This is a genomic window from Paenibacillus sp. PAMC 26794 (assembly GCF_000316035.1).
GTDB lineage: Bacteria > Bacillota > Bacilli > Paenibacillales > Paenibacillaceae > Paenibacillus.
Map to the genome: position 1 here is coordinate 57672 of NZ_ANHX01000021.1, position 57671 is coordinate 115342.

Below are 57671 nucleotides of genomic sequence, written 5' to 3' on the forward strand. Positions count from 1 at the left end.
TCCATGAGCCAATTTGTTTGGCGAGTGGCATCAGGATAATAGGTAAAAACGTAAGTTTCCCGATCACATTGCCAACAATCGCTGCTGGCATCGAACCCCCAGACAGTCGCACAATCGGATAAAATACGAGATATATCAGGGAAGCGGTCGAGATCACGATCAGTTCCAGTCCGAACCCTATGGCAAATCCGGTAGATACTTTATGGGCACCTCCGGGAGCACGTAACAATTTGAGAAAATTCAGCTTCATAGCACGTGTTAAACGTACCCAGCGGTTAGTCTTACGCTTCTGTGTGTTCATACCGAATTACTCCTTATTTTACACAAATGACAACTTGAATCGTCTATTCTTCAGTATATCACACCGCGTTAGCACCTGTAGTAACAATGACCGGTTGTGTCTCCATCTGGACATTACCTGCCACCGCTCGGGAGATCATACAGGAGAATTCAGCCTTATGCGCCAAGCGCTCAGCCTTGGTCAGATCCGCCTCAGAGGCATCTGCGCTGAGCACAATCCGGGGTCTATGTACGATCCGTTCGTACGTAAATACGTTATTCGTAACATCTACCGTAGCTTCCGATTCAAGCGTCAATTCATCTGGCGTAATATCCGAACGCTCCAGCATCGCTGCCAGCGTGATCAGGTAACAGGTGGAGGCTGCACCCAGCAGCATCTCGTCCGGGTTAGTTCCCGTACCGGGTCCGCCCATCTCCTGCGGAATCGATATGATCGTTTTTAACCCACCCGCATCGATTGTTCCCTCACTGTTACGCCCACCATTCCATACCGCTTTCAGATGAAAAGGATGTTTCATGACATTCATTCCTTTCTGATTTACACACGTATACACGTAATATTCTGCTCAATCAATGCACTAATGCGCTCTTCATCTACACCCTGATCTGTAATCACTTTGCCCACACTGCTCATCTCAGCAACTCTGGTAAACGCCTGTATGTTAAATTTGCTGGAATCTGCAAGTAAAATGACCTCATCCGCAATATGGATCATTTTCTGCTTCACCAAGGCCTGTAATTCATTGGATTCACTGATGCCTTTGGTCAGATGTACCCCTTTGCAAGACAAAAACACTTTGTCTACATGATAAGCATCCAGCGAACGTTCTGCCAGCGGTCCTACAAAAGACAGTGACTTCGAAGCCAATTGCCCACCTGTAGCAATCACGCGAATCTGCTCCTTGTTACTCAGCTCTGCGGCGACTTTAATTGAGTTGGTTAATACCGTCAGTGGAATGTTCGGCAATCCTGCCGCCATATACCACGCCGTTGTACTTGCATCCAGGGCGATCCGGTCGCCGGATTCCACCATTTTCACCGCTTCGCTTGCAATTCTGCGCTTCTCTTCTGCATGGGCTACAGCCCGTTCCGGATACGGAATCTCCGACTGTAACTCATCCTTGTATTTTACGCTGACCGCCCCGCCATGGGACCGTCTGAGTCTGCCCGCCTGTTCGAGCTTGTCCAGATCACGACGAATCGTCTCCTCCGTCACCCCGCAGCGCTCACTAAGTTCGGTCACACGCATACTGCCTTGCGTATCCACCCATTCCACTATTTTCTCATACCGTTCAGCTACGAGCATATTCCTTCACTCCAAACCGTTGATTATCCAGTTGATCCTGTTCATCCATCATACCACAGAGCGATCACAAGGAGAATTTGGTCCATGTGCAAAAAGAGGGAGCTTTCGCCCCCTCCATTCCAGTCCTGAAGTGTATCTTATTTATCTTCTGCCATAGGGAACCAACCCGGTGTGTGGATAATTGCATTCCACAATCCGTCAGGAATAACCAAGCGTTCCTTATCCGATTTGGTCAAAATCGTTCCGATGTCTTCTTCCCGTCCGCTCTCGATTTTCTCAACCCAATCCGGGTCAATAATCAACTCACGTCCAATGGCAAGCAAAGGTACTCCCGTTTGGAGCGCCTCAGCGGCCTGATCTGCCGTATGAATCGAACCTACACCGATCACAGGCAGTTTACCGTTCACACGATCCAGAATGAATTCCATTCTCGAACGCGTATCTGCTTCGCCACGTCTTGGCTTGGACCAGAATTCGTTCACAGAGACATGAAGGTAATCCAGATTTTTATCTTTCAATGCATCCACTAGTAGATACGTATCTTCCATTGTGAGTCCCGGTGTTTCCGGTTCTTCCGGGGAGAAGCGGTAACCAATGATGAACGGCAGTTTCGTATGTTCGGCAACGACCTTCTGAATCTCGTCCACTACAGCAAGCGGGAATGTCAGACGTTTCTCGGCACTTCCGCCCCAGCGATCTTCACGTTGGTTGGAATGCGGGGAGAAGAATTGCTGGATCAGGTAACCGTTGGCACCGTGAATCTCAACACCATCAAATCCGGCTTCAATTGCACGACGTGTCGCTTCACCAAAGTCTTTAATAATGGAAGTAATCTCCGCATCCGTCAACTCTCTTGGTTCAGGAGATCCAGGACGCTCACTCGCAACTGCACTAGGAGCAACTACTTGACCCGCAGGTACGGCTTGTTCTGGTGTCAGACGGCCCGCATGGAAAATTTGCAATACGGCTACGGAGCCTTGCTGCTTAATCGTATCAGCAAGTTTTTTCAGACCAGGAATGAAGCGATCGTCATATACGCCAAACTGAGCCGGGAAACCAATGCCAGTCTCTGTTACATGCCCTACAGCCGTAATCGACATGCCAGCACCACCGGTGCGACGTGCATAATAAGCAAGTTCAGCATCGGATATCGTACCATCTGCATTAGAGGACATATGAGTCATAGGAGCAAGCACGATACGGTTTTTCAGTGTAATGCCAGTCGGCAGTGAAACTTGTTCAAACATCTGGTTAAACTTTGGATTCATTCGTGGTTCCCTCCTGATACTAAATATCTCTTTTAATAGATATATGAATATATGCGTTCGCTTACTGTAATGATTATAGTTACGTTTCACTGCAATTGCAACTCTTCATTTTCAGAAAGGAAAAAAAGAGCAGAGTGTCTCCCAGACTCTCGGCCCCTTCATCTTCTTCACTCTATTCAAAAGATTTTCAGAAACTCCGAACGTAAGCCAGCTTCTGATCCATCTCTTCTACGCATTCGTAACAGTCGTGTTCATCGTTAGCGACCATTGGGGTGACTGGATACAGATTCATCTCTGTACTGTTATACGATTTCAATAGCGGTAACAACTGAGTCACCCGTGTATTAGCCGGGTCAAGCCAAGTGTTGATCTCTTCTTCGGAGAGGATGGCTGGCATTTTACTGCCAAACTCGCGTGTAACCATGTTCGCGCCTGCCATAAGCATCGTGCAGGTACGAAGCGGCTCTTTCCGTGTATCTCTCCACACCTCGTATAACCCAGCAATACCGAACAGACCACGATCCGGCATGACAACACGAACCGCATAACTTTTTTTGCCCTCTTGCCGCCAGTAATATAATCCATTGCAGGGAATGACGCAGCGCTTGGTCTCTACCAGTTTGTAATAGGAAGGATTCTCATGCACCGTCATGAGATTCGCGTTAACCGCATCACGACCCCAGAATGGAATGAACCCCCACCGGAACTCATCCAATACACGCTCACCATCCTGATGCAAAATAATCGGCGTATGCTGGGTTGGGCTGATATTGTATCGGTTTTTGTAATAATACATCACTCGCTGAACCTTGAAATGATCTCTGACTTCGTCCAAATCGGCTGCCAATGAAAAACGGTTGCACATGCTCAAGCACTACCTTTCCCTGTGAGAAGTTGAACGTATTGTTTGTTATTTCAGGGAAATTATGCATGCATATCGAACAGAAAATGACTTATTTTGACACCATTAGGGTCTGATCAAGATATATTTCATGTTTTTCACGACAAAAATAACGACCTCGGACTCATTTCAACTCCAATATTACTTGTTACTATAATAGAGAATAAAATACATTTATTGGAGGTTTTAAGTATGAAAAGGAAGTTTTTGATGAGCATCATGTTGTTCTCAGCGATTGCGATGTTTGGCAGTACCATCTATGCGGCAACCTTTCTGACCTACGGTTATGCCAGCACCACCATCCCCATTCGTACGTATAATTACGCCTCCGCATGGCAGACTCCCATGGACGCTTCCCTTACCAACTGGAACAATGCAGGTGCCAAAGTTAAATTCACCAAAACAAGTAACTCCCCAAACACCATCACCGCAGGAAACTTCAATAATACAGCATATGGTGTCAACTACGCCTCCGTATCTGGCAGTCAAGTCGTAAGCTTCCGCATTGAACTCAATACATCCACGATCACACCTGACGCAAACAACTTATCCAACTTCATTCAAAGCGTATTTGTCCACGAACTCGGACACTCCATATGGCTCGGTGACAACCCGACAACAAGTAGTCCTTCCATTATGTCTTACTCCCGCAACCGTAATTCCATGACCCAACCCCAAACTTTTGATATCAATAACGTAAAATCCAAGTACTAATCCGTTACGAACTCATCCCAAAATCCAAGGAGGATCCCTGTCCATGAACAAAAATCGAGTATTAACGCTGCTTCTCTCTTCCATTTTCATTCTATCTGCAGTTGGATGTTCTTCTGTTACACCTACCGCGTCCCCATCCGATGCACCTATGACCATTATTGCTTCTGAAGATTACCCGAGTTATGCCAGCATTGGCGACCTGTCCGAGAGAGCAAATACCATTGTGAAAGGCAGTGTTGTTGAGACTCGTGTGGAAGCTTTAAACGATATCGCACAAGTTACTGATGCTGCTAATGAGAACGAGTTAACCCCCGCGTCCGATCCGGGCGGAGAGCCATCTTCTTTTGACAAAATCTATACGATCCACACGATTCAGGTCGCTGAATCCTATAAAGGCAGTTACACTGCCGGGGAAAAACTTGAAGTGAAGCAACTTGGCGGACAACTAGGCAACACCGAGATTATTAATGATGACAACCTCAAGCTGATTCCTACCAAAGACTATGTACTCTTCCTGGAAACGTATGAAGACACCCCTGCCAGCCTGCTCAACTCCGTTCAAAGTCTCTACGTGATCAAATCTGCCGCCAAGTCGAATCAGCCAGGTCAGCAACAATCACCGTCAGAAGTCATTGTGAGTGCAAACCCCGAGAATGACCTCACACTGCAACTGGAGGATCTGCAAGAAATTCAGAACGAACAAAAGAGCGAATAAACTCTTATATGGTAATCACACTGCTATTTCATCTCGTACAGGCAGCTAATTCCCTCTACTGTTCAGTCCTACATACGAATATGAAAACCGTGCTGCTCAGCAAACTGGGCGGCACGGTTTTTTGAAGTTCCTTATTTAGACGGTGTATTAAGTCCAATAATCCATTCAGCCAGATCCTGTGTCTGTTTCAACAAGGCGATAGGGTCACGGAACCAGGATTGTTCTTCCGTCCATATGTACACATTTCCATTTTTGATAGCAGGTAATGAACCCCAGATCGGCTCTGCCTGAAGGTCTTTCAACTGAGACTTGCTGGTCAGCACAATGTAATCTCCGGCATATTTGGAGAGCAGTTCTATAGAGAATTCATAATAGGCGCCCTGCATCAACTCGGATGGAATGTTCTTTGGTGCTTGCAAACCAAGCAATTCGTAGATGTTACGCCCTCCCCGGCCCGACTGATTGCCAAAAATGAAGACTTGGCGATCATATTCCTGCATAACGGAGAATGTAGCGTCAGCTGGAACAACACTCTGCACCTCCTGCTTGATTTTGGCAATCTCCTCATCAAAATCAGAGTGTCAGACGTCTTCCTTTTCCCCCATGCAGCAGCAAGAACTGGCTTGTAGTCCATACCTCTTCATCCAGCCAGACCTGACCCCTGCCTTGAACATACACAAATGCACTGGTCGGTAACACATAATTGCGTATGAACTCGTGTGTTGCGAATGATATAAGACGCACATCAAGCACGCGAACCTGTACCTGATCCCACAGCTTGATGTCATTCTGAATTCCCATATGAACTCCCTCTCCTAAGCGATCAAACACACACAATACCTTGGCATTGTGACTAAAAGCCTACCCATAATTGATAATGATTATCAATTATAACAATGATGGAACCATCTTTGAAGCCTACCTCCGTTTTTGTTAGATGCCGCAAAATAAAAAACGGTCGAAATCCCTCATAGAGAGATCTCAACCGTTCTAAAATTATGGCCTTATTGCCTTTTGATAAAGTCAGACAATAAATATCCGTATCGTTCTTCCTCCATCTTGTCTAACGGAATAAACCGGATCGATGAACTGTTAATACAGTAACGTTTGCCGCCGCGATCTTCGGGACCATCATCGAACACATGACCGAGGTGGATGTCACCTGCCCGGCTTCGTACCTCCGTGCGATCCATACCAAAGCTCGTATCCGTTGTATAGGTAACAACCTCAGGTACAATCGGTTTTGTAAAGCTCGGCCACCCGCAACCGGAATCATACTTATCTCGACTGGTGAATAACGGCTCTCCCGTTGCAATATCCACATACAGACCGGGCTCCTCATTGTCCCAGTATTCGTTACTGAACGCATGCTCCGTATCATTGTTTACCGTGACCGCATACTGTTCGTCTGTTAATCGTTCCTTTAATTGTTCATCTGTTGGACGTGGATATTGAGCCGGATCAATTCCAATCTCCAGGTCATCCAGGACAGTCATATCAATGTGACAATATCCATTCGGATTTTTTTCCAAATAATCCTGATGGTACTCCTCCGCCAAATAATAATTCTGCAGAGGCATCACTTCCGTTACAATGGGTTGGTCATATTTTTCTTGCTCTACCGCTACAGCTCGCTCGATGATTTTGGCATCTTCAGGCAACGTATAATATATTCCAGTCCGATACTGAATTCCACGATCATTGCCCTGCTTATTCAAGCTGGTAGGATCAATAACTCGAAAATAAGATTCAAGCAATTTCTGCAAAGATACTTGCTGCGGATCATATTTTACATGAACAGTCTCCGCAAACCCCTGATCTCCGCGAATAACATCCTCATAGGTTGGATTCTCTCCTTCACCGTTGGCATAACCGGAAGTCACATCCTGAACCCCCGGAATACGAGCCATATATGCCTCCACACCCCAGAAACAGCCTCCTGCCAAGTACAGGTTACTCAGGTTTTCCTCGGAGACACTCGATGCCTTGACAGGTTGAGTGGATATCGAAGATGAAGCTGAATGGCTCTCAGCCCTGTTTCCACAAGCAGACACGACTATCGCTATAACAAGGAGGCACAAGCCGAGCAGCGTACTCTTCATGACACTTCCTCCCTTCTCACAAAATCTCTTGTAATGATTCCATGATCTGTTCATTGGATGCATGCCCTGGCTGCGATTTCGTTAAAATACCATCAGAGCCAATATAAAAGGAACTAGGATATGCTCTTACGCCAAATTCCTTGGCCCATACACCTTTCTCATCCAAAAGAACAGTTATGTTATCATATGGCTGTTGGTCAAACCATTCAGTAAACGCTTTGGAGGATTTCTCTCCTTTGTAGTCTGGCGTCACAATCGTAATGACTTGAAATTCATTGTTTTGACCAGCCAGATTGTTCAGGTCTTCCAAACCCGCAAGGCAGATGGAACACCAGGAAGCCCAGTATTTCACATACACTTTCTTGCCTTGAACATCAGAAAGTCCAACTGTATTTCCTTTCAGATCACGCAATGAAAATTCCGGAGCCGTCTCGCCCTTGTTCATCATGGTTGACGAACTCATATCGGATGTTGATGCCGGGGTTGATGTTGACCCCGTTTGTTTTGATTCAGTTTGCTGTGATCCACATGCGCTCAAGATCAACAGTACTCCAGTGAATACGATTACAGATACCATCCATTTCCGTGCCGTCTTCATACCAAATTCCTCCAATGATTATTGAAACCAGGTCACCAAGCTGTTTAGTCGGTCTGTCATTAACAATAGTCCCATGACAATAAGAATACAGCCGGAAGTTATTTTGATGACGCCCATGTACCTGTATAAACGACGTATACGCTTCATAACATATTCCGAAAAAACGGACAGAATCAGGAAAGGAATAGCTAACCCAAGGGTATACAGGAACATGAGAAACCCGCCATACAGTGGAGAACCTTCTCCTGCGGCGATACCAAGAATGGCCGCCAGCACAGGCCCGATACAAGGCGTCCAGCCGAAACTAAACGTCAGACCCAACAGGAACGCTCCAACATACCCTCCCCGTTTGGCTTGATCGCTTGACAGCTTTCTCTCCCGTTCCAGCCAGGATAGTCGGATCAACCCGGTTTGATAAATCCCAAAAAGCACCACGATGGCTCCGCAGATGGCAATAAACACAGGACTTGAGATCATATTACCAATGATGCCGGAACCGAAACCAAGTAATACAAATACCAGGGACAGCCCAAGAACAAATAAAAAAGTCCGCAAAACAAGTGTGGACCGCAACCGAACCGAATTGGTGTCAGGTTGCTGCTGATTCGTACCGTTGACCATGCTTCCGGACAGATAAGACACATATACCGGGATCAGCGGCAGAATACATGGCGCAAAAAACGATAACAATCCTGCACCAAAAACACCGAAAAGGAATACTAAATCACTGGTCAAGTCATTCACCACCTGAATAAATACTGCGTTTGATTAACCAAGGTTAACGACTGACGTAGATCGGAAGCGTGAACCAGAAGCAGCTTCCTTCTCCTTTTGTACTCTGAACCCCGATCTCGCCACCATGGAGTTCCACAATCGATTGAGCGATGGCAAGGCCAAGCCCGGCCCCCCCATTGCTCTTGCTACGTGATTTGTCAATTCGATAAAAACGTTCAAATATACGCGAAGTTTCCTCCGCTTCAATGCCTTCCCCTTCATCCGTAACTGAAATTCGTATAAACGGCCCCTTTTCTTCGGCAGCCAGAATGATTTTTCCTTCAATAGGAGAGTATTGAATGGCATTTTGCAGCAAATTGGAAAGGACCCGCTTCATTTGTGCAGGCATCATGACCGCGGCTGGTAATTTATCGGGCAAATCGATTTCAACGTTCAGCGTTTTCTCGGCGAGATGAAACGAAAAACTCTCCAACGTACTGAGCAGCAACTCATCGACGTGACAAGGCTGAGGGTCAAATACCTCCCCTTGCGCTTCCAGGCTGGATAATTCGAACAAATCTTGAATAAGCCCTCCCAAACGCTTCGTTTCAAGTCGTATCGTGTTCAGGTAACGTTGAAAGGTTTCTTTATCCTTAATGACATCATCCTCCAACGCTTCGACGAATGACTGAATGGATGCTAAGGGAGTCCGTAAATCATGGGATACATTGGCGATCAACTCTCGTCTGGCGGTTTCTGAGTGATGCAGATGATCAAAGCTTTCCTTCAGCTTGGAACTCATTTCATTAAATTGCTGTGCCAGGAGCTTAAATTCCTGCGTACCGATGAGAGGGACTTCCGTATGGAAATCCCCTTCGGCAATTCGTATCGTCTGCTGTGTAATTCGCGCAATTGATTTCTCTAATGGCTTAGTCAGCAAATATTGAAGAATAAACGAAAGTAAGCCTACCCCTGCCGTTATAGCTGATAACCAATACAATTGTTCGATCGTAAGCAGCATTTTGGAATAACTGATGAACAAACAAATTAATAATACGCCAATGCCTGTGAGACTGGACAACACCAAGTATGTGCGAAGTTTCATGAACTGCCACCCGCAAACTTGTAGCCTATACCCCAAACTGTTTTAATATATTTTGGGTCAGAAGGATTCTGTTCGATCTTCTCTCGTAGTCTCCGAACATGTACAGTCACCGTTGTTGTATCTCCCTCATAGCTAAAATCCCAAATCTTGCTTAACATCTGGTTACGGGAGAACACCTGACCCGGGTGACTTGCCAGCAAATACAACATCTCAAACTCTGTAACGGTCAATTCAATGGCCTGCCCGCTGATGTGCACTTCACGCTTGGTAAAATCAATGGTAAGCCCTTCATAATTGATCGTATATTCAGATGTTGTAACAGGTGATGCCTGCGCAATTCGCATTCTCCGCAGGATTGCCTTCACACGCAAAACAAGTTCTCTCGGACTGAATGGTTTGGTCAGATAATCATCCGCCCCCATCGTCAGTCCCATCAGACGATCCTGTTCCTCACCCCGGGCCGTCAGCATTACAATGGGCACATCCTCAGTTTGCCGAATCTCGTTGCAAACTTCCCAACCATTCTTATGTGGCATCATCAGGTCGAGCACAATCAAGCTTGGCGTTTGGCTGTGCCACAGCTCAATAGCCTCCAAACCGTCCTTGGCCGTCACGACAAGATAACCTTCCCGTTCCAGATACCTGCGACAAACGTCCGTAATATTTGTATCATCATCAGCAACCAGTACACATTCATTCAAACGAACCCACCCCATATTCCAGAAAATACATTTGAGCCAATCATATCATATGGTGATGGCGATGCTTAGATCTTAAATTACTTCATTCCCATGGCTGGCATCATGTATTGTTTAATTACAGACTCAGCCGCATACGAATTCCCATCATGGATGACAGGCATCGATTTCAAGTTAACTGGCATACCGTCTACCATAATTTTTTTCGATCCAATCCACAATTTAATCGTTTTCCCCGCAGGCATCATCGTTTCTTCCATCTTCATGTCGTCTTCCATCATTTTGTCATCTTTCATCTTCATGTCGTCCATTTTGCCCATATACATCAAAGTTACAGATCTGTCCTTGCTGTCCCACATAATGCTGTAATCATACATTTTCGCCGCCTGTCTCAATTGAACAAGCTCCATGCCATCCTTTTTAATCGTTTTCATATCTGCAGCACTTGCCAATCCAGAAAAGGCCATAGACATCATCAATACCGCTGCTACCATCGCTTTTTTGCTCTTATTTGTTTTCATCATTCTTATCACTCTCCATTCGTTTATTACTTACATAGATTACAATAAGCAAGACAGCTTACGATTCTCTAAGCGAAGTATTACGAAACCATTACGATATATAAATGAGGTCAGGTTTCAATAAAAAAACGGTTGAAATCTCTCTTACGAGAGACTCCAACCGTTTCTTCTAGGTCAAACGAATAAAATCAATCATGGATCGAACCTCGATCGGTCCCGGATTTGATATCACATCATTAGACTGCAATCCCTCTCTGGAAGTGAACTGCACTTTCACCGGAATGCCAGGAATCAAGTCGAAGAAGTTATCTGAGAAGACACCCTCCACATCCGAAGATAGCCATACCTGTTTAGCAAGCACATCACTTTCCAGTATCAGATGAACGCCGTTCTCATCCGCTCCCCCGCTTACATTGATGGTTGCAGGCTGCAGAGCAAGGTCTTTGGACGGTACAAAATAGTGTTCCTGGACGATATTCGCCGCACCTTCCTGTTTCAGATCCAGGCGCAGCAGCGTGTTAGCTGTATCATGACCTTCAAGCCATTCCGTGTTACGTAATGACAACACTCGATCACCTGTATTAGGTGCCAAGGTCACGTCATGTGTTTCATCACGATGCACCGTTCCATCGAACCCAAGCAAACGAATCTGTAACTGCCCTTTTACAGGTTGTAAATGATCCGAGATGATATATATATCTGTTGTATCTTCTTTTGTTCCATCTACGGATACCAATACATCGCTGAAGCTGCGTTTCGCATAATATTGCAATGCTTTCCAACGACCAAGGTAGTCCATACCTGCCCATGAAGCCACCGGCCAGCAATCATTCATTTGCCAGTAAAGTGTGCCCATGCAGAATGGTTTGCGGCGACGGTGCGCTTCAATGGCTGTCTTCATCGCTTCCGCCTGGAGCACCTGGCTCATATATAGGAACGATGGGAAGTCCTTCGATTCATGCATGTACATATCCATGTACTGTTTGATCAGACGATTACCTGCGCCATTCTTTTGATGAGCCAGCATGACTTCCGACTCCAGAGCCAGATCCTCTTCTTCTGCGTAAGTGCGTACTGACTTGTACTCCGGGAAAGACTGGAATCCGTATTCACTCATGAAACGACCCACATGCACGTTGTAGTTCTCGAATGGTTCTACATTGTGCCACACGCCCCAGTAGTGGATATCCCCTTCAGCTGTGGATGGGTGCGCATGCTGCGTCTCATCCCCTGTCAATGATACCAGTGGTGAGGAAGGCCAGTAATCCACACCTGGAGCATACGCTTCAACGACTTCTGGCAGCAGATCATGGAAGATAGCTTCGTAATCGGCCCAGATACTCTCACGCTGCTCGGCAGTAAATTCCTTTTTCCAACCCCAGCCACCATTCTCAACATAGTGAGCCCAAGCCGAATCAATCTCGTTGTTCCCACACCAGAGTGCAATACTTGGATGGTTGCGCAGACGTTTCACATTATCAATCGCCTCATGTCTCACACTGTTCAGGAACGCTTCATCTCCTGGATACATGCTGCAAGCAAACATGAAGTCTTGCCATACCAGGATTCCATATTCATCACATAGTTCGTAGAACACATCCTGCTCATAGATTCCGCCACCCCACACGCGCAGCATATTCATATTGGACTCGGCTGCGGATACGATCTCATGACGATAACGTTCATGAGTAATTTCAGTGATGAAGCTATCATTTGGAATGTGGTTGGCCCCTTTGGCAAAGACCGCAACACCATTTAATTCAAAATAAAAGGATGCTCCTGCTTCATCTTTGTCACGTACCAAGCGAATGGAACGAAGCCCAGTCTTCACTGTAGATTCAGCCACAGCTCGCTCACCTTGAAGCACTTCGGTAAGGAAGGTGTACATATGCGGATCACCAAGCCCACGGCTCCACCACAGTTTCGGTTCATCAATGGAGACTGGAATCTCCACAGTCTGAGTTCCGGGTTGTAGCGATACGGATCTTTCCCATCTCTGTCCATCTGCGCCGATACGAATAATCGTATCTACCGCTTGGGATGTCTCGACTTCCACAACAGCAGTTAATGAAGCTAAGGTAGCGCTTACTTCATTTTGCTGGATATACACATCATTGATTCGTACCTGTGTCCAACCTTCAAGACGTGCTTCACGCCAGATCCCACTGGTTACAAAACGCGGACCCCAGTCCCAACCATAGTGATACGGGGCTTTACGTGCAAAAATACTTACTCTCTTGTCGCCAAGTCCGCCAACATCGGACTGATCATTGGATGCCGGTAATGCATATCCCAGCTTCTCCAACTTAGGCAGATCTTCCTGAATTGGTGACCGAAAACGTATTCGGAGAATGTTGCCGTCTCCCTTCAATACAGACTTTACATCTGCCTTCCATACTCGGAACATATTATCTGCTGATAACACATGCACATCATTCACATACACATCCGCATATGTATCCAGACCGTCAAACACCAGTTCCAGATGTTCCTGCGAGAACAACGTATCGGCAACGTCAAATTCCGTCTGATATTCCCAATCTATCTTATCAATCCATTGTACTTCCTTCTCGTTTGTTCCATAAAAAGGATCTGGAATCTTGCCCAGCTTCAGCAAATCTGTATGCACACAGCCGGGCACCTGAGCCGGCATCCACTCTTGATCTTCGCAAGCCTTGAACGTCCAATTCTGAAAAACATGTGATTGTATTGTGCTCATGACAGCCTCCATTGTTGTTAGAGTTGGTAAATATTATTTTGTTAGGTTTTGTTATCATAAAAACAAATAACTTACAAAACAAAATTAACACGATATGCTTCTTATAGTCAATCTGTTTTGTAATTTAATTTGTTAAACAATCTCTGCATAACAAAAAGACATGAAGCTCTAACCTCTCCATGTCTTTCACCTGATTTCATTTACCCGTATGTTCATTGTTAGAATGAGCCCATAAGTTCATATCCCATTACTGTATACTGGCGTTATATTCATCACGAATAATTAATTCCGAATAGATCAGCTTGCGTTCATATGGTTCATCCAGGTGTTTGATCCGCCACAACAGCTGATCTACTGCTCTTGTTCCCAGATTCTCTTTGTTAATATGTACCGAAGCAAGAATGGGTTCATCCGTCTGCGTATTGTCAAATCCGGTTATGGCACAGCGTTCGGGCACCTGAATGCCTCGACTTTGGAGTGCCTGAATGACAATAACAGCTGTATGGTCATTTGCACACACGATAACTTCAGGGATATCCTCCAGCTCCATTTCAGCAACGGATCTCCGGATCTTATCATACTCTGCCCCCAGCAAGCCTTCTTGCTGTTCCCCCTCCAACTGTTTCTCTTCCAGCACCGTACGATATCCAAGCCAGCGTTCTCTAAAACTTGCCGCATCAGGCAGTTGCCCGGCAAACTGGAACCTTCTATACCCTTTACCAACGAGCATCAGAACCAGTTCTTTCATACATTTCATATTATCCGTAAAAACCGAGTCTGCGGATATGGCAGGGTCTTCATGATCCACCATGACAAGCGGAATACGCAGCCTGTAAATCTCCAGCAATACCGATGTCGAGATGGTGCCCACGGTAATGACTCCGCTGATTGCGTCGGGATTAAGGACCGAGAACATCCGATCTGAAGAGGGTTCTGTCAGCGTTAAAATATCCATCCCCTTCTTATTCAGCCTTTCAGAAATGCCATCAAATACAGGCCCCCAGTATAAGGAAGATCGATTCTGAGAACGAATGTTGGGAAACAAAATCAATATGGTGCCTTGTCGCTCCGCTTCTGGCTTCATCTCCGTTGATATCTGTGTCTCCCCCGGATAACGCTTAGGCTCAGTTCTGAAATACCCGAGCTGCCCCGCTGTTCTGACAATCATCTCGCGTGTATGCTCACTCACACCAGGCTTGCCCGTCAGCGCACGGGAGACTGCGAATTTGGACACCCCCGCAGCATCCGCAATTTGCTGCATCGTTACTCTTTTGGCCATCCTACTCACCCGTTTTTCCTAATTTTCCATTCAGTGTAGCATAAAAAACAAAAATCAACAAAACAAGGTTATGTTATTCTTCTTTTGTTAGGTAGTTGTTTATCTGTTTCATAAGGTGTGCGACATAACCAAAAAAGACCCTCCCCTCACCTTCCATAGAAGATGACGAAAGGACCTTTATCCCTTACTTATAAGCCCGGTGCTCCCTGATCGCCAAGTTCCGACTGTAAAACCGGACGTTTTCTGCGCCAGAAGATAGGCTGTGGAAGTTTGATCTCTGTAATCAGAACACCCACCAACATCAAAGCTGCTCCTGCATACCCTTGCAACGTTAGCGACTCCCCTTGAAAGGTAAATGCAAAGGCCGCTGCAAACAGTGGTTCGAGTGAAAAAATCAGACTTGTTCTTGTGGGAGAGGCATGACGCTGCGCGAGTGTCTGCAGAATATACCCCAAGCCGCTACACAAAACACCTAAGCCAAGAATGGCTGCCCAGGATTCAGCCGTATCGGGCATACGTGGCGTTTCCAGCATAAATGTAGCTGCAATTCCCCACATCGCCGCCACACCCAATTGAACTGTCCCTAATGTTAGTGGATCATGCTTCGGTGTGAACTTGCCAGCAATCATTATATAGATGGCATACACAAGTGCTGCTAGTATGCAGAGAATATCTCCTGTGTGCAGACTAAGCTGATGCTGAAGCGTCAGCAAGCCAAGCCCGGTAACGGCAACCAGGATACTGAGCGTCAATCGTTTATCCGGCATACGACGATGCTGGATCGTCGTCAGGATCGGTACAAAAATAACGGCCAAACTTATCAGGAATCCCGCTTGGGATGTCGTTGTTCGTTGCACACCATAGGTGATGAATACAAATGCAGCGAATAAAGCTGTCCCCATAATAGCGCCTGCCACAAGTGTTCTGCGATCCATCTTAAACAACCGCTGATGAAAAAGAAGTCCTGCCGCAATAAAGGCAATTCCAAAACGAAATGCGACCAGATTCAATTCTTGCATGGACTCCAGACCCGATTTCATAAACAGATAGGATGATCCCCATATAACCGTTGCGAGCAGCATCTGTATGTCCGCTCTTCTTGTTGCCTGACCTTGATTAACCTGTACACCATTCATCTTGCTTCAACCTTCATTCTATGTATTCTGGTCTGTGTGATCGTGCGTCAAACTAACTCGCCTTGGCAAGTATAAACGATCTCTTTGCATTATAAAAATGAATATTTATAATGGATTATATGAAATAAACTCATATATCAAATGAGGGAAGGAACGGAACCATCCATGTCATTGATCAAATACGAAATTTTGAATACCGTTGTCGAATATGGCAGTCTTACCAAAGCAGCAGAAGCATTAAACATCACCCAATCCGCCGTCAGCCATGCCATCGCCAGTCTGGAGACAGAATGTGGTTTTTCACTGCTCCATCGCGGCCGCTCCGGTGTACGGGTTACCGCTGAAGGCGAACGCATTCTGGGATACACACGTGAGATCCTGCGCTGGACGGAACTGATGAACCAGGAAATTTCCCTCATTCGCGGTGCCGAGATTGGTACTGTGCGTATTGGTACATTTGCTAGTGTCTCTACACAGTGGCTGCCTGGTATCCTGAAACAATTTCGCCTGCGTTACCCCGGAATTGAGATTAAGCTGTGGGAAGGCGATTATGCTGAGATTGAGGGTTGGCTGGCTGGAGGCGCCATCGATCTCGGATTTCTGTCCCTCGGCGATTCATCGCCTTTTGAGACCATCCCATTGCAAAAAGACAGGATGATGTGCATCCTGCCTCTGGATCATCCTCTTGCCTCAGAGGAATCTGTTTCGTTTGATATTCTGCTGGAGCAACCCTTTATTCTGCCCAAGTGGGGCGGAGATAACGAGATAGAACGACTGATCCGGCAGCATGCGGCCAAGCTCAATGTCGTCTATGAAGTCGCCGAGGATCAAGCCATCATGGCGATGGTCCGTAATGGCCTCGGCATCAGCCTGCTTCCGGAAATGGTTCTTCAAAATCATACCGATGCGCTCGCGCTCGTACCACTCACTGGAGATCCTTATCGTACGATTGGCATGGCCTGCCCATCTTTGGGCAATCTATCGCCAGCTACGCGGCGTTTCATTGAAGAGGTGCAACAGTGGCTTGCCCCGGCTATGTAACTTGGGAGAATTCACTACCTGTGTCGTTATGATCGATTTCTCCTATCCGTTACTCACAAATTGGATAACTGCGAGGGTCAGCAACAGTACAAATATAACAGCAATCGTGATGCCAAAACCAATCAGGAAGCGCATGCCAGGTGAGCGTTTGTTCTGCTGGTTATGTCCCAGGCTATCCAGCTTCTGCTCAATTTGATCCAATCTTTCATTTACCTGTTTCAGATCTTGATTGGAGTTCATTCATCCATCTCTCCCTTTTCTGTGTATTCGATCTATTCCCACACCCGATCGAGCTGATCTGCGTAGTAACGGATTGCTCTGTTATAGTCATTGATTCTCTTGTCACTTGAAGTGTCCGCAAGTTGCACGAGCAGTCTTTGCATCGCTTCTGCATGTTCACCCAGATTATAGAGCACCATGGCATAGAAAACTTCAAATTCCCGGTACGCCGGGAATTCTTTCATGCCCGTTTGAAACCAAGCCGTTGCCTGCTCATACTGTCCAAGCGTTCGATATGTACTGCCTAGTCCGAGTATTGCACCTGCTCTGTTCTCGCCAGAAAGTCCAAGACTCAGTGCCTTCTCATAATGCGGTACAGCTTCCCGCTCCAATCCAAGCGAATCATGCGCCCAAGCCAGCTGATACCAGACATTGGCATTCTCGGGTTCCTGGACTGTAATCTCTTGCAAAAGTTCAATCGCTTCCTGCACCTTGCCTTCTTGTCTCCATCGTACGGCCTGTTCCAAATTACTCATGCTGTCACTTCCCATCTTACATTATAATTCCCACATATATGATTCATTTGTTTTATTATACCAAAAAAGCACACCAGAGAATATGTTGTAACAACTCAAGGTTGCCCAAACGCTATTCCATAGTGTGCTTTTTCATTCGATGCAGCCTGTTATAAAAAATGGACTAAAGCATATTTCCACTGGACACTTCGATGACAGAACAACCTTCCGATCGCTGTTATCCCCGGATTTTTCCAATCATTTTAACAAAGGTGAAAATCCGGGGATAAGCGTATGCTTTCGATGCAGCTTTCTTTCAGAAAGCTTTTAGGCGAACGCTTTCGCTTCTTCAGGTTCTTTCTGTCCTCTCCGTTTTGTGTAAATGTTTAGTTCAATTTATATACCGTATTCGCTACCATGACAATAAATACTATCATGAGATAGTTCACCGAGATCAGAAAGTTCACTTTTGCCCACTTCTCATCATCCTGTGTCTTCAGTCCGCTAAGTGTATGCACGAACCAGATCAGTCCACCGACCAGAGATACAATCAGAAATACCAGACCTACGTAGTCGTAATAATACAACAGAAATACAGCAGGAAGCAGCAGAAAAACATAAGGAATCATCTGAAACTTGGTGCGTTTCACCCCTTTAACTACTGGCAACAACGGGAAGCCCGCAGCACGATACTCCTCTACCCGGCGAATACCCAATGACCAGAAGTGTGGTGGTTGCCACAAGAATAATAGTGCAAACAGCAACCAGGCACCTGCATCAATCTCATTGGTTACAGCCGTATAACCGATGACAGGCGGCATCGCTCCTGCAATTCCACCGAGCGACGTGCTCCACGTTGAACTGCGTTTCAACCACATCGTGTAAATCACGATGTAAGCGAACCATCCAAGCAGTGCCATCCAGCCTGATAACGGATTCACTAGGAGATACAGTACTGCTAGTCCCACAACACCAAGGATAATGCCATAGCCAAGTACAAACCCTGGCTTCAGATGGTTAATGTAATCCATCCTTTTTTTGGTGCGCTCCATCTTTTGGTCCAATTCACGATCCCAATAATTGTTGATTACACAAGCTGAAGCAATAACCAAGGTTGATCCAATCACGACCATGAGCAGAGATAACCAGTTGATATCCCATTTTGAAGCTACCCAGAATCCTACCGCCACCGCAAACACATTTAACCTTAGTAGTCCGGGCTTAGTTAATGCAATCATGTCTTTAAGCATGAGGCTCCTCCTGAACTATGTAAAAACGCCATTCCAATAATGATACATGTACCTACCATTAATTACAATCGCTTTCATGAATTTGTCATAACCAAAAAGCATCCCTCACCGTTCCAATGAACAGGAGGAATGCTTGATGATGAATTTCATCTTAATTTATGGGATGTATTGTTGCACAATTTTAGTAACTTTTCCGTCCTGCACCGTCAGATGATACGGGAATACGGACAGATCAAGAATACGGGTATTCTCATACAACGATTCGAACTTGGATAATGTCACAGGTTCATTCCACTGAATGTCTGCGCCCTGCATCGTACCATCCCGATCATACAACTGCATCAACACTTCAGCATTGGCACTAACCTCAACCTGCTCCTGCTCTTTGCTGTCATTGACGATATAGTAACCATCTGGAGCACCATCTATACCAGCTTCCGGATTGCGCTGTGCAAAAATCGCATCGGCTTCTTCACCCTGATACCAGCCAATCTTGTCCACTGTCATAAACAATTTGCCGTCTTCTATATGCATACCTTCAACATAGGCTGTAAACATCTCGGAGTTTGCAACTTGAGCTTCTTTCGCAGAAGTTTGTTGAGCGTCCGTACTACCTTGAGCATTCGCAGGGGTAAGTAAATATGTAGTCAGCACAATCATGCCAAGTAAAGCAACAACTGCACCGATCATTCCTAGTTTCCATTGTTTTGTCGCGTTCTTCATAGGTAACATCTCTCCTTAATATGAACGTTACTATTCCTTAACCGGAAGTCTTGCTTCTCAAACGCTCATGTGAACTATCGATTCCAACGTTCTTTCTTTTCTTATCATACTTGGAACAGGGATTATAAAAGTATCAGCCAGATTAAAAATAGTTACAATGTGCGTCATCACTCCTGTCTGTAGTCTCCGTAAACGGCAATAACCCCTGAAGGCATCGCCATTCAGAGGTTATTTACTAGGGTGCGTCTTTTAAACTCAGGCAAGTGATACGTTGAAGGATGTCTGTGTCCAAAACATCTTGAAGCCCAAGCTGCTAGTCCTGACGGTTGATCCATACAACTAAGGAACCGAGGACGTCTTATTTGGCCTTCTGGTGCTCCTTTTATTTTGTAAGGAACATGAGACACGTTATTTGCCAATATTCCCTGAAAATACGCTAGAAACGGCTGTTTATACCAATATAGCGTGTGTCAGATTCCTTAGATTGCTGCGGGACTTTCAAACCCCTGAATAAGACGTCACAGGTTCGTTAGCGCTCACGCTGTCTGCCCTGCTCCAGACACGTTCAGAGTTACGCTCCAGTTTTTGGCAGGTTTTTGGCAGGTTTGAAGACCTGCTCAAAGTATTTCTTATGCTTACGCATAGATACTAATCTTAATGACTGGGTGTGGAGCTTTGTGCCAAACGAACGAGCATATGAGCCAACATGTGGCGTTCATCTTCCTTGCCGACATTCCACAGCTCCTGAAGCAGTTTTTCTTCACGATTACGGGGTTCCTCCCGAGCTGCCAGATAATCCGCTACTTTCTCCGCAATTTTGGCCATCTGCTCCTCACTTAGTCCAATCGATTCTCCCATGGCAATTCGCTTACCCAGGTATTCTTTGAATGCATCAAAGTTCTGTAAAATCTGTTCTCTTTCTTCCGGCGCAATCTTCTCAATTGCATTGTCCACCTTGTCAGTTGATACTTGGCCATCTTTATGGATTACATGATTTTCTTCATTCATCTGAATAACCTCCTGCATAATAGTTGTTTATTGGTTTCAAGCTTTAGACTTAATACTCATTGGTTATCTATAATATAAACGTATTGCTGAAGTTTAATCAGTACGTTCAATTCTGTATATATCTTCTATATATGAGCAAGTACGCGTTTCAAAAGAACTACAGCGGTTAATCGTTTACATATACGTAACGGTGTTTGGATATGTTAATGCACACCTTATACAATATCGAACCAGGAGGGATTTCCCATGCGTGATAAAACCAAACATGAGAAGACAAACGATGAACTTGAACCAGGAGTGAATACCGTTATCCATCCAGACAAAAATAATCCCGGACCAACCGATATGATCGAAGGCGTGGTTGGTGATATCGTGGACAACATTCGCAAAGATTTCTCCCATGACTCGAAGGACAAGACGACTTCTTCGAAGTCAACGGATTCATCAGACAAACAAGCGTAATCCTTTTCTCCCTATCAAAAGATAGCTCAAAAAGTCCTCCTGCCACATGTATGGCTTGGGAGGACTTTTTGGTAATGAACAATGGAATAATCAGCCTCATATCAGGAGGTGGAATTCAACGTGAATCCTTTGACATTTGCTGTAACGCCTTATGAATCCAGATCGCGGCAATGGAACCTTCACCCATCGCAACGGTTGCTTGTTCTGCGTGCAGGCCCAGATCCCCGGCAATCCACACATTAGTCGCTGCCTGCAAGCTACGCGGATCAGCTTCTACATGTTTATTATCTGCGATTACAGCTCCAAGCTGCTCCGCCAGTTCATAGTGTACCCGGTTGCCTCCAAATGCGATAAATCCACGCTCCGACTCAAAAATCTGTCCATCTTCGGTCAGAACACCGGTGATATGGCCGTCCTCAATCTGTTGCACTTCCTGGACAGCCGCTTCCAGATAACGAACTCCCGCCTCTTTCATGCTGCGATGCAGCTCTGCAGATATGGGAGCTTGCTCATGATTGATATATAACAGATCATTTGTACGCTGAATTAAAATCATCGCCATATTGGCACCTGCTTCGCCAGATCCCAATAGTACCGTACGTTGATCCTGAATCTCATAACCATCGCAATCAGGGCAGACATACACTGTTCGGCCCAGCGTCGGAGTTAATCCCGGAATGTCCGGAACTCTATCCGAAAGCCCTGTTGCCAGTAACACAGTTTTGCTCCTATATTCAGTTCCTGAAGTACCGAATAATTGAATATGTTCTCCATGACGCTCCGCTTTAACGATACGGTCTTTCTCAAAAGATACACCAGTCCGCTCTGCCTGCATCCTGCCTCGTTCTCTAAGCTCTTCACCGGATACCCCATCGGGGAAACCGAGGATATTATGATAAGTCCGGCATAACGTCGATCTGCCTTCTCCCGCGTCGATTACCAACACCTGATGAGCTGAATAACGTCCAAGCTGAATGGCTGCCTGAAGCCCTGCGAGCCCTCCACCTACAATTATGCAATCAACCTCTCGCATGCTCCTTCTCCTCCTGAACTATATGCATTGAACTAACAAATATTTACACTGGTCACTCCGATGACAGGACAACCTTCCGATCGCTGTTATCCCCAGATTTTTTTATATCTTTTACAAAGGGTAAATCCGGGGATAAGCGTATGCTTTCGATGCAGCTTTCTTTCAGAAAGCTTTTAGGCGAACGCTTCGCTTCTTCAGGCTCTTTCTGTCCTCTCCGTTTTGTGTAAATGTTTAGCTCAATCTATATATATTTTGTCCTTCTATACATTAAACCGTTCAGCCAAGCTTAAACGATTCCTCATATTGCTTATCTTATACCAAAACAAACAGACCCAAACCATCCGGCAGCATCCCGGTTCGCTTGAGTCTATCAGATTCATGAATATTTAGAAGTTATATGATTCAAATCGCGAAGCATTCGAAATGGCGTTCCATACATCGGCTGTTTCGCCGCCCATATACCAGTAAGCCAATCCGGCGATTTGCCGTTGCTCACTCATTAACACTTTGGCCGATAACGAACGACTGTCCTCTGCCCATATATATCTTGGCTTACCATTACTGTTGTACCCGATAATATATTGAACCAGACTTGCATCCCACCGTCTTACAGATCCCGTAGCATGCGCACGCGTTCCCTGTTCTGACAATGTAATGTCCCAAGAACTGGTTGCTGGATTCACGGAAGACCAGTCTCGTGTATACAACGGAAGGGCCAAAATTGTTTTGGCACGTACCACCTCGGAGAGCATGGTATCCAAGGCCTTTTCCACCCATGGAAGAGACGCCACTGATCCCGCTTTCGGATCACCGTTCCAGTGTTCCTCGTATCCCATCAGCACCATATAATCCGATACAGCGCCCAGTTTGGCATAATCAAATGCATCCGTCCAATCTGTACCCAGGTCTGGTGATACATCCACAGACACAACTGCACCCAGTGCGTGCAACGTAGCCGTCAAAGAGGTCACAAATGCCGTTAACCCTTCACGATCCGCTGGATCAACATTCTCGAAGTCCACATTAATGCCGTCCAGTTTATAGGTTTTGACATAAGCGGCTACCTGTGAGATCACTGCCGCTCGGTTGGCTGAACTGGATAACATCTGATGCGTAAGTGTCGAATCCGAACGATTACCCAGCAATGGCCATAGCTGCCTGTCGGTGGCGGATGCCCAAGAGATCAATGCCGGGTCCGCGTGATCTGTTACTTTCATACTGCTGTTCAGGAAAAACCAGCGTGGGACGAGCGTATTCACTTCAGACTGTTCCACTTGCTTCTTGAATTCAGCTGTAGTGGAGTTATATTGCCAGCCCAACTGAACGCCAAGTTCATCCCCACGTTGTAACTGCTCAGACCATGTTTTCTTTTGTAAAATGGCATCGAGCATTACGGCTGCTTCTTCTCGCGTTACCTGGTCATGTGGTCGGAACACGCCTCCACTTCCCCGCATTAGTCCAAGTTGATATACCGTCTGAACATAAGGACGTGCCCAGTCCGAGATATCTGCTGCGTCGAAATACGTTGAAGATAAAAGCGAGGTCTCTACGGGTTGTTGTTTTAACATTCGAACAAGAAGGGCAGCCGCTTCTTCGCGCGTAATGGAAGCATTAGGCTGGAACGTTCCCTGACCCTTTCCTTCCAAAATAAAAAGATTCGTCATGGCGGCAACGTTGCCGTAATACCAAGCATTCATGCTTATATCCTGATAGGGATTTATATTATTTTTAACGGGCTTCAAACCTAGTAATCTCACCGCAAACGTCGCAAATTCTGCACGAGTAACGGCTTTCTTCGGTTCAAACGTAGTCTCTGACGTACCGGCAGCAATGCCTTTTGCCACCAGATGTGTAATGGCATCCTTGGCATAACTGGTACGCGTATCCTCAAACTGTTGCTGCACGGTTGCAGCTTGAACGGTATTGCTATATCCAGCCACCGATCCAAGTGTTAATAACCCGCATAAAGCCATTTTCCATATCCGTTGGTTCGTTATGTCTTTTAATCTATTATTCACATCAAAAAGCCTCGCTTCATTGGATTACGATCAACTATCATCGTATCAAATTGAAGCGAGGCCGTATGTGGTTAAATGTTGGGAAATGCGAAGCTTACTTGTGTACTTTTACGCGCTCTTCAATTGGTTGGAATTCTTTCTCACCCGGTGCTGCCGTTGGTTTACCAAATGGCATTTGAGCGATCAATCTCCAGTTCTCAGGAATATTCCATTCTTGCTTCACTTTCTCGTCAATCAACGGGTTGTAATGCTGCAAAGATGCACCCAGACCTTCTTGTTCCAGAGCAGTCCAGATTACCAGTTGCAACATACCGTTGGATTGGTTAGCCCAGATTGGGAAGTTATCTGCATAAGCTGCAAAATTTTGTTGAAGCTGTGCGATCGCATTGTTATCCTCGAAGAAGAGAACCGTACCATATCCGCTGCGGAATCCAGTCATTTTCTCAGCAGTGGATTTGAAGGCTTCTTCATTACCTACCACTTCACGCAAAATGTCTTCTGTGTGATTCCACAATTTATCATGTTGTTCACCGAGCAATACAACGGCACGGGATGTTTGTGAGTTAAAGGAAGTTGGTGTATATTTCACCGCTTCTTCTACGATTTCCTGGATTTTAGCATCCGAAATTGTAGATTCCTTGCTGATTCCATAATAAGATCTTCTGTTTTTCAATGCATCAAAAAAAGTTGTCATTCTTATTCGCCTCCCAAAATTTTTTTCAATTGCCAACATAGTAACTATAATATAGTAACCTACATTAGTCAACAAACTAATTTATTTTCACTAAATATACATCCACCGAAAATATCTCAACAAGTTTGCCCAACACAGCAATTGGAATTATCCTTCGCCCGTCTTTTTGCGATAATCCGCCCGGTATTTCTCTTCAGTAGACGAGTTGCTTTTTGTCTGATCTTTATTCTTCTCTTCCTGAGTTTCCATATTCAGATCTTCCATCGGAATTGGATCTACAGTCTGTTCTTCTTCATGTCGGTCAAGCAGACTTTCGTGCTCTGTCTTATATTGTTCAGGATTGTCACGGGATTGTTCCTGATGGGTATCGCTGTTATTCTGATCCGGTGTGCGCTGTTTCATTCATATTCGCCTCCTCTGGGTTCATTACCTTTCTTTACCTGTTCTGCGTGTCCTCTAAACACAGTGGGATGCATTCCTTAAACGAAAATCAACAAAAAAAGCCAACCAGACAAGCTGGTCAGCTCACAGAGGACTTCTATGATTGGCGATGCAATTGGGTACGGTACAGATCAGGCGAACATCCCACACTTTGTTTGAACATCCGACTAAAATGCGAAAGGCGCTTGAAACCGGACAATCGACTTGCTTCTGTCACGGTGATCTCAGGCTGAAACTGAAACAAAAGCTTCGCCTGATTGATGCGGCGGTCATACAGGTATTTGAATATCGTCAAACCTGTCATTTCCTTGAACATGCCTGCCAGATAAGGCTTGGACAGATGTAACTCCAGTGCCAGATCATCCAGACCAATGTCCTTCATATAATGGGTATCCACATAACGAATAATGTGTTGGACATGCCGCTCCCTCTCCGATGAGGGAAGTTGTTCCTGGACATCACCCTGGCAGATCTCTGCTACAAAATACAACAGATCACACAGTCTGACATTCATTCGCTCTTGCCTGAAATTGCTCTGACTTTGAGACAGACGATGAAGATCATGCAATAGAGCTTCGAATTCAGAGCGGCTATCTCCCTTCAGATTGACCCGACAGTTTCTGAGTTCTTCAAAAGGTCTCAGGACCTCAGCCATACGGTCCGGATGCAGGCTGCTGCGGATTGCAGACGGATCAAAATGTAGTGTGCTTCGCTCATAAGCACTGCCTGGCTTCGGATGTGGTCGATGAAGAGTCAAGCCATGCATTAACACCAGATCACCCGGCTCCAGGTTATATACCCGGTCTCCTATGATATAGGTACATTCTCCATCATGAAAATAATAAATCTCATAATGTGGATGTGAATGGAATCCATCCGACTTGCCTGGGTTAAACGTGCTGGTAGATCGGTAACTATACTCCAGTGAAGCACTAAATTGCATCATGCTCGGCACATTCATGCACCTCCTGTTCGGAAGGGGGAAACGATTTGTGTCATGCCCCTGTAGGATATATGAAAGTGAAATTATAGAAGCTGTTTGATACTCTCTTGAATCTCGTCGATGGAGTCGATAGGTTCGAAGCGTCTGACCACACGACCCTCTGCATCAATCAGGAATTTAGTGAAATTCCATTTGATTGCATCGCCGTGTAACCATTCCGGTGCCTTCTCAGCCACCATTAATTTCAATAATTTGGCCTGTATATCTGTTTCATCAAAGCCAGCAAAAGGCCCTGATTTTTTCAAAAAGTCGTAGAGCGGGTGCGCCGCTTCTCCATTCACATCCAGTTTGGAGAACATCGGAAATTTCACACCATAGTTAATCTGGCAAAACGATTCCGATTCCGAACTGCTTCCAGGCTCTTGCTCTGCAAACTGGTTGCACGGGAAACCAATAATCTGAAGCCCTTGATCCTTGTACTGGTCATACAGCATCATATGTCATTGTTAATTATATACGAAGTTTGAACTATTGTATTGGAGAAGATATTGATCGTTCAGATTAGACTCAGAGATATTTGAAAATATATCGATTACTCAACTGCTCTAATACTCATAACATATTTGGTTCTGGGCAGATACTTTATTTCCAGCGTTTTATCTCGATTTTCCCAGGCGATATCCCGAGTGTTAATCAATTCCATTTGATTTATTTCGATGGTTTGTTCCCTCCATTTCTTGCCCATGGATCCTATGTAGTTCGGTTTACCTGTTACTGTTTCGTAATCTTGGGAGAGATAAGGACCTATATCCTGAATACCCGACACTATCTTAGGAGCAAAAAGTAATATCAAGCCGATACCAAAAATGATGCAACAGCACTTGAAAGATATTCGTTTTACGATGTTTTTTATCTGCTTCATGCCATGAAACAACCCCATACCAAGTGTAAATACTGCCATGGCTGCGCCAATCAAATTTAAAAAGATCCAACTAGGAAAAAAGGTTAGAAAGAACGAAGAAACACCAGACAATATAAAAACAATAAATATGATTATACTCAGCTTCAAGAACATCCTCTTCCTTCAATTAAATGTGTCCCATGAATCCCGATAAAGAATCGCCTCCAATGAATAAACTCAGATCTTGGATTAATTCTCCCTTTTAACAGAAAACCCTTCTGCCGGGAAAATCTCTTCGTTCAGCAAAAGGGTTATTATATGGGATCACAGTGACAGCAGATTCAGCCCTTCACGGCACTTCCGGCCACGCCCTGAATGATATAATGCTGACCCACGAGGAAAACGATGATCATCGGAATAATGCCTGCCGTGGCAGCGGCCATCATGCCGTTGTAATCTACATTGTTCTCCAGAATAAAGTTCTGCAGACCCAGCGGCACGGTGTACAGGTCTTTATCGATCAGGAACACTAGCGCATTTTCATAGTCATTCCAATGCCAGGAGAAATCGATGATCGCCAGCGTAGCCAGCGCAGGTTTCGCCAAGGGCAGAATCAACCTGAAGAATATACGCAAGTGTCCAGCACCGTCGATGAAAGCCGCTTCCGAGATCTCTGAAGGCACGGACAGGAAGAATTGCCGCAGCATAAACACCCCAAAGATTGTGAACATCCCAGGCAGGATCAATGCCCAATGCGTATTATATATGCCGACCCATTCAAACATCAGGAACTTGGGCACAAAGAGTACCTGCGGTGGCACCATCATCATCGAGAGATAGATCAGGAACAATGTCTCCCGACCTTTGAATTGAATCCGTGCAAAGCCATAGGCTGCAAAAGCCGAGAGAAATACAGCTCCGATCGTGCTAATTAGCGATATTTTCAACGAGTTCAGATAATATGTGGCAAAGGTATCCGCTCCGCTCCAGACCTTAATATGATGCTCCCAGTTCAGGCTGGAGGGTATCCACTGGATGGGGTAGGTGAATACGTCCGCAGGAGATTTGAATGACGTGCTGATCATCCAGATGAACGGCATAATCATCAGCAAAGCAAACCCGGACATCAGAAGTGTCAGTATGATTTTTCGAATCTGCGTCAAGGACTCCATGCGGACTTTAACTTTAGGTGAATGTGGAGCAGTGGGCTTCGCATTCGCGGCAATTTGTTTCTCCATAACGATCCCTCCTCTCCTAGTAGTGAACCCAACGTTTCTGACCAAGCCACTGCAATACAGTGAAGACCATAATGATGGCAAAGAGTGCCCAGCTAATGGCAGCAGCGTAGCCCATCTCGTAGTAGCGGAAGGCATTCTGGTAGATAAACAGCGACAAGACGGTTGTACTGTTCCCCGGCCCACCCTGGGTAATCGCTTGAATGATACCAAAGTTTTTGATGGTCATAATCAGTCCCGTAATTAGCAGTAAAAATGTAGTTGGACTCACAAGCGGCCAGATCACTTGGCGTATCGTCTGCCAAGGACGGGCTCCATCAATCCGTGCTGCCTCAACCAATTCCTCCGGGATTTCCTGCAAAGCTGCCAGATAAATAATCATGTTGTAACCCAGCATGAACCAAATCCAGATGATATCAATCGCAACCATGGACCATTCGGTTGTTGATAACCAGCCGGGAGGGTTCGTAATACCGATTCCGCGCAAGAAGCCATTAATCGGTCCCGACGTTGGCTGGAACAGAAGCATCCAGACAAAGGCGATGGCAACACCGCTGGTGATATAGGGCATAAAATAGAGGGCACGCAGCGTTTTTTGCCAATACACCGACTTGTTCAGCGCCACCGCCACGATAAATGCCAACCCCATCGATACCGGAACCGCTAACAGAAATACAAATGTATTTCGCAGCGCCACGCCAAACAGATCATCATTCAACATCCGACGGATATTGTCCAGCCCTACGAAATTCGTCTCCGGGCTCATGAATTTGTAATCAGTGAACATGAGATAGAACGAATAGACAGCCGGTATAATAAAAAACAACAGCACGCCAATCATATTGGGCCCAATAAACAGATACCCGAGCCTGCTCTGCCGTTTCATCCAGGATTTATGCATATGCTCCCCCACTCCTTAACATCTGTTCTGGAATTAAGCATAACAAGATGTCCTCTAACATTTAAGGAACATAACCCTGTACCTGATATCACAGATATATGTATTTCGGCAGTGCCTTTCGGGAGGAAAACAACATGGAATTGTTCTATTGCTTATATAGAAAAAACCGCCCCATTGGGACGGCCTTTGGACTCATTACTTTTGCCTTCTATTGATTCTGCTTCAGCCAGTCATTATGGCGTTTGACCATGTTCTGTACCGTAACTTCGGCAGTCTGGTTACCAAGGAAGAACTTTTCATACTCCTGTGCACGCAGATCGACCACTTCCTGCGCAATACTGCGGACAAACGTAGGTGTCTCGTCACCGTACAACACAAATTCCAGAGACTCTTTGTCATAAGAATCGGCATAATCACCCAGCAGATGATCAATGGCAGTCTGCTGATCAACGGCATTCGATGAAGGCAGACGTCCACCCGCAGCCATCGGCATCATTCCCCCATCGGCGTACCATTTCAGGAACTCCCATGCGGCTTCTTTATTTTTCGACTTGGAATTGATCGCGATAAAGTCACCAAGTCCTCCACTCTTCACCATATCTGCTTCTTGTGCAGCCAGTCTCGGTACAGGGGCAAAGGCGATTTTCCAATCCCTCGGGAACTCGGTCATATTGTTCGATGTGCGGATCAGCCATTCGCCGATATTAATCATGGCAGACTCACCGCCAAGGAACATGTTTTCCACCGGCATTTTGGAAGTCAGCTGCTCTCCGAGCGGAGGGGTGGTTGCATCCTCCTTCATCATTCCGTTCAACGTCTCCAGCCATTTGGTAACGAGTGGATCATCAAGGTTGGAAGAACCGTCTGCCTTAACATAGCCGTTCTTCACCAGAACAGAATCGAGCGGGTCTACATAGGAAGCGGTATGCTGCACCAATCCGTACTTGAAGCCAGCAGCCTTCAGTTTGAGTGCATATTCACGAGCTTCATCCCAAGTCCAGGCTGTTGGTACGCTCAGTCCCGCTTGATCAAGCGCTTTCATATTTAAAGCGAAGAAGGCAGCGTTTTTCTTGGTTGGCATCCCGTAATATTTGCCATCCACTTTCCAGGAAGCCGCATCTTCACCCATTTTCTCATCAATGTTGTAGTCGGTGAACTCGCCCAGATCCAGTGCTGTACCGCCCTTGATGCGTTTATCCAGATTCGTGAGGGTATAGTTGACATACAGGTCAACGTTTTGCCCGGTGGACAGCGCCGTATCCAGCTTCAGGTTGCCATCATCGTCATTCACAAACCGCACATATTCCACCTGAATATCAGGATGCTCCGCATTCCAGGTATCCACCACTTCCTGTGGACCATTCTCGGGCGGCACCGCGCCCCACATGGTGAGCTTCACTTTTCCCCCTGCCGCTCCACCTCCGTTATCTCCACCGTTCGTCTCATTTTTACCTACACAGCCGGCAAGCAAGCCCAGCATCAGCGCACCTACGATTAATCCCGTTAATCCTTTTTTGATTCTCATCTGGTCACATGACCTCCCTGAATTGAAGTGTACCTTCCGTTACATCGTAGCAGGGACCTTGCTGGGTTCATAAGATACATATCCATGATTCGGATTGAACAAAAATACGGATTTACTTGTGCTTGCCTGAGCACTCGGTACACATATTCCTTCTACTCATCCTGTGAGTCACGAACGATGGCGATACTGGCTGGGCGTGCAACCGGTCCAACGCTTGAATATTTTAATGAAATAATTATCACTTCCGAACCCTACCCGGTAACCAATCTCCTGTACAGGAAGGTCCGTCTCGCGCAAGTATTCAGCCGCTTTCTCCATCCGTACCCCATGCAAGTAATGAATCAGGGTATGGCCGGTTTTCTTTTTGAACAAAGCACTCACATAATTCTCGCCCATCATCACATATCGTGACATGGATTTGACGGTAATGTCTTGGTCGTAATGCTGTCCGATGTATTGAATTATTTTGCTAATCTCCGGATGCTTCACAATCGGCTCACGAACAGGTGTAAATGGAAGATCCGTATCAGACGGGGGCGCAGAAGAGACCGTAAGAGAATTAGGCAAATCAGGCGTTGATGTGAGAACCGGTGTGGAAGGTGGCACTTCATGATGATCTGTCTCTGTCCGGGCTTCAGTTGAAGCTCCCAGTTCTGCACTTACTTTACGGAGTGTATCACGCAGTGAATTCACACTCATGGACAGTTTCAGAATATAATTGGAAGCCCCGTATTCCATTGCCCGGCGTACATATTCGAACTCCCCCATACAGGTGAGCATGACAAATTTGGTTTTTAACCCGGCCTGACGGGTCTGTTTGAGTAATTCCAGACCATCCATACCTGGCATGACAATATCGGTCAGTACCAGATCCGGTGTATCCTGTATAATCATCGCCAGCGCTTCGGTCCCATTACCGGATTCTCCGATGACCGTGAAACCCAGCTCTTCCCAGGAAATAATCTCTCGCACCGACTCTCGTACGAATACCTCATCCTCTACAAGTAATACTTTCCACATGCCAGATTCCCCTCTCCAGTCGTGTAGGACGTGTCTCAAAACTCGCGAAGTGCATCTTTTACCGCCTTTTCGCCCCATGCTGCGTCACTTCCCCTTGACGTGCCCCGGCACGCCTGCGGAAAACTTCCTTGCTTGGAACGAAAATTCAGCAAAATCTGCTTCCTTCGGAGTTTTCAGACACGCCCTAGTCTGACCGCTTCTGTAAGTAAGGCGTCGACAATAAAAAAGGAATGCTGAACCTCACTAATGTCCCCGGCTTGGTATCAATCACTTCAAGTTCACTTTGGCCTTTGAACAATAATCGCAATCGTTCCTTAAGGTTAGACAGGCCAATCCCCGGACGTGTGCGGGTCATCTGCTGACGCCGGGATTCCTCCATGCCAATTCCGTTGTCGGCCACCTCCAGCATCAGCTTTCCTGTGCCTTGCCTGTAAATTCCGATGCGGATCTGACCAAGCTGCTCCAGTGGCCCGACACCGTGGTGAATGGCATTCTCCACCAGTGGCTGCAAGCTCAGTTTGGGCACCAGCGCATACTCCAGTTTATCGTCAAATTCACAAGTCACCTCAAAGCTATCACGGTAACGAATCCGCTGAATATGAAGGTAGGCTTGAACCAACTCGATCTCATCCTTCAGGTATACCAATTCGACCTGTGAATTCAGGCTGACCTCCAGTAATTTCCCCAAGGAAACACACATCTCGGAGATCTCTTCATTCCCGCTGCGGATCGCACTCCATTTCATTGTATTCAATGTATTCAGGAGAAAGTGCGGATTCATCTGGGCCAGGAGCATATGAAAATGTACCGCTTCCTTCTGGCGTTCTTCCGCCTTGAGTCTGGCGATCATCTGATTGGCATCATCCAGCATGGTATTGAACGTGCGTGTCAGTTCCAATACTTCCCCACGGCTGCGGCCTTCAGGGATACGGACCTTGAGGTTTTTGCGTACAACCTCCTTCATCTGGTTCTGCAGATGTGATAAAGGCCGAGTGAACGTCGCCGAGATCATAAAGGCCATGAGCACAAATGCTGCTGTGAAGCCAAAAAACGTTAAAAAATAGCGCTGCTTAAGCCCCGATATCTCCGTAAACAACACAGCTAGTGGAATACGATTTACCATGTACCAGTCCAGTGACTCGATGTATACGTAGTTAATCAGCGTATCTGAATCATTATCCGTCAGATAGGCCTCTGCCGGATGAAGTGCAATTTCCCGGGTCACGTCTGGGGAAAGTACCGCTTTTTCGGACGAGCGGGCAATCGTTTCCCCATTGCCAGTAATCAGGAAATACTCCTGATTGCTCTGCGAATCCTTCAGCATAGACTGAAACCAGTACGAATAATCGATGCTGATCCGTGCCATTCCGTACCTTTTGCCGCCACTGTCCTTCATATACGCATAGAGGGACAACAGATACGGGCTGGAGGATAGCTCCCGCAGGACATGGTTGGTATCCCGGGCATCCCAGCGGTAGAGCAACTCTTCTGATGGAAACGAGTTTGAATCAGTGTTGCCCTTGATGAAGGTCATTTCTCCAAGATGCTTGCGAAATTGTTCCCGATAAGGGCCATAGGCCAGAGCTTTTTTGGGCAAATACGAAGTGTAAACGCTATCATGAAAATCTAACAGCGTGAAGTACACGGAAGGATTATATAGAAAAAAGCTGTTGTTGATCATCTTGAACTTCTCTTCCACCAACGACTTATTCTCAAGCGGAGAACGATTGTCTGGAGAAGTCAGGACGTTTCTTACGGCTGAATCCTGTTCCAGAAAAATCAGGGTTTTGAATGCAATACTCATCTGATCCTCCAGAGAACCATACATCTGCACCAGTTGCTCATGGCTCTGTTCGCTGATTTTTTGCTCAACCAGAGATTCGATCTGTCCATAGTTGTAGACATTAAGTACGCTGAATGGCAGCAGAATCAACACCACAAACGCACCAAACAGCCGATACCTGAGCTTATGCGGCAAAAAGGTCTTCCAGTCGGGCTTTGTCATCCCCTCAGCGCTCCCCCTGCAATTATTGAGATCATTATACCATCAGTTCCCCCGCTTCGGCCGGGGCCGGGCTCATTCGCATGGATATGTGATACCAGTTGCCAGGGACGGGATAGGGATACACAGATTTGTTCTATTGCATTAAAAAAACCGGAGATCTGGGATCTCCGGCTAGGCTAGATATAACGACTTAGCAAATTAGGATATAGGCTCCACTCCCCAGACAAGCTCGCCGTTCAGGTAAAGAGTTACCTTGGTCCAATCGGCAAAAGAGGTCTGCAGCGGGTTAAAGGAATAATCATCCCCTTCGCTGTAATTGGACCAGTCTGCTTTGTGCAACCGGGTATGTATCTCCCCAGAGGTTCCTCCGACCGGGATCACGCCTGCTCCGGTACCGAACTTCAGTTCCAGATAATGGTCCGCTCCAGGAACAGGTGCAGGCAGTTTCACTATGCTGCCGCTGATCTGACTGCCTCCAAGCTGTGCATAATCACAGAAAAAGGATTGTGGTTTCTCCCCGTCCACTGTATACCAGTAACGAATTGTCAGTTCATTCAGGCTAACTGTGGAGGTACCGTTGTTGTGAATGACAAACTGCGGTTTCATTTGGTTATCGAGCAGATTTGTATCCCCTGCACGATAGGCTAGAGTCAGATTACCAGCAGGCTCTGGCGGCCCTCCACCCTGGACCTTTGCGGAAGCTTGAACGGAGTTCACACTCTTCCCAACGCTGTTAACCGCATTCACCACATAGTAGTAGGTGGTTCCAGCAGATACCGCCATATCCTTATAGCTTGTTCCCGATACAGCGGCCACAGATGTATACGGTCCGGCTGCTGTCAGCGACCTGTTTACCGTATAGGAAGTCGCACTTGCAGATGCACTCCAGCTTAGATTGATGCTGTTGTCGCTAACCGCAGTGGCGGTCAGATTCTGCGGAGCGGCTGGTACTGCCTCGACCTGGACCGTCTCTAATACGGACCAATAGGCTGGCTTGGACTGGAGTCGCTCGTCGAAAAGAAGCGGCCAGTTGTTGCGGGCGACCGGGAAGGTTCGTAGCCAGGTATTGGCATCATCCTTGCCCCACAAGGTAACATTTTTGACTGTGTCCGTATGCCTCAGGAAGATCTGGAACAGGGACTTGTACAGCGCCGCCTGCTGTGTCTTCAGTTCTTCCGGGAAGATATCATAAGATTGCGAATCATTGGAATATACACTTACATCAAGCTCAGTAATATGTGTTTCGAGGCCCAGCGCCTTAAATTTGACAATGGAACTCTCAATTTCCGAAAGGGTTGGATAAAAGAGGCTGATGTGTGTTTGATGGCCGACTCCGTCAATAGGCACACCCTTGGCTTGAAGGCGAGTGATCAGATTGTAGAGGGCCTGGCTTTTGGCCGGCTCATGGGTATTGTAGTCATTAATAAACAACTTGGCATCCGGGTCGGCTGCATGGGCGAATTCAAATGCTTTCTCAATATATTCTTCCCCGGCAATCTGGTACCACAGACTGCGCCGCAGGCCATCCGGCTCGGAGGCATCAAAAAATTCACAACGTCCCAAGCGTAGATCTGGCCTTGATAACGCTCCATTACCGTCTCAATATGCTGCTGCATCCGTTCATACAGCACCGTTTTGCTCACCAGATTGCCGTTGGCATCGTGGAATACCCAATCCGGAGTTTGTGTATGCCAAACGAGGGTATGCCCGCGTATCTCTTGTCCGTTCGCTGCTGCAAAAGCGACTGCGGCATCCGACCCGCTGAAATTATACATACCCTCTTGCGGCTCGGTACTGTCCCATTTCAGAACATTGCCTGGTGTCAGACTATCAAAATGCTTCGTAAGCAGCTGCTTGTCCGGTTCGGTCAGCAGTTCATTGTTCGTGAAGGCCGTCCCAATTCGAAACTTGCCCGCAAAAGCATCCTGTAGGGAAGGAATGTCCTCTTCGATCACAATGGGTCCGAGATCCGGCAGCCTCTCCAATCGGAAATCATCCACATAAAAAGAAGCTGTGGCACGGTCTGGCACTTCAAAATAAATCGATAACTGATTCGCTGGTTCCAGCATTTTAAACTGTGCAGTAAGCTTGGTCCATCCGCCTGCGGATGCGGTACCGAATGTTAAATTTTCATAATGTGTTGTATCTGGCAGGGTACGCTGTAAAGACATATTGAGGTTTGTGCTGGACGCTCCCGCCGGAAGCTTCACCCAGCCAGTGAACACATACGTCTGTCCCACCTCCAAAAGTTTTGTCACATCCAGCGCTGGCCCATGCCATGTCATAGCACGCCCGCTCACTTCCAGTCCATAATCTCCGGTACGAGCTGCAACGGCGCTTGCATGAAGCGTTTCTACTTCACCGCGTCCGCTCCAGCTCTGGACCGTGCCATCTTCAAAATCATGACTCAGAATCAAGGTATTCTCCCCTTCTGCCGCATGGACAGATGGAGCCGCCCAATACAAAGGTACTAACAAAGTTATCATCAAAACAAATTTAAGCGCTTTCAAAAATATCATTTTTCTCATCGCTTCCATTCTCCTTTATCGAATATTAGGATGAATTCCTTATTCCAAAGGCTAAGGCCATATCCACCTCCTTGGTTTTAGTTATAAAATCAGAGTCCTCATTCAAACGGATACGGGGGCATACGTTCGGATAAGGACTCCATATGGTAAATTATAGTATAAATTGTCTATGATCTACAACTGAAAAGTACTTCCCCTCTAATTTCGGTTAGAAATGCAGTATCCGTTGCTTCTGCATTCATTCACACCAGCTCCTCCATAATCTGGGCAACCCGTAACGAAGGTGTATACCTGGTGCTCCGCTGGCTTCAAAAGTTGTCTTTAAAGTTGTCTTCAAAGCTTTCTGCTCACTTCTTTCAGCTTACACCCTGTGTCTCCTGCGATACTCAGATGGACTTATGCCCAACGTTTTGGAGAACACTCTACTCAGATAAAAACCGTTCTCATATCCGCATCGCTCGGCAATTTGGTTAAGGGTCAGGCTGCTGTCAGCCAAGAGGTTCTGCGCTTTTTTCAGACGGACCCGTTTGAGATAGCCTGATGGCGTCTCCTGAAAAGCTTCCCGGAAACGCCTTGTCAACTGCACCGGACTCAAGGCCAGTCGCTGTGCCAATTCCTGAAGGCTGATCTCCTCTTCCGCCCGCTCCTCCAGCAGCGCTGCCGCTTCAGCCATTCGTGCGTCTTCGGTAAATCTCCGCTCCTTTAAGCGATTCTGTCTGCGTTCCACCTGATACAACTGCCACAAATCCATCATAAAATGTGTCTTCCAACGGGCAACTTCCCCCTTATTCTCCTCACTGTCCTGGCGTAAATAAGCGTACGTCGAGGCTAACCGCTTCGTGTCATTAATCAGCGATTTTCCGGCTGGTGGCAGAAACTCCTCCTCCTCCAGGCTACTGCTAAACTGTAAATAGTGAAATGTCAGCGGGGTAATGACTGTCCGCCGAAAAGGAACCGCCGGGGGGCACAGCACCAGATCGCCAAAACTCGCTTCTCCGATCTGACCCCCAATCTCATAATGGAATATTCCCTCTTCGACGGCAAAAGCCACCCAAGTCGTATAGATATCTTCCGTAAGAGAAAATTCCCCTTTTTGCTTCCAGTAGATGTGGTTAAGCAGCTCCATGACTTGACCACCCTTTCTGTGAAATAAAGTATATGTTTGATGATAGTATAGTGCATTTAAAAAGTGAATATATAAATCTAAGATGAAATTATAGATATGTAGTTGGAGTCAAGGTGGATCTAACTTCAGTTAAGGAGGTCACAGATATGAAACAAGAGCATGTACAATACGACATCACCGTCATCGGCGGAGGACTTGCTGGTGTATGCGCCGCGATAGCCGCTGCCCGCATGGGGCAGCAGGTGGCGCTGGTGCAGAACCGCCCCGTGCTTGGCGGCAATTCCAGCAGCGAGGTTCGGGTCTGGGTGTGCGGCGCCACCGCCCACGGGATTAACCGTTATGCCCGGGAAACGGGTATTATGGGGGAATTGTTTGTAGAGAACCAGTACCGCAACCCGGAAGGCAACCCGTATCTCTGGGATCTACTCATTCTCGAAGCGGTCCGAGCCGAATCGAATATCACCTTGTATTTAAATACGGATGTGCATGAAGTGCAAGCCTCAGGCGATGGGGATGAACGAAAGATCACCTCTGTCACTGGCTGGATGATGGGCTCCGAGCGTAGAATTCATTTTGAGAGCAGCTTCTACCTGGACTGTACAGGTGATGGATTAGTCGGCTTTCTGGCTGGAGCCAAATTTGCACTCGGCCGGGAAGCCCGCAGCGAATATGGTGAAGAATGGGCACCAGAGGTGGCTGATCAGATCACGCTGGGCAGTACACTTCTCTTTTATACCAAGGATGCTGGTGCGCCTGTCCGTTATATTCCGCCTTCTTTTGCCAAGGACATAACACAGACCAGCATTCCGATTCGCCGGGTCATTCGCAGCGGGGATTCCGGTTGTCATTACTGGTGGATTGAATGGGGCGGTGAACATGACACCGTTCATGACAATGAGCTGATCCGTGATGAACTGTGGTCCGTGATCTACGGGATCTGGGACTATATCAAGAATTCCGGCAAGTTCGATGCAGATCATATGACGCTGGAGTGGATTGGTTCGCTGCCTGGCAAAAGGGAGTACCGCCGCTTCACGGGTGACTATGTGCTCACCCAGAACGATATTATCAGCCAGCGGGAGTTCCCGGATGCCGTTGCCTTTGGCGGCTGGTCCATCGACCTGCATCCTCCGCAGGGCATGTACGCCGAAGCGAGCGGCTCGAAGCATATGCATGCCGATGGCGTATATCACGTGCCGTTCCGCTCGCTGTATTCCGCGAATGTGCGGAATATGCTCATGGCCGGGCGCGACATCAGTGCATCACATGTCGCCTTCGGCACAACGCGCGTCATGGCCACATGCGCGGTCATCGGCGAAGCCGCAGGTACGGGCGCGGCGCTCTGCGCGGCCATGGGGGTGTCGCCGCGCGAGCTGCACGCGAGGCATCTGGCGGTCCTGCAGCAGACGTTACTGCGGCAGGACGCTTCCATCATCGGGGTGCGCAGCCACGATGAGCTGGATCTGGCCCGGCGTGCCCAGGTTACAGCCTCCAGCACGCTGACGGGCATCGCTCTTGAGCAGCCTGGCGAGACGTACCCGCTGGGTACGGATGTTGCCCTGCTGCTGCCTGTGCATCCAGTGCTAAGCGGCCTGGAGCTGCTGCTGGATGCATCCAGCGATACCGCGCTGACGGTAGAGCTGTGGGATACGGGGCGTAAGGAGAACTACGTCCCGCATTCGTTACAAGTTACGGCGACTGTTAACGTTACAACAGGAGCTAAGCGGTGGGTGAAGCTTCCGCTCGAATGGCGACCGGAAGAACCACAGAATGCTTTTATAATCATCCGCTCCAATAAAGACGTCTCCCTCTACCATTCGACAGAAGCACACAGCGGGGTGCTGATCTTCTTCAAAACAGAAGAGAACCATGTGTCCAAAAATCTGGAGGATCATGCCACGGACCAGCCTGTCGTATTATGGTCCATGCAAGGGTTGGCGCGTCAGCCATTCTGCTGTCGTACCCTCACTGAGACCCTGGCCTATTCAGCGGACAATACGATAAACGGTTATCATCGCCCTTATGGTGGGCCGCAACAGTGGATGTCGCAGCCAATGCAGTCTGGCAAACCGGAATGGGTACAACTGACATGGGAAGAGCCACAAACCTTGGCTGAATTGCACTTGACCTTCAATGATGATGTGAACGAGGATCTGGTTAATTTACATCACCATCAGACAACATTCCGTGTGATGCCTGAGTTGGTGCGTGATTATCGCGTGGATGTACTGACTCCGGCTGGAGAATGGACACAAGTCGCAAGCGTGCAAGAAAATCACAAAAGAAAAGTTATTCATTCCCTGGATATCCCTGTGTCAGCTCAGGCTCTGAGAATCATAATTGATGCCACAAATGGGAGCAGATATGCGGAATTAATCGAGATTCGAGCTTACTAAAACAAAAAGGAGGATACAGGAAACTGTATCCCCTATCCTCCACACAAAGTCCGCCTTATTCTATTCGGCGGTTGGAGCCCGCAAGCCCTCAATCAGGATAAACAACGTAAGTGCTTGTCCATAACCCATCGGACTGATCGGTATGTCTTTATAAAACTGAGCATCCTGCCCCACAGGAGTACCATAGGACACCTGCTGTACGACTCCGTGATCATCAATATGTTTCAACACCGCTTCAAGCGCACTCAAGCCATTCTGGCGATAGGATTCATCCAGATATCCATACCGGATTCCCTTGAGAATGCCGTATCCAATCGCTGCTGTTGCCGAGGTTTCTTTGTAAGAGGTTGGATCATCCAGCACAGTGTGCCACATGCCATCCTCACCCTGAAGCTTGCTCAGTGCTCTGACTTGAGCGGTTGCTGTATCCAACAGATAGGCCTTCAGCCCGTCTTCGATCGGAATGATATTCAGAAAATCCATAACTCCCGCCGTATACCATGCATTGCCTCTTCCCCAATGAACAGCACCATAGTTATGATTTTCATTGAAATCCCAGCCATGATAGAACAATCCGGTTTTCTTGTTATATAGATATTTGATATGCACAAGGAACTGTCGTTTGGCTTCTTCCACCATGTCGGGTTTCTTGAAGTATACCCCTGCCTTGGCCAAAAATAGCACCGTCATAAACAGGGTATCAATCAGAATTTGACCATCATTGGCATCTCCCGTGATCATATGTTGAAACGCACCATCTCCGGTTCGCAGCAGTCCATCCATGATCCAACTGCTCCACTCCTCACAGACCTGTTCGTATTCCTTGTTGCCGGTGAGCTCGCATAGTGAGATCAAAGTAAGGAGCGGAGCACAGGTGTTCACATTTTTTTCTGGTAATCCTTCCATCAACCTTGCATTGTACCATGATTCGAGAAATTCCAGCACTTTAGGATCTTTCGTTGCCTCATGGAGCTGAAGCAAGCCATACAGACCGACACCTTGCGGCCATTCCCATAGATGTATGTCGATTAGTCCGATGGGAAACTGTTCATTGATGCTTGTGTTTTTCATAGACTCCATCGCTTGGGATACCTTGCTTATTCTCTCCTGCAGCACCATTTGATTCAGCATGCTGGTTATCACTCCCTTGGTTTCTTGCACACGATTCAGCGCTACATGTCCAGTAACTTCAGTTGTCCCTTTACTCCATAACCTTCGTGTATAATTTCCTCTTCTTTAATAAGAAAAGGCTTGTTCATTCCCCATTGAATTGGACCATATACCGGGTCTGTTAGAGTGAGAGTTAAAGCTTGATTATCGAATTGCGGGCTTGCAGAACGAACTTGGTTAATAAAAGCGTCAAATGAACCGAATTGCTGTTCGCTTCCTGCTCTTATAATCCAGGCGTTACGCAAGCCATGGGAAATAAGCTCACGTTCTCTTGTCACCCCGCTGCTCTCCATACTCGTCCCGTTGGCCGCATATATAGCTGCATAACCCTTATCCAAACGGGCAAAGTGCCAGTTCTCATGCCTTACCCATTCCGTGAAGGAGTGAGTAGGAAAATAAGCATGTGTCCAGTCCGAGTTGTGATCCGCAGGAATATCAAACATCATCAAAGCGATCCCCTCATGCTGAACAACATCGGGCAATATCCCATTCCCAGCCCAGAAGCAAGGTCGACCATCTCCATGCTTGTATATTTCTGCCGGATGATTCACCCAGATCTGTGCCTCAGGTGACAGAGATAAATGCTGAACATGCTCCTGATAACCTGGCTTGCGTGGACGGAAGCGAATGATTGAGGATAAGGAGTATTCCTTGGTCCGACAATGATAGAGCTTGGCGTAACCTCCCTTGCCCTGCTGATTGGCGAACACCAACTGCTGATTGTCCCCGAGCAAGAGATGCTCCTGATATGCTGCTGGAGGACTGTAATCCGATAAACTCAAGGCAACATTGCTTATTGAATAATTGTTTACATTGCCAACGCCATAAGCGATCCAGCACATTGAAGTTGTTCCCGCTGCATAACTGCCCAGCAATTCCTTCTCATAACTGCGCCCGAACGTTGTAGACAAGACTCCTTGATGCATCTGAACGGTAATATAATAGAATAACAGGTCCATTGCCTTTTTGGCTTGCTGTCTGAGCTGTTCATTATGGGCAAATTCATAGATATGCAATAGCCCAACCGCATCAATCGGAATGTATGCACTTGAATTCCATTCTGCCAATCCTTCATCCAAAAAGCGCTCAAACCATAATGCAAGCCTCTGCTCTGCTTTTTGACGATGTACTTCACCGGATTCACCACTGTTGCTGAACGTTTCATCTCCAAACAGCTGTCCGGCTAACAGTTCATTGGTATGGAACAACAAGGCATGGTTCTCACTGAAGAACCACATCACATCATCGCCAGGTTCATCAATCCAATATCGATAGCCCAGAATGCTTGCTTTTACCCGATCCCAGAACAATTCACTGAACAGATCGCTATTTCGCTCATCTCTCCAAAGACGGAACAGTCCCACCAGATAGAAGTCACTGCAATCCTTCCGTTGCTCGATCCCTTCCACACCATCAAGCAAAATGTTCTCCGCTTCTTGCTGATTACCTCCTGTTTTGAGCATGGCAATGGCCTTATGAATATTGGGACTGCCCTTCTCGGCAATGCATCGCAGAGCCAGGGATTTGCGGGCTTCAATATCCGCAGCTTGCTGAGCTGCCTCATCATAGCTGGTATCATAGGATTGGCAGCCAAACTTCTTGGTTAGTACAACATTTGAAACTGAAATAGCCAGCGTGAAGTATACGTAATGATGACCGAGTTGATTCGTATGTGCCAGGACCAGGTCCGTTTCCTTTTCGGCGATGTGTATCGTCTTATTTTCGGTACCGTCAAAAAAATTGCCATACTGAATATCAACCACTCTAACGATGTCCGGTAAGGGAAGCGGCAACTTGAGCTTAATCTGCTCACCTCTGAAGAGATCCGAAGGAAAATAAGCCTGTTCGAGGGCTTCCTCTGCGGATTTTACAGACTCCGCCAAATGAGGAGCAATAGGCAGGGAAATCACCAATTCCTCGTCTCCCAGATATTCCACCGCAAAAGCATACATCGTATCCCGCTCAGCCAGATCCTCCCAGCAGGCATAGATCTCATTGATTCCAGCTACAAGTTCAGCTTTAATAACGATTTCCTGCTCCTTGTTACGCATGAGTGGCGCAAAATCCGTTACCATTTCCCCATTCACCCACAACGTCAGACTGCCATAGGTCTTAATCCGCAAAGAGGCGGTATGAGCAGTCTGAGAAATGAGTCTTGTCGCCGCGTAACTGCGCAGATGTGTCGGTACAAACCAAAATCCTGATTGCTCCACCCGTGGATTATTCCAAGGAGAATACAGTGCCCAAGGCATTCCGTTCTCTTCTCCAACGAAGTCGTCTCCCGGGCTAGGAAACTCGCTCCATTGATCAAAAAATCGGTTCACAGGCTGCATTCTCCTATGTTCTACAAATTCCTTTCTGCATGGATTCTCATGAATGGCAAATCCATCGATAAGCCAATCATTAATATCTCCTTCCATCGTTGTTGGAACAAAGGCAACAGGCTTCGTATATATGCCGCTGATCATCCAATGATTAATGACCTGATTGTGACCTAATTTCATAGGTTTATAATTCAAGGTATCCATCCCACTCCAGGTGGTATCTGACATTCAACTCATCCTTTCATTCCTGAAGTAATCATACCGCTGACAAAATACCGCTGGAAAACCATAAAAACAATGAGTACCGGAAGCATCGTGATGACGGACATCGCAAGCAAACTTCCCCAATCCACGTTGTATTCACCAATAAAATTAGAGAGCGCAAGCTGGATGGTATATTTCGATGGATCACTAATCGCAATTAACGGCCATACAAAATCATCCCATCTCCACATGAAGGAGAAGATTGCGAGCACCGCAAGAATTGGCTTCGCTATCGGAAGAATAATGCTCCAATAAATTTTCCATTCGCCCGCTCCATCCATCCGGGCAGCTTCCAACAGCTCGTCCGGTACGGACAACAAATACTGCCGCATAAGGAACACACCTGTTGGGGTTGCTGCTGGCGGGATAATAATCGCGAGCAGGCTATTATACAACCCCAGTGCACTCAGCACTTTGAATATAGGAATCATGATTACCTCAATCGGAATCATGAGTGTTGAGACAAAAGCAATTAATATGATCGCGCTTCCGCGGAAGCGATATTTCGCCAATGCAAAACCTGCCATGGAGTTAATCAATAACAGTAGCAGCGTTGAGCTTACAGTTACGATCGTACTATTCATAAAATACAAGCCAAAATCACCTTTACTGAATGCCTCCTTGAAATGCTCAAAGGTGATTGGCTGCGGCCATAACTTGGGAGGGAAGCTGTACAGATCGCTATTCGTTTTCAAAGCAGAAATCACGACCCACAGGACAGGCAGGAGCCACACCACTGCGGCAACACTTAACAGACTGTAGATGAAGATTTTGACCATAGGCTTCATGACCATCACATAGCCCCTCCTTTCGATAGACGGAATTGCAGAGCCGAGAATCCACCAATAAGGATAAACAGTATCACCGACATGGCACTGGCCAGGCCAAGCTCCTGTCTGTTAAAGCCAATCTCATAAATATATTGAACAATATAGGTGGTATCTTTGCCCGGTCCACCACCTGTAAGCGCAAACATAAGTGGGAATGCTTTGAACGCATCAATCAGAGTAAGCATAACAACAAGCAAGCTTGTGGGCTTCAACAACGGGAGCGTAATATATCGAAACACCTTTATTCCCGTTGCCCCGTCCAAGCGGGCAGCCTCATAATAATCCGTAGGTATAGCCTGCAAACCCGCGATAAAAATGACCATGAAAAAGCCTGCACGTGACCATACCGTCGCGATGATTACAGCCGTATTTGCCCAAAAGGAAGAAGTTAAAAAACCAACAGGTTCCACACCAACCACGGTTAACAGATGATTCAAAATGCCAAATGAATCTCCGAAAATCCACTTCCAGGTCAATCCTACGATAATGTAAGAAATCATGGTCGGCCAGTAAAATACGGCCCTGAAGAACCCGCGCATTCTAATCTCGCGCGCAAGCAACAAAGCAATGCCTAACGCTGCTGCATATATTAGCGGGACAACAATCGCTGCATAAATCCCCGTTCGTCCGATGGTCGACCAAAATTCCCGATCCCCTATAATTTTAATATAATTATCCAGCCCGTTGAACTTCATTGGGTTCAATCCATCATAGACATGGAAGGAATAATAGAGGCCCAATAAAGAGGGAAATACGATAAAAGTTCCAAAGATCAGGAGGTTGGGTAGTATAAACAGATAAGGAGCAATAACGAGCTTCCTGTTCTGTTTTGCCAGCGTATTCCTGTTTAATCGTTGTCCTTCACTCATCTGCTTGCCCCTTCCTTATGCGTTATTCGAAAGGGAGGCTTCACAGGAATCGGTAAGCCCCCATATACGAATTAACCAAAGCGCTTTACGTTTATTGACTGCCAATAGCCTCGTTAATCAGTTTGGCTGTTCGATCCAATGCCTCCTGCGGAGTTGCCTTATCGGATAAAACCTCAACAATATTATTTTTCAGGTCCGTTGAAATTTTGGATATAATGGTCTGTCTGGACCAGTCATTAGCTGCAAGAGGCGAACTGTTCTTCAGTTCATCCGCGAAAATTTCAAACATCTCCTTGCCGAATTCATAATTCAATACAGAGCTGTCCTTCCGTGGACTCATAAACAATGATTCTTGGTTATATTTTGAATTCACTTCTTTGGACGTTAAGTATTCAATAAATTCTGCCGCCTCCTGCTCATATCCGCTGCCTTTGAATGCCATCAGAAACTTCCCGCCTGGCACTGAAGAACGTTGTGTTCCTTTTGGCATATAAGTGACTCCCCATTCAAAATCGGTGATATCCTTGTAATTGCTGATCATCCAGTTGCCAGCCCAGTGGGTAGCCACCGTCCCGGAACGGAACAGGTTGTTCGGATTTTCCCCTCCGAGCCATACGGATTCGGGCATGATCCCTTCTTGATGAAGCTGCTTGAACTGCTCCATGCTACGGATTCCGGCTTCATTGTTAATCGCTGCCGCAGTGCCATCCTCCGTTAAGATGCTTCCGCCATTCTGATACAAAAGAGTGGACCATCTATGCGGTGTGACATCCCATACCATGCCATAACGTGCTCCGCCTTTGTCCATAACCTCTTTTAACGCAGCTGTGTATTCATCCCACGTCCATACCTGGTCAGGAGAGGTCGGTACTTTGACGCCCGCTTTATCAAATAAGGTTTTGTTATAAATAAGCCCATTCGCTGTGACATCCATAGGCGCCGCTACCAACTTGTCATTAATAACATAATAAGGTTTAAGTGAGTCAATAAATTGATCCTTGAATTGATCCGCATTGCCCACGTAGGGTGTCAGATCCACCGCCTGATTAGCAAATGATCCGGTATCCGTGACCCGGCTCAGGGCAGGTGGCTTTCCACCGGATAACATCGTTTTTAATTTGGTTTGGATATCCTTGAAGCCAACTTCAATCAGATTGATCTTAACCTTGGTATTCGTCTGCTCATAATCTTTGATGATTTCCTTGATGACTTCTCCTTCTTTTCCGTCAGAGAACCACAGGAAATCCAGAGTTGTTTGTTTTGGATTAGCATTGCTACCTGAATTTCCGCAAGCAGTCAGTACGATGAGTAACATGACCATTACCATGCTAGTGATGAGCTTAAACGTTGTTCTTCTTGTCATATCAACATCTCCTTGGAAGGGTTTAATGAATTTTTGCTTCGTTAAGCAATTCACTTTTACGGAATAACTGTGGCGATACACCCACATACTGTTTAAAGGCCCTGCTAAAATATACAGGTGTGTTAAAGCCTAGTGTCTCTGATATCGACAAAATCGGTGCATCCGTAGACAGCAACAATTTTTTGGCCTCTGCAACCCTTTTCCGTATTACATAATTGCTTATGGTATATCCCGTCGTTTCTTTAAAAGAATGACAAATGTAGTATTTATTCAAATGGAGTATTTTAGACAACTCATCCAAAGAAACATTCTCCGTGTAGTTCTGGTTTAAATAATGAAGAACCCGGCTTACGCTTGTTTGCTTTTGGGAAGAACATAAAATAGGATTGGCGGATTGCTCACTAGTCGTTTTTCGGTAAATCCGCAGTAGCAATTGGGTAAGACTTAATTTGACCATTGTTTTGTACCCTGTATTTCCTGCACCCATCTCCTCCTTGATTCCCTTAAATATACCTGTGATATGCTCACGCTCCTCCGGAGGCCAATGCACCAATAACCCATTGGGATGACGGAATATGGACATCAGATTCTCCAACTGACTGACAGCAAGCATGTCCAAAAGCAATAATTCCGTGAAATTGACGAAACTTCGCTTGTACACGATTTCTCTTGAAGGATTGATTCGGTGGGGCACACCGCCTCTGAATATAAACATATCTCCGGGCAGCGGCTTATATATTCGGTCACCGATTAAAAAGGTTGCATCTCCTTGAATAAAATAATGTATCTCATACCCATTATGCGTATGAACAGGCCATTCATCCTGAAAATTATCTGCTTCTGATCGCACATAAACTTCATTTTCCTGCAGAGCAATATTCGTCGGGGTGTGTATGGTTAGCATCAGTAAAGATCTCCCTTCCCAGAATATAAAAAGCAATATAGTTTAATAATTTACAATGATAGCGCTTTACAATGAATTGTAACACAGTTATTTCGATCTAATCTGAACTATATTGCTGTATTGTTGATCACAATTGTTGAAAATGATTAGAAAGGAATTCATAAGGATTCGAAGATGGAAACAAAAAAACCGCTGTCCAGCCCTTAGGCTATCACGCGGTCCATTAGCATTACCTTTCAAACCCATTCATCCCAATGGTTTTCAAGAAAAATGACTTCTTTCTCATAGTGGGCCAGATGACCCTCTTCGACCATCTTCATAAAAGCGACATCTCCATCAGCCGCACGATCAGTCAGTGTTTTACACATGAAACGGATACGGGATATGACACAATCCTTCAAATCTGCTGGAACACTCAGCCCGTACGTAGCCATGAATAAGGCAATCCGTTCTTTCCGAATAGTTCCGTGCGCCTGGCTGGCGTATGGCATTACACCCTTTCCGTCCATCTCTGGTGAGAAATCTGCGAGTGGAACGGATGTATACAAGACATAGGCAATATCCCACATTCGCGGACCCGGACCCGCCATATCAAAATCAATAATGCCTTGAGGACGGCCATCCTTGTACACCACATTATACGGCGCAAAATCGTTATGACATACAACTTCATCTTCAGTTATGCCTGGATATCTGTTCGTTGATACTGATGTTGTTGTAAATCCAACGGTCGCATCATGGTAACTTCTCAACAGTTTCGCGACTTCAATCAAAGATTCGTCTGACCACATATGCTCTTCTAGATCAGGGTAGTCATTGCCTGGAACGATGCCTTCGAGGTAAGAAAGTATTTCTCGCCCCTGTTCATCTATTCCCAGAAATCGAGGGGCATGATCATAACCAACTTTTTCGAGATGTAAAAGCAGTTCAACCACATATGGATTTGGTTTCACATGCCGGCGAACCGTCTCACCTATTCTGACGACCTGATTCACATTACCTCCCGATAACACTTCCTCCTGTTGGGCCATTTTCATCCCTCCTCAAGCTAAACTTCCTTGCTATGCCCATGATTACGATTTTTCTTATAACTCCCCGGGAATCCCGCCACCAATAGTATAAATCCAACAAAGAACATGAAGTATACGAGTAAACCTGTTGGATGCTCGTTCATCTGAGCGAACTGGGGCACGTTAGTCCCTCCTGACGCGTATCCTGCTTCTACTATAGCGACAGAGACTCGTATTGAAATTCTCTCCATTGTTGAAATAAACACACTGCCAAGCATGAGGACTACACCCAAAATCTTGTTAATATTATTCATTTCATGCCTCCTTGATTAACCGTCCACTTTTTATGAGGTTATCTACTTAATGTCTTTCGATTCTCTAGTCTAAATTCCTGCATGTTATATTCACGATATAAGTTACGTAGCTACCACTTGGTGCAGATCCATACTATTTTCGAAAAAGGCTGACCGTTCAACATAATACAGATCATACATCTGTTCATTCATATTGATCCGTTGATATACATCTGGATACACATCATTCGCTAATTTCACATAAGGCAGTTTTTGTACCGCTTTTCTGGATCTTATATTCTGCTTGCGTATCTTCATAAATACCGTTTCAATCCCATGTTCCAGAAACAATTCAACAAAGAAGTCTGATTTGGCTCTTTGGCTATACCCATTTCCAAAAAACGGTGATCCAATCCATGTGGCTAAAAAACCGGTTTGATGCTCAATATGATATAGATCAATGGTTCCAATAGGCTGCCCTGTTTCATTCAAAATCGTTCGGGAAATCACCGTTTTTTGCTCTTCTTCGGCCATCAATTGTTTAGTGAGGAATAGATATTCTTCATACGATTGGCATTGATAACGAACGTAAGGAGAAACTGCGGGGTCCATCATTAAGCTGTACAGTGAAAGGCATTCCTGCAAATCACGTTTTTTTAACATTCTGTCTACCACCTAGTCCTTTTAGTTCGCTATATCAAGCAAATTAAGTATATAAAAGCTATTGTGGGATTTAATGAATTCTGTATGTGGCTTATGTAAAATGCATTGGTAAATGTTGTTCAACTTTATCTCGGGTAACAAAAAAAACGGCATGTCCCTTTTGAAGGAACACACCGTTTGTACGGATACAGATAGACAGTAAATTATTGCATACCTTGCATGATGGCATTAATGATATTTTGCTGAGTCACGGTATTGTTCGAACGGTTAAACAATGCGAATCCATGTTGACCGTTATGCCCGTTATCCCAATAAACAGGAACCATTTTGTATTTTTTAGCTTTTGCGGTAACTGCTTTTGCGTATGCTGCACGATATACATTGTTGCTGGAATCGTAGGACGTTTTATCAATAGAACCGAACTCACCAATCACTACAGGATAGCCCTGAGTTACAAATTTGTCGTACATGGACTTGAACTGCGATTCAAGATAATCCTCTTGTCCCCAAGTAGACTTCTTGGCAGGATTCGTAGAAGTTGCACCCCACTGTGTGATATTACCGTTTTCCTCACCTGCAAAATCCCACGGAGAGTAATAGTGTGCCGAGATCATGATTCTCTTCTGCGAACTAGGAATAGCTGAGGATCTGTAATTATCTGTCGGAAGAGCAAAGCCATAATTACCAACAGTGTAGTCAATATTGGTATTCCAGCCTGGAATCAGCAACCATCTGGCATTGTTGTTACCTCCAGTCTGACGAACCGTATCCACGAAGATTTGGTTGTATGCGTTCAGATTGGCGTAATAGGCCGAGTTTGGATTGCCATAGTTACCATCGAATACTTCGTTCATGGATTCGAAAATAAGACGGTCATTGTAGTTGCTAAACTTAGTGGCAATTTGCTGCCACACTTTCTTATATTTTTCCTTAATGGCAGTCTGATTTCCACCATTCACGAGCAGCCATCCACCCTGTACGGAATTATACCCATCACCATGAATATTGATGATCACATACAGACCTTCATTGTACGCATAATCCACGACTTGCTGAATTCGATTCAGCCATGCCGCATTGATTGTATAATTGGGAGCGCTTCCAATGTTGCTCAAATAGGAAACGGGAATACGAATGGATTTGAAGCCTGCCGCTTTTACCTTTTTGATTAACTCTGGAGTTACCGTAGGATTGCCCCAAGCTGTCTCATTCGGTGTACCGTTCACCGCTGCTTCCAGCTGATTGCCGAGATTCCATCCTGCACCCATCTCAGACACTATTTGCGAAGCGTCCGCTGCTGATGCTTTAGCGCTCCATCCCGTAAAGGCTACCGCAGCCACTAATACCAGTGCCAAGCTGCTGATGCCAAATTTCTTCCATTTTTTGAACATAACCATACCTCCGCTTATTCTATTATTTTTAACAAGCAGTGCAGTTAATCTATCCATACAGATTGAATGATTCGAGAATACGTGCCTCCTCTCTCTATCGATCAAACAAATGAATTCTTCGTCCACCACCAACATAATAACACATTTATGGAAAATAAAGCGATATCTTTATTGTTTTTTGTGACTATTTACTACAAAATAATCCATCTATCCGTTTACGTGGATTGCTTGGATTTGTTCTCTATCAAAATCAATAATCATGATGTGATCGCGCAAAATATGATCTCCGCAAGATATTGTTGCGCCGTAGTCGGTTATACTGTTAAATGTGATATCCACGCGATAGACTTCAATCTCATTAAACCAATTCTGATGTACCTTTTCATGAAGTTCATTCTCATAATATTTTCGAAAGACCGTCTCACAAGTTGAAAACCACTTAATGTAATCTTCTATTTTATGAACAATTGAATCTAACGGTGTATTAGTGGACACATATATTGGAACGTCATTTAAATCCTCATCCTGTATGCAATGTTTAAATATTTGCACAGTATTTTGCAGAGTGTAACACCGGTAACTCTCATCACTCTCTTCTTCAAGCTCAATGAATTCACTTAACAATGTGATCTTGCTCCTCTCAATGCATATTAAAATAGCTCATTTAACCACTTTACGAATTTTTCTTTCTCTTCAAACTGTGGGTAATGCGCCGACTCGTTGAATACAATGAAGTCTTTGATCGGTGCATCCAATACGTCAAAATAATCACGTGCTGCATTCGCAGTGGTCATATAATCATATTTACCCGTTACAAAATAGGTAGGAATCTCCAGATGATCAACAATATCAGGTAAATTTTGATCAAATGCTTCCTTCAGTAAGATGTCTTGTGAACTGAACATCCCTGTATAAAAGCGAATCATATCCAGCCCATTGTATTCGGGATTAAAAAGAAATCCTGAAATATAATCTCTATTCTCATGGATGAGTCTGGCTGCACCACCGTACTTTTGCAACAAAATTCTAGGCGTAAGTTCCTTTCCTTGCTCGATCGAGCTGCGAATTAGCTCCAGTTTTTTAACGTCCTCTGCATTACCGGCTTGTTTCGCTTGCTCGTACGTGTACTCCAAACTTTCCAGTTCGCTCTGAAGTGTATTAGCCATCTGTCCAATGCCTATATAAGCGTGAAACTGAGTAGGTGCTTTAGCCGCAGCTTTCATCCCGATGTATGTACCAAATGAATGACCAATTAATATAACCTTCTCTTGACCTAACTCCTTAGATACATAATTCCTTAACGCTAACAAATCATCTACTAATATATCTGTTGTGAGATTCGAGTAATTCTCAAAAAAGTGATAGGACTTCCCACTCCCACGTTGATCGTAATGCACCACCGTGAAGTGTTGCTCAAGCTCTTTCTGATACTTCCTTACGTACGGAATCTCCGAGCATCCCGGCCCGCCATGCACAAAAATCAGGATAGGGTTAGTCCGATCAACACCCCTGATCATGACTTCATGTCCTGTACCGTTAATTTCGACCTGCTCTAACATGCTGATGCTGTTTTCACCTTTAATTTTGGGTGTCCATGTGGGAAATATCAGAGCTACTATAACCATTAAAATAATACTGAATATGCTGTACTTGAGTGTTTTACGTATTTTTTTGCGCATGTAATGCTCCTAACGGATACAACAATTCAACGGGTTCTATCATCAGCTCTTCTTGGAAGATGTAATTGTGATCGGCTCCTACGATACAGAGGATTCGTTTTCCTGGATGAGCTTCAATTGTATTTTTGACTCTTTGAATCATAATCTGATTACGGACCACCCAGCGAAAGTTCTGTGCCTTCGCGTTTACCTGATGCAACCATTCATACTTTTGTCTGGTTACACGATCGAACTCCTTTGAATTAAAAGGAATCTCGCCAAACTGATACGTCTCCATTTGCTCTGCAAACCAATGATCATCCCGTTGTTCAAGTTCTTGGCGTTCCACGCCCGAATAACCGTTGAATGGATCAAAAGCATTCCATACATCTAATTCAAACCAGTCTATAGGGACAAATGGGATGTTATGCTCCTCGCATAAAGGGAAGACCAATTCCCAATACTCACTAGCTGGTTCTCCCCAGTATCCTCTATCATGTTTGTCCTTCAGATACCTCAACCAACTCTGTGGATGAACTTCACCACAAATGAGATCGGGTTTAAACTCAGTAATCACATCCTTGTAAAGAGAAAGGGAACAATGATATCGCTCCCTGAGTTCTGGATTATGAATGGTTCCGAGTATCCCAACCGTTGTCATGTGCCCAGCTCCTTTATCATATGTATATCGTTCGGCTCCTTGTCATAAAGTTCTTGATCAATCTCGCTTGCAATCTGACTGCCCTGACTTTTATAAAAGGATACCGCTGATTTCGTCTCTGTGGAGGAGATATACAGATACTGTGCACCACGTTTCTTAGCCTCTTCACCTAATTGGTTTAGAATACGTTTACCAACGCCTTGTCTTCTGTACCCGCGTGAGACATACATCAAGTCAACTTGTAATTGATTTCGTTCTTTTCCTCTATATTGATGTGCCAGCACACCAAATCCGATTAATTGATCGTCAGCAAACGCGCCATATGCCATGCCACCTTGTTCTAATTCGTACACATATCGATTTTGAATCTCTTTCAAAAGCATCTCATCCCAGTTTGAGCACTCATTATTTTGTTCAAGCTCAACCAATCGGTTCTCTCTCATTTCATAAATGAGATCAATATGTTCCGAGCGATCTATTTCCTGCAGCTGATTCACATCATCAAGGGTCAACGTTCTATACGTTATCATGGTCATTGCCATTGCCATCTCTCCTCTCCATGTTATTTCTAAGATCCTATGGCTTTATAGATCGAAGTCTGTATTTATCAAAGACCCTTTTATCGTACAAAATAGTGTATTCCTTGTTCTCTTCAATTAGTTTTGACATATCCAGTGGAACGACTATTGTTCTTTCAAGATTATTAAAATTAATTACAGTCATTTTATTTTCACTAATCTTTTGAACAGTAACTGCTTCAAAAATTGAAGTTCGAAAGGAATCCCATAACAAAATTAAAAGCAATAAAAGTAATAGTGACATGATGAGCCCCTTATTCTTATTCACTAGCTCTTTTCATCTCCTTTAGTTTCAAAACAGAGTTCCTCCAACTAAAACTAGCTTATTTTAATTTCAGGTAACTCATTCAAATGATTTATTTCGATAGTGTATTTCTTAAGCTTATGGTTCTCAAGTCCATCCCATCTGTCTGAGAAACGATAAAACATATCTCCGAAGTTCATCCCTTCAGGTAATACATCCACAAGCTTTATTTCATCGATTTCAGACTCCGGTAAGCTCTCCAACAATTTAACCTCAGCATAAGAAACCATACCAAAGCTCCCATTCCATTCATATACCCCATAAGGTATTAATTCGAAGTGTACTGCCCCTGTCTCTTCATAGAGTTCTCGACTTGCCGTGTGTAAAATGGTTTCCCCTATTTCTTTGTTGCCTCCTGGGATCTCCCAACCTCCTCCTTTTTTCCTATTTTTTATAATGATGAATTTATTTTTGTATTTAGCGATCATAACTGCAAATTTGATTAACTCTGGATCAAGTTCATCTAGATCAAACCAGTGGCTCATGTTATCTCTCCCATAAACAACTACTCTTTCAAAATATAATTGTTAAACCATTGAAGTGGTAACAAGCTATCATCGGATATAATCGTGGTGATTACCGCAACCAATCCTCGCTTTTGGTTAACAAAGATATATTGCCCTCGTCCACCGCCCATCCCCATAGCATAAAACGTTTTATTTTTAGCGTCTTCTTTCTTGATGCTTTTCATTATGCGCCAGTGGTAGCTATATAAGGTTTCAGAAGTAAGAGAAGGACTTACACTTCTAGCAATCCAGTCAGCAGAGATGAGTTGTTTAGAATTCCACTTCCCATTCTGAGCGTATAACATTCCAAACTTCAGCATATCTTCAATTTTCATTCGCAAACCAAAACCACCTATGGCAATCCCTTGTGTATCCTGATACCAATGGAAATCGTTAATATCCAGAGGTGCAAATAAGTTCTTTTTTGCAAATTCCGAAGTGTTCATACCAGTCGCCTTCTGCAATATGGCGCTAAGTATATGCGAACTCCCGCAACTATATTTCATTTGAATTCCAGGTTCGAATTCAACTGGCTGTTCAAGAACAAATTTTGTCCAATTCTTAGATGGAATCATCGCTTCATTCCCCGGATAGTGCAAGCCCGAGGACATCGTTAATAGATGCTTAATCGTAATCCCCTTTTTGCTGTCATCCAGATCGTTAAAATAATTCACAATTGGAACATCCTCATTCTCAATGTAACCCTGCTGTATAGCGATTCCCACCAATGCTGAGAGCACACTTTTTGTAATTGAATTCACTTTGTGTTGTTTGTCTTTCGTTTTTCGATTCCGATAATATTCATATTGAATTGAGTTTTCTCGGTATATCATACAGCTCTCCGCTTTATTTCTTTTGATCTCTCTTTCGAGATCATTAAATTCAGTGATATATAACCCTCCCTTCTCCTATGATTCAAAGCTCCAATACGGTTATTAACTCATCATGACAGATCTCGCCGTTGTCTACGAAACCAAAGCTTTCATATAATTTTTTCACGCTGACATTTTCGGGACTATAAGAAATCCAGCAATATTGTGTAGGTCCAGCTGGGTATGTACGAATAAATTCCAAAATTTCTACCATAGCTTGTCGTCCATATCCGCGGTTCTGATATTGATGATCAATCATCAGTCTCAGAATGCAATAACTACTATCCGCGATAGAGGGTAGATCATATCCAGTAATGCCATAGGTAATCATCACAAATCCTACCGGTTGATCGTCCATATATATAGCAAAAGGAAATGGATGACCTCCATTTTGCGAAAGAACATAACATGAGGCTACACTCGACAGATTGGAGGCCACGAATTGCCGTTGATCATCCGAGACCTCCAGATTAAATATGGCACGACGATTATCCAGCGTAATTTTTCTCAAACTAATCATCTTATCACTTCCTAGTTGTGTTTTGTTCAGCCAGATATTCATCTATCCTACCAAATGCTCTATAGCCTTCTTCATATAGATGTTGAGTCTATCATTTTATTGCCAACCTGTAGATCACTTCATCATCTGAATTGGTTCTATTCTCACTAATGAAGGACATGCTCTTATACAAGTTCTGTGCTATTTCGTTATCACGTTCAACCGTTAATGAAATAACCTTGCATACCGGATGCTGTTTCGTGATGTAATCTAGAATGGCTCTTATAGCGCGCTTTCCCATCCCTTTACCTTGATAAGATTGATCGATTTGAAAACCACCAATCCAGTAATTATCTGTACTATCTGGCGTATAACTCAGATAAAAGAAACCAAATACCTTCCCATCGATCTCAAGTACGTAAGGATCAAATGCTTCATCCCACGGTTTTATATAGGCGTAAGCGATCCCCTCAATAACAGATGGAACTAATGAGACTTGGTGTTCATACAAAGAGATCTTCAGCGCCTCTTCCCAATTCTCTCGGGTGATTGGTTGTATTTTTATATTCACCACTGTATCTCCTCTTTCGACAATCCTTGTTTGATTCTAACGTTTTTTTCACTCTCACTTACAACCGCTCCCAAATGATGTTCAATCAACTGTATTACTTGTTTTTTATTCTTCGTGATTGTTGCGTTCTTATGGTTTGTGTTAATTGTACACATAACTTCTTCTATATTATATTGATGGTTCCATTTCACAATCATCTTGCATAAGTTCTTGAATGACTGCTTGTAATTCGACGGTCGCAAGCCCACTCTGGACAATACAAACCTTTTTATAATCCGATAATCTCTAATGAAAACATTTGGAGCTAATACAAAAATCAAATCCGCTTCCTGGATGGACTTAATGGTCCAATCTTTGCACTGCACTCCTTCTATGATCCAAGCCTCTGAACCGACAATAGATTGGACAGATTCATCCCTAACACTTTCAGGATATCTCAGATTTCCGGCGCTTCTGTCCCATATGAGATTGTCTAATTCATAGGAAGGAATACCGTATTTATCCGACAATTCTTTGGCTAATGTTGATTTCCCACTACCGCAAGATCCAATAATTCGTATTCTCATACATATTCTTTCTTCAAAAATGCATAGACGACATTATCAACAAATCGATTTTTCCAATAATAATGTTCTTTCAATATACCTTCTTCACTGAACCCAATTTTCTCAAGCAACTTCCTTGATCCCGCGTTCTCTGGCTCTACAAATGCTTCAATTCTGTTTAATTCAAGGTTCTTGAATCCATATTCAACGATTTTCTGAGTTACCTCAGTCATGTAACCCTGCCGCCAGAACTCCGGTGCTAACTCATATCCCATCACAGCTTTATAATGTTGTTTCATCCAACCATGAAATCCGCATGTTCCAATAATTCTGTTG

Annotated in this window: 60 protein-coding genes and 1 pseudogene (2 of these 61 cut by a window edge); 5 read left to right on the top strand and 56 right to left on the bottom strand. The window is 45.3% G+C overall.

Features of this window, described 5'->3' with window-relative positions; translation table 11 throughout:
- The 5 genes from D829_RS0110985 to D829_RS0111005 form a co-directional block, all read right to left on the bottom strand.
- Positions 1-301, bottom strand: partial view of a DUF2062 domain-containing protein gene (locus D829_RS0110985; RefSeq protein ID WP_017688937.1) — the 5' portion only. The gene continues 290 nt to the left of window position 1, outside the view; the window shows 301 of its 591 coding nt (coding positions 1-301); its start codon is at positions 299-301; the stop codon falls past the left edge of the window.
- 58 nt (positions 302-359) lie between these two features.
- The gene (locus tag D829_RS0110990; protein ID WP_017688938.1) at positions 360-818 is read right to left on the bottom strand and encodes an OsmC family protein; all 459 of its coding nucleotides are present in this window, start codon (positions 816-818) and stop codon (positions 360-362) included.
- Positions 819-838: 20 nt separating this feature from the next.
- Complete coding sequence (locus D829_RS0110995; protein ID WP_017688939.1) at positions 839-1606, bottom strand: DeoR/GlpR family DNA-binding transcription regulator; 768 nt, start codon at positions 1604-1606, stop codon at positions 839-841.
- 137 nt (positions 1607-1743) lie between these two features.
- Entirely contained in the window at positions 1744-2874 is a 1131-nt protein-coding gene (locus D829_RS0111000; RefSeq protein ID WP_017688940.1) for an NADH-dependent flavin oxidoreductase, read from the bottom strand.
- A gap of 187 nt (positions 2875-3061) precedes the next feature.
- Positions 3062-3739, bottom strand: a complete 678-nt coding sequence (locus D829_RS0111005; RefSeq protein ID WP_017688941.1) for an SOS response-associated peptidase — start codon at positions 3737-3739, stop codon at positions 3062-3064.
- 228 nt (positions 3740-3967) lie between these two features.
- Between D829_RS0111005 and D829_RS30850 the strand changes: the two genes are divergently transcribed.
- Positions 3968-4489 carry a hypothetical protein gene (locus D829_RS30850; protein ID WP_017688942.1) on the top strand — a complete coding sequence of 174 codons (522 nt, stop codon included), beginning with the start codon at positions 3968-3970 and terminating at the stop codon, positions 4487-4489.
- A 43-nt stretch (positions 4490-4532) separates the two neighbouring features.
- The gene (locus D829_RS0111015) at positions 4533-5204 is read left to right on the top strand and encodes a hypothetical protein (protein WP_017688943.1); all 672 of its coding nucleotides are present in this window, start codon (positions 4533-4535) and stop codon (positions 5202-5204) included.
- A 131-nt stretch (positions 5205-5335) separates the two neighbouring features.
- On the opposite strand, the gene D829_RS30855 is transcribed toward D829_RS0111015, so the two are convergent.
- The 11 genes from D829_RS30855 to D829_RS0111070 all read right to left on the bottom strand — a co-directional run bounded on the left by D829_RS30855 (position 5336) and on the right by D829_RS0111070 (position 16076).
- The gene (locus tag D829_RS30855) at positions 5336-5743 is read right to left on the bottom strand and encodes an ABC transporter substrate-binding protein (protein WP_017688944.1); all 408 of its coding nucleotides are present in this window, start codon (positions 5741-5743) and stop codon (positions 5336-5338) included.
- Between the two features lie 34 nt (positions 5744-5777).
- The gene (locus D829_RS0111025) at positions 5778-6005 is read right to left on the bottom strand and encodes a hypothetical protein (protein WP_017688945.1); all 228 of its coding nucleotides are present in this window, start codon (positions 6003-6005) and stop codon (positions 5778-5780) included.
- Positions 6006-6208: 203 nt separating this feature from the next.
- Positions 6209-7306 (bottom strand): peptide-methionine (R)-S-oxide reductase MsrB, encoded by a 1098-nt coding sequence (msrB, locus tag D829_RS0111030; protein ID WP_026081125.1) that lies wholly within the window; start codon positions 7304-7306, stop codon positions 6209-6211.
- Positions 7307-7322: 16 nt separating this feature from the next.
- A complete protein-coding gene (locus D829_RS0111035; protein WP_017688947.1) occupies positions 7323-7904 on the bottom strand; it encodes a redoxin family protein in 582 nt (193 codons plus the stop codon).
- Between the two features lie 18 nt (positions 7905-7922).
- Entirely contained in the window at positions 7923-8639 is a 717-nt protein-coding gene (locus D829_RS0111040; protein WP_017688948.1) for a cytochrome c biogenesis protein CcdA, read from the bottom strand.
- 43 nt (positions 8640-8682) lie between these two features.
- Positions 8683-9723, bottom strand: a complete 1041-nt coding sequence (locus D829_RS0111045) for an ATP-binding protein (RefSeq protein ID WP_017688949.1) — start codon at positions 9721-9723, stop codon at positions 8683-8685.
- Positions 9720-10424, bottom strand: coding sequence for a response regulator transcription factor (locus D829_RS0111050; protein ID WP_017688950.1), 705 nt, complete (start codon positions 10422-10424; stop codon positions 9720-9722). Before D829_RS0111050 ends, D829_RS0111045 begins: the two co-directional genes overlap by 4 nt.
- A 77-nt stretch (positions 10425-10501) precedes the next feature.
- A complete protein-coding gene (locus D829_RS0111055; RefSeq protein ID WP_017688951.1) occupies positions 10502-10945 on the bottom strand; it encodes a stalk domain-containing protein in 444 nt (147 codons plus the stop codon).
- A gap of 166 nt (positions 10946-11111) precedes the next feature.
- Entirely contained in the window at positions 11112-13661 is a 2550-nt protein-coding gene (locus tag D829_RS0111060) for a glycoside hydrolase family 2 protein (RefSeq protein WP_017688952.1), read from the bottom strand.
- A 247-nt stretch (positions 13662-13908) separates the two neighbouring features.
- A complete protein-coding gene (locus tag D829_RS0111065; RefSeq protein WP_017688953.1) occupies positions 13909-14940 on the bottom strand; it encodes a LacI family DNA-binding transcriptional regulator in 1032 nt (343 codons plus the stop codon).
- 188 nt (positions 14941-15128) lie between these two features.
- A complete protein-coding gene (locus D829_RS0111070; RefSeq protein WP_017688954.1) occupies positions 15129-16076 on the bottom strand; it encodes a DMT family transporter in 948 nt (315 codons plus the stop codon).
- 165 nt (positions 16077-16241) lie between these two features.
- On the opposite strand from D829_RS0111070, the gene D829_RS0111075 reads away from it, so the two are divergent.
- Positions 16242-17117, top strand: coding sequence for a LysR family transcriptional regulator (locus D829_RS0111075; protein WP_017688955.1), 876 nt, complete (start codon positions 16242-16244; stop codon positions 17115-17117).
- A 42-nt stretch (positions 17118-17159) separates the two neighbouring features.
- Here D829_RS0111075 and D829_RS0111080 read toward each other — a convergent pair whose 3' ends face one another.
- The 5 genes from D829_RS0111080 to D829_RS0111100 all read right to left on the bottom strand — a co-directional run bounded on the left by D829_RS0111080 (position 17160) and on the right by D829_RS0111100 (position 20832).
- Positions 17160-17357, bottom strand: a complete 198-nt coding sequence (locus D829_RS0111080) for a hypothetical protein (protein ID WP_017688956.1) — start codon at positions 17355-17357, stop codon at positions 17160-17162.
- Positions 17358-17389: 32 nt separating this feature from the next.
- Positions 17390-17872 (bottom strand): tetratricopeptide repeat protein, encoded by a 483-nt coding sequence (locus tag D829_RS0111085; protein WP_017688957.1) that lies wholly within the window; start codon positions 17870-17872, stop codon positions 17390-17392.
- 365 nt (positions 17873-18237) lie between these two features.
- Positions 18238-19101, bottom strand: coding sequence for a heme o synthase (cyoE, locus tag D829_RS0111090; RefSeq protein ID WP_017688958.1), 864 nt, complete (start codon positions 19099-19101; stop codon positions 18238-18240).
- Between the two features lie 156 nt (positions 19102-19257).
- Positions 19258-19824, bottom strand: coding sequence for a hypothetical protein (locus tag D829_RS0111095; RefSeq protein WP_017688959.1), 567 nt, complete (start codon positions 19822-19824; stop codon positions 19258-19260).
- Positions 19825-20478: 654 nt separating this feature from the next.
- Positions 20479-20832 carry a DUF3243 domain-containing protein gene (locus D829_RS0111100; RefSeq protein WP_017688960.1) on the bottom strand — a complete coding sequence of 118 codons (354 nt, stop codon included), beginning with the start codon at positions 20830-20832 and terminating at the stop codon, positions 20479-20481.
- Between the two features lie 246 nt (positions 20833-21078).
- Here D829_RS0111100 and D829_RS0111105 point away from each other — a divergent pair, with 246 nt between their 5' ends.
- The gene (locus tag D829_RS0111105) at positions 21079-21294 is read left to right on the top strand and encodes a hypothetical protein (RefSeq protein ID WP_017688961.1); all 216 of its coding nucleotides are present in this window, start codon (positions 21079-21081) and stop codon (positions 21292-21294) included.
- Positions 21295-21409: 115 nt separating this feature from the next.
- On the opposite strand, the gene D829_RS0111110 is transcribed toward D829_RS0111105, so the two are convergent.
- From D829_RS0111110 to D829_RS0111175, 15 genes and pseudogenes are all read right to left on the bottom strand, one after another.
- Positions 21410-22327, bottom strand: coding sequence for an NAD(P)/FAD-dependent oxidoreductase (locus D829_RS0111110; protein ID WP_017688962.1), 918 nt, complete (start codon positions 22325-22327; stop codon positions 21410-21412).
- A gap of 386 nt (positions 22328-22713) precedes the next feature.
- Positions 22714-24345 carry an S-layer homology domain-containing protein gene (locus D829_RS0111115; protein ID WP_241230765.1) on the bottom strand — a complete coding sequence of 544 codons (1632 nt, stop codon included), beginning with the start codon at positions 24343-24345 and terminating at the stop codon, positions 22714-22716.
- Between the two features lie 94 nt (positions 24346-24439).
- On the bottom strand, positions 24440-25039 hold the full coding sequence (locus tag D829_RS0111120; protein ID WP_017688964.1) for a nitroreductase family protein: 600 nt from the start codon (positions 25037-25039) through the stop codon (positions 24440-24442).
- A 147-nt stretch (positions 25040-25186) separates the two neighbouring features.
- On the bottom strand, positions 25187-25441 hold the full coding sequence (locus tag D829_RS30860) for a hypothetical protein (protein ID WP_017688965.1): 255 nt from the start codon (positions 25439-25441) through the stop codon (positions 25187-25189).
- Positions 25442-25577: 136 nt separating this feature from the next.
- Entirely contained in the window at positions 25578-26426 is an 849-nt protein-coding gene (locus D829_RS0111130; protein WP_124115527.1) for an AraC family transcriptional regulator, read from the bottom strand.
- An 80-nt stretch (positions 26427-26506) separates the two neighbouring features.
- A complete protein-coding gene (locus D829_RS0111135) occupies positions 26507-26920 on the bottom strand; it encodes a glutathione peroxidase (protein ID WP_051153937.1) in 414 nt (137 codons plus the stop codon).
- A gap of 95 nt (positions 26921-27015) precedes the next feature.
- Positions 27016-27492: a hypothetical protein gene (locus tag D829_RS0111140; protein WP_017688968.1), complete on the bottom strand. Its 477-nt coding sequence runs from the start codon at positions 27490-27492 to the stop codon at positions 27016-27018.
- 173 nt (positions 27493-27665) lie between these two features.
- Positions 27666-28562, bottom strand: coding sequence for a carbohydrate ABC transporter permease (locus tag D829_RS0111145; RefSeq protein ID WP_017688969.1), 897 nt, complete (start codon positions 28560-28562; stop codon positions 27666-27668).
- A gap of 16 nt (positions 28563-28578) precedes the next feature.
- On the bottom strand, positions 28579-29460 hold the full coding sequence (locus D829_RS0111150) for a sugar ABC transporter permease (protein WP_017688970.1): 882 nt from the start codon (positions 29458-29460) through the stop codon (positions 28579-28581).
- A gap of 208 nt (positions 29461-29668) precedes the next feature.
- On the bottom strand, positions 29669-30985 hold the full coding sequence (locus D829_RS0111155) for an ABC transporter substrate-binding protein (RefSeq protein ID WP_017688971.1): 1317 nt from the start codon (positions 30983-30985) through the stop codon (positions 29669-29671).
- 168 nt (positions 30986-31153) lie between these two features.
- Complete coding sequence (locus tag D829_RS0111160; protein WP_017688972.1) at positions 31154-32005, bottom strand: helix-turn-helix domain-containing protein; 852 nt, start codon at positions 32003-32005, stop codon at positions 31154-31156.
- A gap of 184 nt (positions 32006-32189) precedes the next feature.
- Positions 32190-34010 carry a sensor histidine kinase gene (locus D829_RS0111165; RefSeq protein ID WP_017688973.1) on the bottom strand — a complete coding sequence of 607 codons (1821 nt, stop codon included), beginning with the start codon at positions 34008-34010 and terminating at the stop codon, positions 32190-32192.
- Between the two features lie 198 nt (positions 34011-34208).
- A complete protein-coding gene (locus tag D829_RS34020) occupies positions 34209-35573 on the bottom strand; it encodes an endo-1,4-beta-xylanase (RefSeq protein ID WP_241230766.1) in 1365 nt (454 codons plus the stop codon).
- Positions 35574-35599: 26 nt separating this feature from the next.
- Positions 35600-36547 (bottom strand): annotated as a pseudogene (locus D829_RS34025) (endo-1,4-beta-xylanase); the annotation flags it as partial.
- Between the two features lie 352 nt (positions 36548-36899).
- A complete protein-coding gene (locus D829_RS0111175) occupies positions 36900-37664 on the bottom strand; it encodes an AraC family transcriptional regulator (RefSeq protein ID WP_017688975.1) in 765 nt (254 codons plus the stop codon).
- A 146-nt stretch (positions 37665-37810) separates the two neighbouring features.
- Between D829_RS0111175 and D829_RS0111180 the strand changes: the two genes are divergently transcribed.
- Positions 37811-40060: an FAD-dependent oxidoreductase gene (locus tag D829_RS0111180; RefSeq protein WP_017688976.1), complete on the top strand. Its 2250-nt coding sequence runs from the start codon at positions 37811-37813 to the stop codon at positions 40058-40060.
- A 60-nt stretch (positions 40061-40120) separates the two neighbouring features.
- On the opposite strand, the gene D829_RS0111185 is transcribed toward D829_RS0111180, so the two are convergent.
- The 20 genes from D829_RS0111185 to D829_RS0111285 all read right to left on the bottom strand — a co-directional run.
- Complete coding sequence (locus tag D829_RS0111185) at positions 40121-41191, bottom strand: glycoside hydrolase family 88 protein (RefSeq protein ID WP_017688977.1); 1071 nt, start codon at positions 41189-41191, stop codon at positions 40121-40123.
- Positions 41192-41232: 41 nt separating this feature from the next.
- Entirely contained in the window at positions 41233-43782 is a 2550-nt protein-coding gene (locus tag D829_RS0111190) for a hypothetical protein (protein WP_017688978.1), read from the bottom strand.
- Between the two features lie 5 nt (positions 43783-43787).
- Complete coding sequence (locus D829_RS0111195; RefSeq protein WP_017688979.1) at positions 43788-44612, bottom strand: carbohydrate ABC transporter permease; 825 nt, start codon at positions 44610-44612, stop codon at positions 43788-43790.
- A complete protein-coding gene (locus tag D829_RS0111200; RefSeq protein ID WP_017688980.1) occupies positions 44612-45517 on the bottom strand; it encodes a sugar ABC transporter permease in 906 nt (301 codons plus the stop codon). The genes D829_RS0111195 and D829_RS0111200 overlap by 1 nt, the downstream gene beginning before the upstream one ends.
- Before the next feature lie 91 nt (positions 45518-45608).
- The gene (locus D829_RS0111205) at positions 45609-46880 is read right to left on the bottom strand and encodes a sugar ABC transporter substrate-binding protein (protein WP_017688981.1); all 1272 of its coding nucleotides are present in this window, start codon (positions 46878-46880) and stop codon (positions 45609-45611) included.
- A 22-nt stretch (positions 46881-46902) separates the two neighbouring features.
- Positions 46903-47784 (bottom strand): AraC family transcriptional regulator, encoded by an 882-nt coding sequence (locus tag D829_RS0111210; protein ID WP_017688982.1) that lies wholly within the window; start codon positions 47782-47784, stop codon positions 46903-46905.
- Between the two features lie 236 nt (positions 47785-48020).
- Positions 48021-48815: a phosphotransferase gene (locus D829_RS0111215; RefSeq protein ID WP_017688983.1), complete on the bottom strand. Its 795-nt coding sequence runs from the start codon at positions 48813-48815 to the stop codon at positions 48021-48023.
- 17 nt (positions 48816-48832) lie between these two features.
- Positions 48833-49108, bottom strand: coding sequence for a hypothetical protein (locus tag D829_RS0111220; protein ID WP_017688984.1), 276 nt, complete (start codon positions 49106-49108; stop codon positions 48833-48835).
- Positions 49109-49210: 102 nt separating this feature from the next.
- Entirely contained in the window at positions 49211-49750 is a 540-nt protein-coding gene (locus D829_RS0111225; RefSeq protein ID WP_017688985.1) for a GNAT family protein, read from the bottom strand.
- A gap of 203 nt (positions 49751-49953) precedes the next feature.
- A complete protein-coding gene (locus D829_RS0111230; RefSeq protein WP_017688986.1) occupies positions 49954-51141 on the bottom strand; it encodes a glycoside hydrolase family 5 protein in 1188 nt (395 codons plus the stop codon).
- Between the two features lie 207 nt (positions 51142-51348).
- Positions 51349-51765, bottom strand: coding sequence for a hypothetical protein (locus tag D829_RS0111235; RefSeq protein WP_017688987.1), 417 nt, complete (start codon positions 51763-51765; stop codon positions 51349-51351).
- A gap of 26 nt (positions 51766-51791) precedes the next feature.
- Complete coding sequence (locus tag D829_RS0111240) at positions 51792-52820, bottom strand: alpha/beta hydrolase (protein WP_017688988.1); 1029 nt, start codon at positions 52818-52820, stop codon at positions 51792-51794.
- Positions 52801-53460: a hypothetical protein gene (locus D829_RS0111245; RefSeq protein WP_017688989.1), complete on the bottom strand. Its 660-nt coding sequence runs from the start codon at positions 53458-53460 to the stop codon at positions 52801-52803. Before D829_RS0111245 ends, D829_RS0111240 begins: the two co-directional genes overlap by 20 nt.
- Positions 53457-54002, bottom strand: a complete 546-nt coding sequence (locus tag D829_RS0111250) for a GNAT family N-acetyltransferase (RefSeq protein WP_017688990.1) — start codon at positions 54000-54002, stop codon at positions 53457-53459. Before D829_RS0111250 ends, D829_RS0111245 begins: the two co-directional genes overlap by 4 nt.
- A gap of 354 nt (positions 54003-54356) precedes the next feature.
- A complete protein-coding gene (locus D829_RS30870) occupies positions 54357-54827 on the bottom strand; it encodes an NUDIX domain-containing protein (protein WP_017688992.1) in 471 nt (156 codons plus the stop codon).
- A 20-nt stretch (positions 54828-54847) separates the two neighbouring features.
- Positions 54848-55681 (bottom strand): serine hydrolase, encoded by an 834-nt coding sequence (locus tag D829_RS0111265; RefSeq protein WP_017688993.1) that lies wholly within the window; start codon positions 55679-55681, stop codon positions 54848-54850.
- An 82-nt stretch (positions 55682-55763) separates the two neighbouring features.
- Positions 55764-56240: a GNAT family N-acetyltransferase gene (locus D829_RS0111270; protein ID WP_017688994.1), complete on the bottom strand. Its 477-nt coding sequence runs from the start codon at positions 56238-56240 to the stop codon at positions 55764-55766.
- Between the two features lie 91 nt (positions 56241-56331).
- Positions 56332-56790, bottom strand: a complete 459-nt coding sequence (locus D829_RS0111275; protein ID WP_017688995.1) for a GNAT family N-acetyltransferase — start codon at positions 56788-56790, stop codon at positions 56332-56334.
- On the bottom strand, positions 56787-57356 hold the full coding sequence (locus tag D829_RS0111280; protein ID WP_017688996.1) for a hypothetical protein: 570 nt from the start codon (positions 57354-57356) through the stop codon (positions 56787-56789). The genes D829_RS0111275 and D829_RS0111280 overlap by 4 nt, the downstream gene beginning before the upstream one ends.
- A protein-coding gene (locus tag D829_RS0111285) for a GNAT family protein (RefSeq protein WP_017688997.1) crosses the window boundary here: on the bottom strand, positions 57353-57671 show its 3' portion. Its footprint extends 224 nt past the window's final position; only the last 319 of its 543 coding nucleotides appear in the window; its start codon lies beyond the right edge, outside the window; it ends in the stop codon at positions 57353-57355. Before D829_RS0111285 ends, D829_RS0111280 begins: the two co-directional genes overlap by 4 nt.

Coding starts and splice junctions, on each gene's coding strand:
- D829_RS0110990 (WP_017688938.1), bottom strand. CDS start 818: ATGAAACATCCTTTTCATCTGAAAGCGGTATGGAATGGTGGGCGTAAC.
- D829_RS0110995 (WP_017688939.1), bottom strand. CDS start 1,606: ATGCTCGTAGCTGAACGGTATGAGAAAATAGTGGAATGGGTGGATACG.
- D829_RS0111000 (WP_017688940.1), bottom strand. CDS start 2,874: ATGAATCCAAAGTTTAACCAGATGTTTGAACAAGTTTCACTGCCGACT.
- D829_RS0111005 (WP_017688941.1), bottom strand. CDS start 3,739: ATGTGCAACCGTTTTTCATTGGCAGCCGATTTGGACGAAGTCAGAGAT.
- D829_RS30850 (WP_017688942.1), top strand. CDS start 3,968: ATGAAAAGGAAGTTTTTGATGAGCATCATGTTGTTCTCAGCGATTGCG.
- D829_RS0111015 (WP_017688943.1), top strand. CDS start 4,533: ATGAACAAAAATCGAGTATTAACGCTGCTTCTCTCTTCCATTTTCATT.
- D829_RS0111025 (WP_017688945.1), bottom strand. CDS start 6,005: ATGGGAATTCAGAATGACATCAAGCTGTGGGATCAGGTACAGGTTCGC.
- msrB (WP_026081125.1), bottom strand. CDS start 7,306: ATGAAGAGTACGCTGCTCGGCTTGTGCCTCCTTGTTATAGCGATAGTC.
- D829_RS0111035 (WP_017688947.1), bottom strand. CDS start 7,904: ATGAAGACGGCACGGAAATGGATGGTATCTGTAATCGTATTCACTGGA.
- D829_RS0111045 (WP_017688949.1), bottom strand. CDS start 9,723: ATGAAACTTCGCACATACTTGGTGTTGTCCAGTCTCACAGGCATTGGC.
- D829_RS0111055 (WP_017688951.1), bottom strand. CDS start 10,945: ATGATGAAAACAAATAAGAGCAAAAAAGCGATGGTAGCAGCGGTATTG.
- D829_RS0111060 (WP_017688952.1), bottom strand. CDS start 13,661: ATGAGCACAATACAATCACATGTTTTTCAGAATTGGACGTTCAAGGCT.
- D829_RS0111065 (WP_017688953.1), bottom strand. CDS start 14,940: ATGGCCAAAAGAGTAACGATGCAGCAAATTGCGGATGCTGCGGGGGTG.
- D829_RS0111070 (WP_017688954.1), bottom strand. CDS start 16,076: ATGAATGGTGTACAGGTTAATCAAGGTCAGGCAACAAGAAGAGCGGAC.
- D829_RS0111075 (WP_017688955.1), top strand. CDS start 16,242: ATGTCATTGATCAAATACGAAATTTTGAATACCGTTGTCGAATATGGC.
- D829_RS0111080 (WP_017688956.1), bottom strand. CDS start 17,357: ATGAACTCCAATCAAGATCTGAAACAGGTAAATGAAAGATTGGATCAA.
- D829_RS0111085 (WP_017688957.1), bottom strand. CDS start 17,872: ATGAGTAATTTGGAACAGGCCGTACGATGGAGACAAGAAGGCAAGGTG.
- cyoE (WP_017688958.1), bottom strand. CDS start 19,101: ATGCTTAAAGACATGATTGCATTAACTAAGCCCGGACTACTAAGGTTA.
- D829_RS0111095 (WP_017688959.1), bottom strand. CDS start 19,824: ATGAAGAACGCGACAAAACAATGGAAACTAGGAATGATCGGTGCAGTT.
- D829_RS0111100 (WP_017688960.1), bottom strand. CDS start 20,832: ATGAATGAAGAAAATCATGTAATCCATAAAGATGGCCAAGTATCAACT.
- D829_RS0111105 (WP_017688961.1), top strand. CDS start 21,079: ATGCGTGATAAAACCAAACATGAGAAGACAAACGATGAACTTGAACCA.
- D829_RS0111110 (WP_017688962.1), bottom strand. CDS start 22,327: ATGCGAGAGGTTGATTGCATAATTGTAGGTGGAGGGCTCGCAGGGCTT.
- D829_RS0111120 (WP_017688964.1), bottom strand. CDS start 25,039: ATGACAACTTTTTTTGATGCATTGAAAAACAGAAGATCTTATTATGGA.
- D829_RS30860 (WP_017688965.1), bottom strand. CDS start 25,441: ATGAAACAGCGCACACCGGATCAGAATAACAGCGATACCCATCAGGAA.
- D829_RS0111130 (WP_124115527.1), bottom strand. CDS start 26,426: ATGATGCAATTTAGTGCTTCACTGGAGTATAGTTACCGATCTACCAGC.
- D829_RS0111135 (WP_051153937.1), bottom strand. CDS start 26,920: ATGATGCTGTATGACCAGTACAAGGATCAAGGGCTTCAGATTATTGGT.
- D829_RS0111145 (WP_017688969.1), bottom strand. CDS start 28,562: ATGGAGAAACAAATTGCCGCGAATGCGAAGCCCACTGCTCCACATTCA.
- D829_RS0111150 (WP_017688970.1), bottom strand. CDS start 29,460: ATGCATAAATCCTGGATGAAACGGCAGAGCAGGCTCGGGTATCTGTTT.
- D829_RS0111155 (WP_017688971.1), bottom strand. CDS start 30,985: ATGAGAATCAAAAAAGGATTAACGGGATTAATCGTAGGTGCGCTGATG.
- D829_RS0111160 (WP_017688972.1), bottom strand. CDS start 32,005: ATGTGGAAAGTATTACTTGTAGAGGATGAGGTATTCGTACGAGAGTCG.
- D829_RS0111165 (WP_017688973.1), bottom strand. CDS start 34,010: ATGACAAAGCCCGACTGGAAGACCTTTTTGCCGCATAAGCTCAGGTAT.
- D829_RS0111175 (WP_017688975.1), bottom strand. CDS start 37,664: ATGGAGCTGCTTAACCACATCTACTGGAAGCAAAAAGGGGAATTTTCT.
- D829_RS0111180 (WP_017688976.1), top strand. CDS start 37,811: ATGAAACAAGAGCATGTACAATACGACATCACCGTCATCGGCGGAGGA.
- D829_RS0111185 (WP_017688977.1), bottom strand. CDS start 41,191: ATGCTGAATCAAATGGTGCTGCAGGAGAGAATAAGCAAGGTATCCCAA.
- D829_RS0111190 (WP_017688978.1), bottom strand. CDS start 43,782: ATGTCAGATACCACCTGGAGTGGGATGGATACCTTGAATTATAAACCT.
- D829_RS0111195 (WP_017688979.1), bottom strand. CDS start 44,612: ATGGTCATGAAGCCTATGGTCAAAATCTTCATCTACAGTCTGTTAAGT.
- D829_RS0111200 (WP_017688980.1), bottom strand. CDS start 45,517: ATGAGTGAAGGACAACGATTAAACAGGAATACGCTGGCAAAACAGAAC.
- D829_RS0111205 (WP_017688981.1), bottom strand. CDS start 46,880: ATGACAAGAAGAACAACGTTTAAGCTCATCACTAGCATGGTAATGGTC.
- D829_RS0111210 (WP_017688982.1), bottom strand. CDS start 47,784: ATGCTAACCATACACACCCCGACGAATATTGCTCTGCAGGAAAATGAA.
- D829_RS0111215 (WP_017688983.1), bottom strand. CDS start 48,815: ATGGCCCAACAGGAGGAAGTGTTATCGGGAGGTAATGTGAATCAGGTC.
- D829_RS0111220 (WP_017688984.1), bottom strand. CDS start 49,108: ATGAATAATATTAACAAGATTTTGGGTGTAGTCCTCATGCTTGGCAGT.
- D829_RS0111225 (WP_017688985.1), bottom strand. CDS start 49,750: ATGTTAAAAAAACGTGATTTGCAGGAATGCCTTTCACTGTACAGCTTA.
- D829_RS0111230 (WP_017688986.1), bottom strand. CDS start 51,141: ATGTTCAAAAAATGGAAGAAATTTGGCATCAGCAGCTTGGCACTGGTA.
- D829_RS0111240 (WP_017688988.1), bottom strand. CDS start 52,820: ATGCGCAAAAAAATACGTAAAACACTCAAGTACAGCATATTCAGTATT.
- D829_RS0111245 (WP_017688989.1), bottom strand. CDS start 53,460: ATGACAACGGTTGGGATACTCGGAACCATTCATAATCCAGAACTCAGG.
- D829_RS0111250 (WP_017688990.1), bottom strand. CDS start 54,002: ATGGCAATGACCATGATAACGTATAGAACGTTGACCCTTGATGATGTG.
- D829_RS30870 (WP_017688992.1), bottom strand. CDS start 54,827: ATGAGCCACTGGTTTGATCTAGATGAACTTGATCCAGAGTTAATCAAA.
- D829_RS0111265 (WP_017688993.1), bottom strand. CDS start 55,681: ATGATATACCGAGAAAACTCAATTCAATATGAATATTATCGGAATCGA.
- D829_RS0111270 (WP_017688994.1), bottom strand. CDS start 56,240: ATGATTAGTTTGAGAAAAATTACGCTGGATAATCGTCGTGCCATATTT.
- D829_RS0111280 (WP_017688996.1), bottom strand. CDS start 57,356: ATGAGAATACGAATTATTGGATCTTGCGGTAGTGGGAAATCAACATTA.